General features: G+C 44.1%; 37 protein-coding genes and 2 tRNA genes (1 of these 39 cut by a window edge). 21 read left to right on the top strand and 18 right to left on the bottom strand.

The window, feature by feature from the left end; all coding sequences use genetic code 11:
• Window positions 1-1,918, bottom strand: a 1,918-nt coding sequence (gene tkt / locus L8S15_RS18075) for a transketolase (RefSeq protein ID WP_102385604.1), incomplete at its 3' end; no start/stop codon positions are given.
• Window positions 1,919-2,005: 87 nt separating this feature from the next.
• Entirely contained in the window at window positions 2,006-2,956 is a 951-nt protein-coding gene (gene tal / locus L8S15_RS18070; protein ID WP_010430444.1) for a transaldolase, read from the bottom strand.
• A 459-nt stretch (window positions 2,957-3,415) separates the two neighbouring features.
• On the opposite strand from tal, the gene L8S15_RS18065 reads away from it, so the two are divergent.
• The gene (locus tag L8S15_RS18065) at window positions 3,416-4,420 is read left to right on the top strand and encodes a sugar-binding transcriptional regulator (RefSeq protein WP_010430443.1); all 1,005 of its coding nucleotides are present in this window, start codon (window positions 3,416-3,418) and stop codon (window positions 4,418-4,420) included.
• Window positions 4,421-4,667: 247 nt separating this feature from the next.
• Here L8S15_RS18065 and L8S15_RS18060 read toward each other — a convergent pair whose 3' ends face one another.
• From L8S15_RS18060 to moeA, 7 genes are all read right to left on the bottom strand, one after another.
• A complete protein-coding gene (locus tag L8S15_RS18060; protein ID WP_280574518.1) occupies window positions 4,668-6,971 on the bottom strand; it encodes an EAL domain-containing protein in 2,304 nt (767 codons plus the stop codon).
• A gap of 366 nt (window positions 6,972-7,337) precedes the next feature.
• Window positions 7,338-8,198 carry a sulfurtransferase gene (locus tag L8S15_RS18055; protein ID WP_016768163.1) on the bottom strand — a complete coding sequence of 287 codons (861 nt, stop codon included), beginning with the start codon at window positions 8,196-8,198 and terminating at the stop codon, window positions 7,338-7,340.
• A 51-nt stretch (window positions 8,199-8,249) separates the two neighbouring features.
• The gene (locus tag L8S15_RS18050) at window positions 8,250-8,564 is read right to left on the bottom strand and encodes a hypothetical protein (protein WP_010430437.1); all 315 of its coding nucleotides are present in this window, start codon (window positions 8,562-8,564) and stop codon (window positions 8,250-8,252) included.
• A 184-nt stretch (window positions 8,565-8,748) separates the two neighbouring features.
• Window positions 8,749-9,360 carry a hypothetical protein gene (locus tag L8S15_RS18045; protein WP_010430435.1) on the bottom strand — a complete coding sequence of 204 codons (612 nt, stop codon included), beginning with the start codon at window positions 9,358-9,360 and terminating at the stop codon, window positions 8,749-8,751.
• Window positions 9,361-9,371: 11 nt separating this feature from the next.
• A complete protein-coding gene (locus L8S15_RS18040; protein ID WP_010430431.1) occupies window positions 9,372-11,507 on the bottom strand; it encodes an LruC domain-containing protein in 2,136 nt (711 codons plus the stop codon).
• 245 nt (window positions 11,508-11,752) lie between these two features.
• Window positions 11,753-12,502 (bottom strand): molybdopterin-synthase adenylyltransferase MoeB, encoded by a 750-nt coding sequence (gene moeB, locus L8S15_RS18035; protein WP_065101405.1) that lies wholly within the window; start codon window positions 12,500-12,502, stop codon window positions 11,753-11,755.
• A gap of 12 nt (window positions 12,503-12,514) precedes the next feature.
• A complete protein-coding gene (gene moeA, locus L8S15_RS18030; RefSeq protein WP_280574515.1) occupies window positions 12,515-13,750 on the bottom strand; it encodes a molybdopterin molybdotransferase MoeA in 1,236 nt (411 codons plus the stop codon).
• A 202-nt stretch (window positions 13,751-13,952) separates the two neighbouring features.
• Between moeA and folE the strand changes: the two genes are divergently transcribed.
• Window positions 13,953-14,606, top strand: a complete 654-nt coding sequence (gene folE / locus L8S15_RS18025; RefSeq protein WP_010430425.1) for a GTP cyclohydrolase I FolE — start codon at window positions 13,953-13,955, stop codon at window positions 14,604-14,606.
• Window positions 14,607-15,084: 478 nt separating this feature from the next.
• Here the strand turns inward: folE and L8S15_RS18020 are convergent, their stop codons facing one another.
• From L8S15_RS18020 to L8S15_RS18005, 4 genes are all read right to left on the bottom strand, one after another.
• The gene (locus L8S15_RS18020) at window positions 15,085-15,684 is read right to left on the bottom strand and encodes a hypothetical protein (protein ID WP_280574514.1); all 600 of its coding nucleotides are present in this window, start codon (window positions 15,682-15,684) and stop codon (window positions 15,085-15,087) included.
• Window positions 15,677-16,216 carry a YaeQ family protein gene (locus L8S15_RS18015; RefSeq protein ID WP_010430419.1) on the bottom strand — a complete coding sequence of 180 codons (540 nt, stop codon included), beginning with the start codon at window positions 16,214-16,216 and terminating at the stop codon, window positions 15,677-15,679. The genes L8S15_RS18020 and L8S15_RS18015 overlap by 8 nt, the downstream gene beginning before the upstream one ends.
• Before the next feature lie 116 nt (window positions 16,217-16,332).
• Entirely contained in the window at window positions 16,333-16,542 is a 210-nt protein-coding gene (locus L8S15_RS18010; RefSeq protein WP_010430417.1) for a cold-shock protein, read from the bottom strand.
• Window positions 16,543-16,988: 446 nt separating this feature from the next.
• On the bottom strand, window positions 16,989-18,080 hold the full coding sequence (locus L8S15_RS18005; protein WP_280574512.1) for a PQQ-dependent sugar dehydrogenase: 1,092 nt from the start codon (window positions 18,078-18,080) through the stop codon (window positions 16,989-16,991).
• Between the two features lie 299 nt (window positions 18,081-18,379).
• Between L8S15_RS18005 and L8S15_RS18000 the strand changes: the two genes are divergently transcribed.
• Window positions 18,380-19,573, top strand: a complete 1,194-nt coding sequence (locus L8S15_RS18000) for a multidrug effflux MFS transporter (RefSeq protein ID WP_010430412.1) — start codon at window positions 18,380-18,382, stop codon at window positions 19,571-19,573.
• Between the two features lie 113 nt (window positions 19,574-19,686).
• Here the strand turns inward: L8S15_RS18000 and L8S15_RS17995 are convergent, their stop codons facing one another.
• Together L8S15_RS17995 and L8S15_RS17990 are read right to left on the bottom strand one after the other, a co-directional pair.
• Window positions 19,687-20,472, bottom strand: a complete 786-nt coding sequence (locus L8S15_RS17995) for an ABC transporter ATP-binding protein (protein ID WP_171387198.1) — start codon at window positions 20,470-20,472, stop codon at window positions 19,687-19,689.
• 79 nt (window positions 20,473-20,551) lie between these two features.
• Window positions 20,552-21,310 carry a siderophore ferric iron reductase gene (locus L8S15_RS17990; RefSeq protein WP_010430396.1) on the bottom strand — a complete coding sequence of 253 codons (759 nt, stop codon included), beginning with the start codon at window positions 21,308-21,310 and terminating at the stop codon, window positions 20,552-20,554.
• Between the two features lie 218 nt (window positions 21,311-21,528).
• Between L8S15_RS17990 and L8S15_RS17985 the strand changes: the two genes are divergently transcribed.
• The 14 genes from L8S15_RS17985 to L8S15_RS17920 all read left to right on the top strand — a co-directional run bounded on the left by L8S15_RS17985 (window position 21,529) and on the right by L8S15_RS17920 (window position 40,998).
• A complete protein-coding gene (locus L8S15_RS17985; RefSeq protein WP_016785346.1) occupies window positions 21,529-22,437 on the top strand; it encodes an AraC family transcriptional regulator in 909 nt (302 codons plus the stop codon).
• A gap of 206 nt (window positions 22,438-22,643) precedes the next feature.
• On the top strand, window positions 22,644-24,767 hold the full coding sequence (locus tag L8S15_RS17980) for a TonB-dependent siderophore receptor (protein WP_016768156.1): 2,124 nt from the start codon (window positions 22,644-22,646) through the stop codon (window positions 24,765-24,767).
• An 82-nt stretch (window positions 24,768-24,849) separates the two neighbouring features.
• Window positions 24,850-25,788, top strand: coding sequence for an iron-siderophore ABC transporter substrate-binding protein (locus L8S15_RS17975; RefSeq protein ID WP_016790287.1), 939 nt, complete (start codon window positions 24,850-24,852; stop codon window positions 25,786-25,788).
• A complete protein-coding gene (gene fhuB / locus L8S15_RS17970) occupies window positions 25,788-27,782 on the top strand; it encodes a Fe(3+)-hydroxamate ABC transporter permease FhuB (protein ID WP_016768154.1) in 1,995 nt (664 codons plus the stop codon). Before L8S15_RS17975 ends, fhuB begins: the two co-directional genes overlap by 1 nt.
• A 215-nt stretch (window positions 27,783-27,997) precedes the next feature.
• A complete protein-coding gene (locus tag L8S15_RS17965) occupies window positions 27,998-28,810 on the top strand; it encodes a crotonase/enoyl-CoA hydratase family protein (protein ID WP_280574509.1) in 813 nt (270 codons plus the stop codon).
• 93 nt (window positions 28,811-28,903) lie between these two features.
• Entirely contained in the window at window positions 28,904-30,085 is a 1,182-nt protein-coding gene (locus L8S15_RS17960; RefSeq protein WP_016768151.1) for an outer membrane protein transport protein, read from the top strand.
• A complete protein-coding gene (locus tag L8S15_RS17955) occupies window positions 30,085-30,774 on the top strand; it encodes a hypothetical protein (RefSeq protein WP_280574508.1) in 690 nt (229 codons plus the stop codon). Before L8S15_RS17960 ends, L8S15_RS17955 begins: the two co-directional genes overlap by 1 nt.
• Window positions 30,775-31,061: 287 nt before the next feature.
• Complete coding sequence (locus L8S15_RS17950; protein ID WP_022571036.1) at window positions 31,062-32,174, top strand: NADH:flavin oxidoreductase; 1,113 nt, start codon at window positions 31,062-31,064, stop codon at window positions 32,172-32,174.
• Between the two features lie 408 nt (window positions 32,175-32,582).
• Window positions 32,583-33,230: a CatB-related O-acetyltransferase gene (locus L8S15_RS17945; protein WP_016785339.1), complete on the top strand. Its 648-nt coding sequence runs from the start codon at window positions 32,583-32,585 to the stop codon at window positions 33,228-33,230.
• A gap of 157 nt (window positions 33,231-33,387) precedes the next feature.
• Window positions 33,388-33,852 carry a hypothetical protein gene (locus tag L8S15_RS17940; protein WP_010430346.1) on the top strand — a complete coding sequence of 155 codons (465 nt, stop codon included), beginning with the start codon at window positions 33,388-33,390 and terminating at the stop codon, window positions 33,850-33,852.
• Window positions 33,853-33,951: 99 nt separating this feature from the next.
• Window positions 33,952-35,394 carry a TolC family protein gene (locus tag L8S15_RS17935; protein WP_016768149.1) on the top strand — a complete coding sequence of 481 codons (1,443 nt, stop codon included), beginning with the start codon at window positions 33,952-33,954 and terminating at the stop codon, window positions 35,392-35,394.
• 11 nt (window positions 35,395-35,405) lie between these two features.
• Entirely contained in the window at window positions 35,406-37,145 is a 1,740-nt protein-coding gene (locus L8S15_RS17930; RefSeq protein WP_280574505.1) for an efflux RND transporter periplasmic adaptor subunit, read from the top strand.
• A complete protein-coding gene (locus L8S15_RS17925; RefSeq protein WP_280574502.1) occupies window positions 37,142-40,285 on the top strand; it encodes an efflux RND transporter permease subunit in 3,144 nt (1,047 codons plus the stop codon). Before L8S15_RS17930 ends, L8S15_RS17925 begins: the two co-directional genes overlap by 4 nt.
• Before the next feature lie 107 nt (window positions 40,286-40,392).
• On the top strand, window positions 40,393-40,998 hold the full coding sequence (locus L8S15_RS17920; protein ID WP_016768147.1) for a hypothetical protein: 606 nt from the start codon (window positions 40,393-40,395) through the stop codon (window positions 40,996-40,998).
• Window positions 40,999-41,105: 107 nt separating this feature from the next.
• Here the strand turns inward: L8S15_RS17920 and L8S15_RS17915 are convergent, their stop codons facing one another.
• On the bottom strand, window positions 41,106-41,363 hold the full coding sequence (locus L8S15_RS17915) for a hypothetical protein (protein WP_280574501.1): 258 nt from the start codon (window positions 41,361-41,363) through the stop codon (window positions 41,106-41,108).
• 299 nt (window positions 41,364-41,662) lie between these two features.
• Between L8S15_RS17915 and L8S15_RS17910 the strand changes: the two genes are divergently transcribed.
• Window positions 41,663-43,948, top strand: coding sequence for a glycoside hydrolase family 9 protein (locus L8S15_RS17910; RefSeq protein WP_280574500.1), 2,286 nt, complete (start codon window positions 41,663-41,665; stop codon window positions 43,946-43,948).
• 178 nt (window positions 43,949-44,126) lie between these two features.
• On the opposite strand, the gene L8S15_RS17905 is transcribed toward L8S15_RS17910, so the two are convergent.
• A tRNA-Gly gene (locus tag L8S15_RS17905) sits at window positions 44,127-44,201 on the bottom strand.
• Between the two features lie 38 nt (window positions 44,202-44,239).
• Window positions 44,240-44,314: transfer RNA gene (locus L8S15_RS17900), tRNA-Gly, on the bottom strand.
• Window positions 44,315-44,857: 543 nt separating this feature from the next.
• Between L8S15_RS17900 and L8S15_RS17895 the strand changes: the two genes are divergently transcribed.
• From L8S15_RS17895 to L8S15_RS17885, 3 genes are all read left to right on the top strand, one after another.
• A complete protein-coding gene (locus L8S15_RS17895; RefSeq protein ID WP_010430301.1) occupies window positions 44,858-46,021 on the top strand; it encodes a threonine/serine exporter family protein in 1,164 nt (387 codons plus the stop codon).
• Between the two features lie 198 nt (window positions 46,022-46,219).
• The gene (locus L8S15_RS17890; RefSeq protein WP_010430297.1) at window positions 46,220-46,558 is read left to right on the top strand and encodes a zinc ribbon domain-containing protein YjdM; all 339 of its coding nucleotides are present in this window, start codon (window positions 46,220-46,222) and stop codon (window positions 46,556-46,558) included.
• A gap of 135 nt (window positions 46,559-46,693) precedes the next feature.
• On the top strand, window positions 46,694-46,728 hold the 5' portion of the coding sequence (locus L8S15_RS17885) for an N-acetyltransferase (protein WP_010430294.1). The gene runs 391 nt beyond the window's last position; only the first 35 of its 426 coding nucleotides appear in the window; it begins with the start codon at window positions 46,694-46,696; its stop codon lies beyond the right edge, outside the window.

Here is a 46,728-nt window from a genome sequence, read left to right as displayed (position 1 = left end):
CTGGTGCAGATTCGCCGAACGTTGTCATACCGATGATCTTGCCACCGAAACCAACGTACTTGTACCAGAAGTCAGCGATGCCAGCTTCTACAGCGATACGTGCAGTTACGTCAGATGGAAGTACAGACTCGCGGTATTCAGCGTCTTGCTTGTCGAATGCGTCAGTTGCAGGCATAGAGACTACGCGTACTGCTTTACCTTCAGCTGTTAGTTGTGCTGCTGCTTCAACAGCAAGCTCAACTTCAGAACCAGTCGCGATCAGGATAAGCTCTGGTTTGCCTTCGCAATCTTTCAGGATGTAACCACCCTTAGCGATGTTTGCCACTTGCTCAGCGTCACGATCTTGCTGTGCAAGGTTTTGACGAGAGAAGATAAGTGCAGAAGGGCCATCTTTACGCTCAATTGCCAGTTTCCAAGCAACAGCAGACTCAACTTGGTCACATGGACGCCATGTGCTCATGTTTGGAGTCAGACGTAGAGAAGCGATTTGCTCAACCGGTTGGTGAGTAGGACCATCTTCGCCAAGACCGATAGAGTCATGAGTGTAAACTTGGATGTTCTGAGTTTTCATCAGAGCAGCCATACGCATTGCGTTACGAGCGTATTCCATAAACATTAGGAACGTTGCGCCGTAGGGTACGAAACCACCATGCAGAGCGATACCGTTCATGATAGCCGTCATACCGAATTCACGTACACCGTAGTGGATGTAGTTACCAGAGAAGTCATTTGCTTCAAGAGACTTAGAACCAGACCACATAGTCAGGTTAGAAGGCGCAAGGTCAGCAGAGCCGCCCATGAATTCAGGTAGCATAGCACCGAACGCTTCTAGAGCATTTTGAGATGCTTTACGTGATGCGATGTTTGCTGGGTTAGCTTGAAGATCGGCGATGATTGCTGATGCTTTCTCTTCCCATTCAGCAGGAAGGTCACCGTTTACGCGGCGTTTGAATTCAGCTGCCAACTCAGGGTATGCTGCTTCATAAGCTGCAAGTTTCTCGTTCCACGCTGCTTCCTTAGCTGCGCCTGCTTCTTTCGCATCCCACTCTGAGTAAACTTCCGACGGAATTTCAAAAGGACCGTGCTCCCAACCTAGTTGCTTACGAGTTGCTGCGATTTCATCAGCGCCTAATGGTGCACCGTGACAGTCGTGCGTACCTGCTTTGTTTGGAGAACCAAAGCCAATCACTGTTTTAGTACAGATTAGAGTTGGACGAGGGTCTGCTTTAGCTGCTTCGATAGCCGCGTTGATAGCGTCAGCATCGTGGCCATCAACGGCTGGGATTACGTGCCAGCCGTAAGCTTCGAAACGCTTAGGTGTATCGTCAGAGAACCAACCTTCAACTTCGCCATCGATAGAGATACCGTTGTCATCCCAGAAAGCAACCAACTTACCAAGACCTAGCGTACCTGCTAGAGAACATGCTTCGTGAGAGATACCTTCCATCAGACAGCCATCACCCATGAATGCATAAGTGTAGTGGTCTACGATGTCGTGGCCTTCTTTGTTGAACTGTGCCGCAAGTGCTTTCTCAGCCATCGCCATACCAACAGCGTTAGTGATGCCTTGACCTAGAGGGCCAGTAGTCGTCTCGATACCTGGTGCGTAGCCGTACTCTGGGTGACCTGGAGTCTTAGAGTGCAGTTGACGGAAGTTCTTAAGATCTTCAATTGAAAGCTCGTAACCTGCTAGGTGAAGCAGAGAGTAAATCAGCATTGAGCCGTGGCCGTTAGACAGGATAAAACGGTCGCGGTCAGCCCACTCTGGGTTTGCTGGGTTGTGGTTTAGGTGAGAGCGCCAAAGTACTTCAGCGATGTCAGCCATGCCCATAGGAGCGCCTGGGTGACCAGAGTTTGCTTGTTGTACGCCGTCCATGCTTAGAGCACGAATAGCGTTAGCTAGATGTTTGCGATTCATAAGAACTTCCGAATAAAAATTAAGAAAAACAAAATTGATAAAAGTAGGGGAACTGAACGTTCCCCTATTTGAATTTGGTAAGAGTGATTACAGCTTAGCTGCAATCATGTCTTCTAGTTTGCCTTGGTCAACTGCGAAGTTGCGGATGCCTTCAGCTAGCTTCTCAACAGCCATTGGGTCTTGGTTGTGATCCCATAGGAACTCAGCGTGAGTCATCGCTGCAGGGCGCTCTTTAGTACCGTTAGAGTCGATTAGCTTCTCTACTACTTCGCCTTCTGCTGCTTCTAGGTCTGCTAGAAGTTGAGGAGCGATCGTCAGACGATCACAGCCTGCAAGTTCAAGGATCTCGCCGATGTTACGGAAGCTTGCGCCCATAACAACAGTCTTGTAACCGTGGTCTTTGTAGTAGTTGTAGATGTCTGAAACAGAGATTACACCTGGATCTTCTGAAGCTTCGAAATCACGACCTTCTTTCGCTTTATACCAGTCCATGATGCGACCAACGAAAGGAGAGATTAGGAATACGCCAGCTTCAGCACAAGCACGAGCTTGAGCGAAAGAGAATAGAAGCGTTAGGTTACAGTTGATGCCTTCTTTCTCTAGGATTTCAGCAGCACGGATACCTTCCCAAGTAGAAGCCAGTTTGATAAGGATACGGTCGTTAGTGATGCCAGCGTCGTTGTACATTTTGATAAGTTGACGAGCTTTAGCAACGCTGCCTTCCATGTCGTAAGAAAGACGAGCATCTACTTCTGTAGAAATACGGCCAGGTACAACTTTAAGGATTTCTTTACCGATGTTTACGTTAAGCATGTCGCAAGTGTCTTGAACTTGCTGTGCTTTGTCATCGCTTTGCGCTTTAGCGTATTCGATAGAAGCATCGATTAGAGGTGCATACTCAGCAATTTGAGCAGCTTTAAGAATTAGAGATGGGTTAGTTGTCGCGTCTTCTGGTGTGTACTTACTGATAGCTTCGATATCGCCAGTGTCAGCTACAACAGTTGTTAGTTTACGAAGTTGCTCTAATTTATTGCTCATTTTGATCATCCTATGTATCGCATAACACCCCTTTAACGGGAGAGGTGCGGGCATTTGCAAGCTAACTAATGAAGCGCTCAATGGTTGTACCAGTGAGCCGAACTTACATTAATTTAAATTTTTCTCCGAACGAACATTTGCACAGAACATTTGATCGCTCGATGAGTAAATGATGTAGCCATATTTATCCGTTCTAGCCCCAAAGTCAACGGTAAATAGTGCTGTATGGTGACTTTAGTCAAATATATTTCGCTCTAGTAATCATGGGGACTATAAGCAAACGTTTAACAGCTAATATGGCGTTAATTTGTCACCGTTAAAAACCTGGTTAACACCCTGAACAAATGTTCCTTGTTGTTACATATGTTCAGGGTGTAAACTTGTGTATCACATGCTTAAGCATCGAACATTAGTCCTCCAAGCAGGTAAAATAATTGTTAAATATTGGTTGAGTGGTATATGAGTAAGAATATCCAAGATGTTTCCGAAGAAAACACTGATCTCCTCACTGAAGTCGCGGTCGCTTATTATCAAGATGGCGCGACTCAAGAAGAGATTTCCAAAAAGTTCTCTATTTCTCGTGCAAAGGTTGGTCGAATGCTCAAACAAGCCAGAGATGAAGGTATTGTTGAGATAACCGTGAAATATCACCCAGTATTCAGTGCCAAGATAGAACAGCGTTTGATTGAACGTTTTGGTGTGAAGCGTGCTCTGGTTGCGTTAGACCAGCCGAATGAAGAACAACAACGTCTTCAAGTAGCAGGCTTGGTGTCTAATTATCTTACCAGCACATTGAAAAATGGCATGGTGGTGACGGTTGGCCAAGGCCGAAACGTATCGTCGGTTGCTCACCATACTGGTGTTATCACGCCACGTGACTGTAAGTTTGTATGTGGCATCGGCGGTATTCACCCGAGAGGTGGTATGTTTAACGCCGACCATATATGCAGACAGTTGGCTAAGAAGTACGGCGGTTCATCAGAAACCTTATACGCCCCCGCTTATGCAGAGAATAAAGCACAAAAAACCGCGTTTATGGAGAACAGCACCGTTAAGCAAACACTCGATCTAGCTCGTAAAGCCGATGTCGCATTAGTGGGTATTGGTGATATGAGTGAAAACAGCTATATGGTCGATTTAGGTTGGTTTACACCTGGTGAAGTCGTTCAATCGAGGTTGTTACAAGGTGTCGTCGGTGACTTTGCGGGTTACGACTTTTTCGATGTACACGGCAAAGCTGCCAATACAGTAATGAGTGACCGTGTGATTGGTTTGGCCTTGGAAGAATTTCGCCCAATTGCTGAAGTTATTGCTATTGCAGCTGAGAACAGTAAACCTCTCGCTCTATTAGGCGCACTAAGAACTGGTGTGGTAGATGTGATTGCAACTAGTGTAAGTAATGCTTTAACGGTACTTAACTTGGATGAGCAAATGAAGCATGTTGAACTGATTGATAAAAACTAAAGAGAAGACAAAGGAGATATACTTTATTGTCCTATCCCTTGTTGTTCTTACGAATGCTCTGCTCCAGTCAAAATGGATATTTTACCTAAGCGACATTTATTCAGGAGAATGGATAATATGTTTCTTCTTGCTCGTCATGGTTCAAATCAGTAGTGATTGTACTCACTTAACTCAGTGTCCAAAACTGTTGGTGTTGATCAGATTTTAGTATCAGTAATATGCGACTATTTATACCAAATAATCAAAACTAAGATAGAGACACGGTTAGATCCGTTTCCTCAGTTAGAGTGGTGGCTAAAAACTGACATAGTTGATCGTAAGGAATAGGTCGTGAGAAGTAATAGCCTTGCATTAAATCGCACCCACACGCCTTTAGAATAGAGAAGTGTTCGTTGGACTCTACGCCTTCTGCCAATACCACCATGCCAAAGTTTTTGCCTATCGCAATGATGTTTTGCACCATCGTGAGCGACTGTTGGTCTATAGCGATGTTCTCAATGAAACTCTTATCAATTTTAAGCTCATTAATAGGGAGAACTTTCAGCATACTTAATGAGGAGTAGCCGGTACCGAAGTCATCGAGAGATATTTTTATATCCTTCTCTTTCAAGGCTTGGAAAATAGGTTTCACTAAGGTTACGTCCTCAATGAATAGGCTTTCGGTAATCTCTAATGTTAGGCAATGAGCAGAAAATTGATATTTTTCTAACGTAGCGAGTAAGTGTTCAGAGAACGACTTATGAGAAAACTGGCGAACCGATATATTAATCGACAATCCAATGTTTTGTTCAGTCGTTCTATGTAGATGAGCGATTTGCATGACGCTCGATTCAATGATGAAAGCGCCCAATTTTTGCATTAAGCCAGTACTTTCAGCTATGGGTACAAAGACATCGGGCGGAACAAATCCAAGCTCGTCATCAATCCAACGCACCAGTGCTTCAACGCCATGAATGCTCTTATCGGTGCGGACCAGTGGTTGAAAAACCATAAATAGAGTTTGTTTTTCGATAGCAATGCGTAGTCTTTGTTCCACTCGCATTTTGTAGATATGGGCATCTTGCATTTCTGTCGTAAAAATACTGTATGAGTTTTGCTGTTGTTTTGCTTTGTACATTGAAATGTCGGCAGAACGGAGCAAGCTATCTAAATCTTTCCCGTGTTCAGGGAAACAAGCGATACCAATGCTACAGCCTAACAAAAACTGCGAATTTTCAACTTCATAAGGTTGAGATAGCACATCAATAATTCTTTCTGCGAGCCGTTTAATCTCGGGTTCGTTGGTTAATGGCGTTAAGAACAAAAACTCATCACTGGATTCCCGTACCACTAAGCTCAAGCGTGAGCGGAATCTCATTAAACGCAATGCAATCTGTTTGAGTACTTTGTCACCGAAATCGTGTCCGTGAGTATCGTTAACGCATTTAAAATTATCGATGTCGATAAATAGTAGAGAGAATTGCTCTGACTCATTTTTTACCCAATTATGAATGTTTCTTCGCATGTATAAGCGATTGGGTAGGGACGTTAATGGGTCGTGATTAGCTTGGTAAATGAGTTGGCTTCGGGTTCGTTGCTCGTTCTTGGCGATTGATTTAACCAAAAAGTAGAAACCTAGCTGTAGAAAGATAAAGATAATGAGAAGAATACCGAACTCATTGATAAAGATGTTATCGACATAAGAGAGCTCAGTACGACCAACGACCCAAAGTTTGTAATCTGGGATGTATTTAGCGCTTAACAAAGCGTGGTACTTCTCGTCACTGATGACAAAAGAATAGGTGTTTTTTCCTGTTGCAGCGTCTTTGATGCTTATGCCAATTTGCTCATTAAAACTCTTAGAGATGCGTTTCATTACATCCTGCCCAACGGGATCTGAGTAGGCATCGAGTGATTCGATATCGCTGGAAAAAAACTGTCGGTAGTTGTCGAGTCGAAGTAACGTTAATGTGTTGTAGCTACCGGCGTGCGCATTGTTTTCAAAAACTATTGTGCTGTCCAAACGTAAGCCAGCAGTCATAACCGCAGCAATATTTTTGCCATCGATTGAAATAGACTTCCTCATTGGGATAATGAGGCTGTTTAAAGATTCTTGAAAGTAAGTACGACCCAACACCATTTTCTCGCTCGCCATAGCGTCCAAAAATGAAGATCTTGTTTCTTTGTACTGGAGCAGATTTTTCTGGTCAGATAGTTGAAGATTTGAGCTAATTGAAAGGTAATCACCTTGAGTATTGAGTAAGCCAAATGCAGCAATAGCAGGGTGTGTATCAAGTAATTTATCTAGAATAGGTCGAATTTGAATCGAAGCCGTCCGTGTAAAGTCAGACTGCTGGGCTAACTGGTGCCCAACTACTTCCAATAAGGCTTCTTGACTGGTTAATAGTGAGCTGACAGAGCTTGAAAATAGCTCAACTTGAATATGCTGCTGCTCTGTGAAGTCATTTCTGTTTGACTGCCATTTAGTGACGCCCAGCCCAGCGAAAAGCATCAGGGTAAGCAGTACGATCAGAGCGTACAGCGACCAGATGTTTTTCTTAAATAGAGCCATAGGGTGCCTTTTGTTAGTTACTTCTTTTAACTGATTGCAAGTGACAAACTATTAGGTTGTCAGCGTTGTGCGTGTAACAAATCGATGAATAAAGTATCAAGGATTAAATAGTGTAACGACTACAAGCTGAGATTCTTGAGCGAAATATTAACTACAAAAATAACGATAACGATTAACCTAGAGCTGATCACAGTTTTTACTTATCAAACAACCACGCTTTCGAATCAACCGTTTTTAGATTGTGCTAGTTTCAAACTAAGATGAGATATCTCAGCCATAAAGAGCTTACTTTGTAAGGAGTCCTTATTATCTGTAAGCTCTTATGCATGCGTAGTATATGCTATCAATGGCATTGAGCAAAACGAATTACTTATGAGTGACGGCCATCGGCAGTTGTTCATTGGCACCCCATTCAGTCCACGAGCCGTCGTAAACTCCCATTTCACCTGAATAGCCAGCAAGTTTCGCCGCTAATAAAATGATGCAGGCTGTTACTCCAGAGCCACAGCTAAAGAACATGGGTTGAGAAGGGGTTAATTCTAACGTTGAAAAGATATCAACAAGCTCACTCTGGGGTTTTAGCTTGCCGTTATCGAGTACCTGTGCAAACGGTAGGCAAATTGAGTTTGGAATATGACCACTGCGCAAACCTTCACGTGGTTCAGGTACTTCTGAATCGAAACGCGCTTGAGAGCGCGCATCTAGAATGTTTGCGCTCTTGCTAGTTGAGTAACTCTCAATCTGCTGAGCATTTACAAAATAGTTATCTTGACTACTTCCTTCAAAATTCCCGGCTTGGATTTCGGTTCTATAGTGAGTGTCTGTAGCGTAACCGGCTTCTATCCATGCTGGCAAACCGCCGTCTAAGATGTATACGTTGTTGTGTCCCATCGCCATAAACATCCACCATGCACGAGGAGAGGCTAAGGTACCTGAATTATCGTAAACCACGATGGTGCTGTTTTGATTGATACCAATTTCTTGTGCCCGTTTATTGAAGTGTTTCTCGGTCGGGAACATATGAGGAAGTAGAGTGTGTTTGTTGCAGAAGTCTTTGTCGTAGTCAAAACGAATAGCCCCAGGAATCATCTGTCCTTTGATCTTTTCTGATTCGCTTGGAATTTGAAACTCGATACTGGCGTCGAGGATGACTAGGTCGCTTTTTAGCGAATGATTTTCTAGCAAACGTTGTTGAAGTTGTTCTGGTGAGATCAGTGGCTGATTCATTCTTGTTATGTCCATTTTTTGTTGTGATAGCTATTACTGCTATAGCCAGTACTACGGTGCAGTAAGGCAATGGGCGAACTGGTAGCTATTTTGTCCGGTTATTTGATTGCTTAATGTATCAAGCACGACCACAGAATCAATAGGGCAGTCTGTCGTTGGTGGAATTGAAACGCGAAATATTTCGTTGCCTTGACTTTGAAGAGTGAGGTAGCGCCTGTGGCCATCTAGGGATTGAGTGAGTGTGTTCGAAATTACTTTTGCTTGAATGCGTTGACCTGTTTCAGATGTCATCGGGAAATAGGTGAGGGCCAACAATAAGCCCACACCACATAGTAAGATTAATAGGCCTATTTTTAATTGAGTCATGAGAGTAAGTCTTTGAAGGTTATATTTAAAATATAAGTGAGATTGGCGGTAAAGTGAATGGAACCAGCTGAGAAAGCTGAATTACCTGTTATTCGACGAAACGAAAAAAGTGAGCACGTATGCTCACTTTCTATCGATACAGAATCCGTTTTGTATCTGTTGACGACCAAACTGTTTCGACCGATTACCAGACGATCTGAGAATCACTGCTTGATACCACTTGTTGTAATGGCGGCTGACCATCGTAAAACCAAATCTCTATCAAGAGAGCTTCATGGTTTACCGGTGCTGAAAAGTTGGAGGCGAACATGCCATTGTGTAATGGGCCTGCAATCACTTTACTGGAGTAATCCGGCTTCAAGGTTGAATCGTCTCTTGTGCTAAAACGGCTGTAAACGGTCACGAAAGAACGATCTGTCGAGATATTACTGATGTCGATATCGAGCTCAAACTGTTCGACAGAGCTGTAGTCAAACCCGTCAGGCACTATTAGATCACTCATTGTATAGCTTTGCGCTGCGACTGTACTTGTCACGGGAGTTGGAGAAGGGTTTGCTGTTAGCACAGTAGAAGGTGTTTCTGGGGTCGACGGACTGGATTGCGATGGAGTAGATGTACTGCCACCACCGCCCCCACCTCCACAACCCACTAATGCCAGTGGAGTTACCACTAAAATAGTGACTAGTGATTTCTTGATGTTCCAAGTACTTTGCCCGGACATATGTTCTTCCTCAGAAAGGTTACGACTTGAGTCAACGTAATGATTTTCTTGAAACTGTTTTGTGTAAATAGTCATAACATCTCTCCTTATGGTTGGTAGCGTTGGTTGTCTGTAGGTGATAGATACCATGTCTGGTTCGTAGCTCCGCCTGATTCTGCGTATTGTTTGAACTCTGGGTAAGCGGTAACAATATCTACGTACTCTAAAGGCCATTCCCATTCATCGTCCGAAGTTACTATCAGCGCCCAAGGGTGATTTTCTGCGGTTTTGAAATATTTGCCGGTTGATGGATTACTGTCATCGACGCCTAATCCAGCCTCAAAGAGATTCGTGGTATCAAATGCCTCGGTTGGAGCTTGGTCTGGTAGGTGAACTTCCCAGCTGCGTCCTGGATGCAGAGGTAGATTTTCGCCGTGATAGTAACCTGGTGTTGCAAAGATGAACGGGTCGTAAGGCATGTCTGTCCAATTGTCAGTACTCACACCGTCACCAGCTAAGGTAATACCGATTTGGAATGAGAATTGTTCGCTGTCTTTACACGAGTTACTGGTTCGGTAGAAATTACACGACGTATCTGTTTTTGAAGTTAAGTCCTCAGCCGCAATAAATATAGCTTCACTGCGCCCTACTTCCATATCTAGGTCCGTAAAGATGCCATTGTGCTTCATGTAAGAGCTTCCGCTGCTCACTAAGCTCGGATCTAGATTCGGAAGTCGAACGGCGAATCCATTTCTATATGAAGCACCTACGGCTGCTAGACGTCCGTCGATGGTGGATTTCACTACTTTTCCGTCTTTAAGTATCTCTGTAATGCGGTACATAATTACAGCATCATTCATGTCGTAATCAGCTTTATAAGGCCAGTTATCTTCATAGGCCAGAGTGGCGTAGCCAGAAGCACTAGGGAAGTAGCGGGCTGTGGCTCCGTCATTAAGCACATCCACTTGAATATCAACGACCTCACCGGATGTAGAACCACCAAAGTAGCTCAGATTGGTTTGTTGGCTGAATCTAAAGCGAGCCCAAGTAGTACCAGTAAGTGCGTTGATGTCGACGTTAAGGAACAAGTCGTTCTCACCTGCATCCAGTTGGTAATCGGTAAATACTTGCTCATTAGCGCCATCAAAACTGCCATCTTGGTTCCAGTCAATCCAAGCTGAAAGATAACCGGTTGTTGAAGCTTCAATCACCACTTTTGAATCGAGTCCGGCTTCAAGTGCGGTAACAAAACCGATACCACCGTTTGCCCACTCGTCATCAATGCCGACACTTTCATCAGATTGTGGTGTGACATAACCATCCAAATCAGCATCTGGAGGTGTTGTTCCTAACCATGTGTTGCCATCAAGCTCATGTCTTGGGCCGTTACTTGCGAGTAGAGTTAGGTAGCTGTCTGGCGCATCGCCGAAATCGATGCTGGAATCTTCATCTACAACTGGGGCATTTGCACAACGAGCACCATCGTTCTGTCCAGACGCTGGACCATTCGATACAAACTCAACCGCAGGAACAATCCCAGCGGCTATGTTGGCAGCGTTTTCTGGTGATAAGTTGATGCGGTAGATCTTACCGTCTTGGTTTCGTGACACATAGTAGTAGCCGTTTACATCGAAATAGCCAGCTCCGAATGTTCCTGTTTCTCCTGTGTCACCGATGTAGGTTTCGGTACCAGTTTTAGGATTGAAGCTGTATAAGCCTCCGGAGTCATTATCTATACCATATAAAGAGCCATCACTTGGGTGAAAAGCAAAATCGGTGAGTTTTACAGTTGCGGGGCTGTTTGCAATCTTATTTACAGTGACGGTCGCATTTGGATCAGCATCTAAAGGAGATAGGTCAACGGTGAATAGCCCTTTGCCCGTGCGGTATAAGTAGTAAACGTGGCCATATACGTCACCTACATAAAAGGTGTGATCGGTTGGTAAGCCACTGGTATTGATAATTTCTGCTTGGAAGTCTTTGCCAAGACGCACCAAGCGTTTGTTGGTGGTGTCATAACCATAAATATATCTGTCTTCGAAATCGAAACCGACGCCGTTGATGTTGGCATTCATACCCGTGTCGTCTTCTAACAGGGTGGTTGAACCTGTCACTAGGTTTACACCCCAAACCTCGACGGGTTTAGACTGAAAGAGGTAAGCCTGACTCGGGCAAGTGTCGAATGGTGCGGCGTTGGCGAATAGGGGTGCACTCAATAGCAAACTTAACGTTGTAGTTCTCATATCTACATCCTTGTGATGGAAGTTATAGATACTTAATCAAGTTATATGCCATTTTTAACTTGCTGATTTTATGTTACTTTATTTCTATTGTTTTTGGTTTCTCAAAATGAGAATTCAAATGAAACCTAAATCTCATGTGCTATTTCAAATTGACAGGGCAATCTAGGATTCCTATTTTGAGTTACAAAAAAGCCCTGATTTTTAGTCAAGGCTTAGGTTTTCGATAAGAGTGGATATGAGTTAGTCTACCCACACACCAAACAATTAGGCATTTTCATTAAATTCATCTCACGCCAGCTGTGTGACATGGCATCGAGAATCAAGAGTTTGCCTTGTTTTGGTTGCCCGAATTTTGCAATCACCTTGATCGCTTCTAAAGCTTGAGCTGCGCCCACCATACCGACAACAGGCGCCATAACGCCGGCTTCAACACAGCTTAGAGCAGCATTGCCGAATAGAGCGCTCAAACACTGGTAGCAGGGTGCGTTGTCATCTTGATAAGTGAATACGCTAATCTGACCTTCCATACGAATTGCAGCACCAGAAACAAGTGGTGTTTTTGATGCGTAACATAAACGGTTCAATTGATTGCGCGTTTCTACGTTGTCGCTGGCGTCAAGAACAAGCGAGTGTGCTTCAACCAACTTTCCAAGCGCTTGGTCATCAAGTCTATGATCGACGGTCTCAACTTTTAGGTGTGGGTTTAACATCTGCAATGATTCTGCGGCTGAGTCGACCTTCTTCTTACCAATGTCAGCATCGGTGTGAAGCACCTGTCGCTGCAGGTTTGAAAGCTCAATAACATCATCGTCGATCAGCGTGAGCTTACCAATACCGGCAGTCGCCAGGTATTGAGCAGAGGCACAACCCAAACCGCCGGCACCCAGCACCAAGATTGAGCTCTGTTTCAGCGCTTCTTGGCCTTCAAAATCAAACTGTTTAAGAATGATTTGACGGTTGTAGCGAAGCATCTCAGCATCGGACAGTATTTCCATCAGCAAGCCTCGTTAGTAAAGCGTCGAGTTAAACAGTTGGATCTGAACCGTTTCGCCTACTTCAACACGGCCACGTTCACGTTCTAGTACCACAAAGCAGTTTGCCAAGCTCATCGAGCGGAAAGCACCAGAGCTTTGGTTGCCAGTTGTTTCTACCACAAACTGACCGTTTTCAATCGAGTAGATGCCACGTTGGTAATCAGTACGGCCTGGACCTTTTTTGAATGCAGACTTAGTAATAGCAGGAATCGATTCTGGTGCTGTCCATGCTGTGTGACCTGCAAGTTTAGCCAACATTGGCTGAACTAAAACATACATGGTCATCACCGCTGATACAGGGTTACCCGGTAGGCCACAGAACCACGCGTTATCCAATTCGCCGAATGCGAACGGTTTGCCCGGTTTGATTGCCAGTTTCCAGAAGCCGATTTGGCCAAGCTCTTCCAAAATATCTTTGGTGTAATCCGCCTCACCAACACTCACGCCACCAGAAGTCACGACCACATCTGCTATTTGCTGTGCTTTCTCGAACGTTTCTTTAAGCGTTGCAGGGCAATCTGGGATGATACCCAAGTCGATAGCTTCACAACCAAAGGCTTCGATTAATGGTTTAATACCGTAACGGTTACTGTCGTAGATCTGACCGTCTTCAAGCGGTTGGCCTAATGGTTTTAGTTCATCGCCAGTAGAGAAGAAAGCGACTTTAGGCTTATGTAACACTGTCACGTGGCTCACACCCAATGAAGCAATCATTGGAATGTCACGAGGTGTTAAACGCTCACCGCGACTAAGAACGATATCGCCTTGTTTGATGTCGTCACCAGTAGGGCGAATGTTATTGTTCAGCTTTATGTTGTCTTGTTGAATCTCAATACCAGCCTCAGTTTCGGCCGTATTTTCTTGCATGATGACGGCGTCACAACCTTCAGGGATCTTTGCGCCAGTCATAATGCGAATACAGGTATTGCTTGGCCATTCACCTTCGAACGGTTGGCCTGCAAAAGATTTGCCTGCTAATGGTAGTACATTACCGTTCTCTAGGTTTGCTAAGCGCAGTGCATAGCCGTCCATTGCTGAGTTATCAAAAGGAGGTACGAAAATAGGGGAAAGAATATCTTCAGCAAGGACATAACCTAATGCTTCAGCAAGAGGCAGAGATAAAGTCGTTTGGATTGGTTTGATTGGTGATAGCAGCTTATCTAGTGCTTCTTCAATTGGCATTAAGCCCGGAGCGTCGCAACAGCCCATAATTGAAATCCTTGATCGTTATTATTTTGATTTAGGTGCTCGGCCTTTCTGAGCTTATTAAAACTCGCCGACGAAATTGAAGTCACTTTAGCATAGTTTAAGCCCCGTAAATAATGACCTCCCTTAAAATATGGGTGTATTTCTTCAAAATTCCGAGTATCCTTGTTTGCCATCCAAAAGGGGTAATAGAAGAGGAAGTTCAATGCCAGGTCTTAGCGAATCAGCGAAGTTGGTTAAAGATGCGCTAGCAAGCCGTGGATTAGAGACACCAATGCGTCCTAACCAGGTGAGCCGAGAAGAGAAAAAGGAACGAATCGAACATCATATGCGTGAGATTCTCACTCTCCTTGAACTTGATCTTGCGGACGACAGTCTGGAAGAAACACCACAGCGTATTGCTAAAATGTATGTGGATGAGATTTTCTCTGGTTTGGATTACGCCAATTTTCCTAAAATCACCGTAATTGAAAACAAGATGGGTGTTCGCGAAATGGTTCGTGTAAAAGACATTACCGTGACCAGTACCTGTGAGCACCATTTAGTGACTATTGATGGTAAAACGGCCGTAGCTTATATCCCTCAAGGCAAGATTATTGGTCTTTCGAAGATCAATCGTATCGTTCGTTTCTTTGCTCAACGTCCTCAAGTTCAAGAACGCATGACGCAGCAAATTCTTGTTGCATTACAAACGCTACTAGAAACGGATGATGTTGCTGTAACTATGGATGCTGTTCACTACTGTGTGAAATCACGCGGTGTGATGGACGCAACTAGCGAAACGACAACGACAGCTCTGGGCGGTATTTTCAGATCAAACCCAGCAACGCGCCACGAGTTCTTACACGGTCTGCGTTAATACGTTTCGTTATTTGATGAACGCGATTTAGCCTCTGTAAATTGATGTTCGTTAAAAATAAATATTCTAAGCCTCGCTTTCTGCGAGGCTTTTTTGTACTTGTAATTAAGTTGACTACAATAACTGCGAATTTCGTCATTCCCTAGAGTGAAAAATGAGCGGAGTAGGGAGTCTGTTTATCTGTGTGCTTTCTGACTTGATACGAGAACCCGACTCAGTCGTTCCTCCTTCTCGAGGATGGCGGCGTGTGAGGTAAAATACGAGAGTGAGGGTTCAGTGTGTATTCTACGCCAGCCTTTTAGAAGCAAACGCTGCTGATCTTGCAGAATGAGCGACTTAGTCACTTTCGTCATTCCCTAAAGTGAGGAACGAGCGTAATAGGGAATCTGCATTTTCGAGAGGTGGATTGGAACGGAAATTAGATGCGCTCTACAGAATCTATAAAGCGCAAATTGGGGTACAGCAGCTGGTGGAATACTTAAGAAAGATTAAACAAACGCTTAAAGTGGTGAATAAAACCAGATGGCTTGTTCTCGGCTTGATAGATGTTTAACCCATCATAAAAGCTACCCATGAACTCTACGCGAATCTCATCATCACTGCTTCTCAATAAGCGAGACAGTAATCTTGCGGTTACTTCAGCATGATCATTAGCTAGGCTGTAATCCATACCGAGTCGCCCTTGAATGAAGAGCCATAAATGAGTGATTAACGTTAACTGTTGCGCGTTAGAGTGTTGAAACTTGTCACTGTGCGTATTGCCAACGGTATTATCGAATACATTTTGCATCGCCTCACTGGCTTCTTTATTGCTTTCGAAGCGATAGCTGACATCGATATGTACTTTTGTTAGCAGTCCAAGCAGAGTCTGGCGTGCAGAGTTATCGGGCTTATTCTCACAAGCATGTTTAAACAGAGCATGGTTTTCGTCGATAAAAGACGTTAGCTCTTTCTCAAAATCTGTCGCAATCGCGGTTACTGAGTCTAAACCGGCTTCTTTTAAACAAACGTGAAGTTTGGTTTTGGCTTGCTGGTTTGCTTCAAGTTTCTGCTGACTGTTAGTTGGTAGCTCAGTCATTACTCTGTAGCTCTTCCCATGTTATCTCCGCAGATTGCGTGTCGCTATTCACAAACGCAGAGTTACCTGACAGCATCACTGAAAGATCCATTGTACGTTGTGTCATTGCTGCTAGCTGCTCAATACCATCGTTGTCTAAACGTACAATTTGAGCTTTCAGGTAACCGAATTTACCTTTGTTTTGCTCCCACCAAACGTTCGACTTAGTGTTGAAGCTGAATACACGCACTGACTTAGATAAGCGAGTCGCTTTTTTAACACGCTCTGGATCCGGCTCGCCAACATCAATCCAATCTAGGATTTGATCATCTAATGATTTCTGCCATAAATCAGGTTCTTCAATGCTAGACAACCCTTTAGTGAATTCAAGTTCAGGAGATGCATTGATACAAAATGCAATGATACGAGCCATCATACGCTGTTCTGTTTCAGACGGATGTTGTGCAATCGTTAGATTGAAAGAGTCGTAATAGTCGCGATTCATATCAGTTAGAGAGAGTCGAAACTTATAGATTGTCGGTTTAAGAGCCATTGAGGGGTGTCTTAGATAGAAATAGTGAGGGGGAATATTACCTTAAATCTCTGAATAGCGGGTAAAAAAATAGCCAGCAGAGGCTGGCTATTTTTAGAAAGCTTTAAAATACTAAATTAAAGTACTTTGATGCTGTCAGCTTGTGGGCCTTTTTGACCTTGAGATACTACGAACTCAACTTTTTGGCCTTCAGCAAGAGTTTTGAAACCGTCGCCAGTGATCGCAGAGAAGTGTGCGAATACGTCTGGACCGTTTTCTTGTTGAATGAAGCCGAAGCCTTTAGTTTCGTTGAACCATTTTACTGTACCAGTAACTGTGTTAGACATGATTATATCCTAAAATTTAATTTTTATAGTGAGCCAATTGTGGCACTGATAGCGTGGAAAAGTTTATTGCTATTGCGTACAACACAACGGGGTTACTAGTAATCCAACGAAATGTTTATATACAAAGAACTTTCTTTCTAGCCGAGATGAAGTCTAAATCAAATCAAGGGATAGTCAATCGAATACATAGTGAAAGGTTGCAGAAATTTGGGGGTAGTCAAACTTTGCATTCCTTAAATATCATGGAGTTACAGTTGTATGGCGATTTGTTGTCGTTTTTGTGAAAAAGGTGGATGAAATTGATGACAAACCTAGGGTAATTGCACCAATTTCATAAATTAAATTACGGCTCATAAAAAGCCGAAAATGAGGTTTTAGATCCGTTTAGCAGCTTGTATTTATAAATATTTTTGCGATTGAACAACTGTAGTTGAGCGATTGTCACTTTATTCCTTTAAGCGATACAGGTTCCCATTATCGGTGCTGAAAAATATGTCCCCGGCGGTTGAGGTTTCTATGTCTCTAATTCTTTCCCCTAAGTTTTCTAGAATGCGTTCTTCCTCGATTACTTCACCTTGCTCGTTCAAAGTAACGACATTGATGTGGGTGAGTTTAAGTGCGCCGGCTAACAGCTTACCTTTGAGTTCTGGAAACTTATCGTCCCGATAAACCATTAGACTGCCTGGTGCTATTGAAGGTACATAAACCTTTATAGGAGGCTCAATGCCAGCTTTGGTTTCAGATTCGCCAACGCTAATCGGCCCCCAATACTCTTTGCCGTGTGATGTGACTGGCCATCCATAGTTTGCGCCTGCTTTTATTAGGTTGATTTCATCACCACCTCGCGGGCCGTGTTCAATCGACCAGAGTTTTTTAGTAGGGAAATCGTAAAACAAGCCTTGTGGGTTACGATGACCAAAACTCCAAATTTCGTTCAGAACCTTATTATTATCAATGAATGGGTTATCATTTGGCACGCTTCCATCTGGATTCAATCGTAAGATCGAACCAGCGTGAGTCATTGTGTTTTGGCCATTATCTCGGTCGCCCCGATCACCTATTGAAAAGTAAAGGTGAGTCTCATCAAAGGTGATTCGGCTACCAAAGTGACGCCCAGTGTCCGTTCTGGATTTTGATACAAACACGTCTTTCCAATTTGAGATTTTACTGTTGCTGTAATTAGCAGAGGCGAGTGCCGTTACACCTTCGTCATCAACGTTTTTGCTGTATGTTATGTACAACTTATCTTGTTCAAAAGGGGATAGAGCGATATCTAATGCACCGCCTTGGCCCTTAGCCCACACATTTGGTAGTCTGAATAAAGTCTCTTGCTCACCTGTCTTTAAATCAACGTGCTTAATGACGCCTTCTTTTTCAGTGAGTAGCATTGAGTCATCGTTGATATAAGCCAGCCCCCACGGAATAACGAGGCCATCGGTGATCTTCTCAGCTTGCCATGCATAAGACTTTGGTGAAGCTATTGGACCTGATGCAACGAGTGCTAAAGCACAGGAAATAAAGCGATGATAAACGTTCATTGAAGTCCCTTGATGATCATTCTTTTTGTTAGTCTAGCGCTTGTGTCTAATAGTTGGAAAGTTAGGGTGAGTGAAAAGTGACTATTCACATATTTCTCTCAACTAATATTGTATGAACAAACAAGCTGGCGTATGTTTATTCTGCCACCTTCTATTCGATTCTTTCGGAGCATAATGAATATTACCCCTGCAACATCTTCGCTATTTTTTCTGTTTTTAAGTTGTCAGGTAGAAAGCCAAGCTATCTATTCTCAAACCACCCGATCTCAAAACAGCTGTTCTTTTGGATACTTTACATCATGAGTCGTCGATTTGATTTTAAATCGATCTTACTCGCGTGTTTGGTCATCAGCATTGGCCAACTCAGTATGGGGTTGGTGTTTCCTTCTTTACCTTGGATTGCCAAAGACTTCGATGTGTCACTAGAGCAAGCTCAGCTTTTGGTGAGTGTGTATTTGTTAGGTTTTGGCCCTTCTCAATTTATTTATGGCCCTATTTCTGATGCTCTGGGACGTAAAAAAGTACTGCTAAGCGGCTTATTAATCGCAATGCTTGGCTTGTTGATGATTATATTCTTCAGTCATTCGTTCACCAACATAGTAATGGGAAGGTTCTTACAAGGTTTAGGTACGGGTTGCTGTGCGGTACTGGCTCGTGCCTCAACACGAGATCGTTTTAGTGGTTCTGATTTGCCGCTGGCAATGTCCTATATCGCAATGGTTGCATCTATTACACCTCTGATCGCGCCCGTTATTGGTGGGTTTATCAACTTCCACTTTGGTTGGAGCATGGTGTTTATCTCGTTACTTGGATACGTATCTTTTGCTTGGGTCGTGTTGGCGTTCAAATTTAAAGAAACGGTCACTCAATTCTCGGCGATTCCTTCACCAAAGAAAATGATTGCACAATACAAGGAATTACTCACCTCTCGTTATTTTATGAGCTTTGCGAGTATAGGCTGGCTCAACTTTAGCTTGATGATCACTACTGTGTCAGTGATGCCGTTTATCATGCAAAACCAGATCGGTATGACATCCGACGAATACGCGATGTGGGCGGTGATTCCTGCATTAGGCATGCTTGGCGGAACAAGTCTTTGTAATCGTATTCGTCCGATACTAGGTAATAAGAAAACACTGTTATGCACACCTATATTGCATATCTGTGCGGCCTTGTGGCTTTTCTTCTGTCCACTTGAACCACTGTACTTAATGATTGGTCAGTTCTTGATGATACTTGGTAATGGTATCGCGTTACCTTGTGCTCAAGCTTTGGTGATGTTGCCATATAAAAAGAACGCAGGCGCGGCGGCTGCGATGTCGGGCGGTGGGCAAATGGTCGTATCTTCAATGGTGAGTATGGGGCTAGTCCAATTAGGACTCGGGGAAGCATGGCACCTATCGCTCGTGATCATTGTGTTCACGCTGGTTACTCTGATTAATATTTTGCGTGGTTTTAGTAGCCAAGAAGCGAGAGAGTCTCAGCTTAACTAGCGAGTAAAAATTCCAAGAAGGCCATTGAAGTTCTGAGATTCAGTGGCCTTTGTTTTTTTGGTGGTGGGGGGGGATGGGGCTAGTAGTTGGTTTAAAGCGCTTGAAAGCGTGAACTATTCGCAGACTACCGCCACTTTTTCACTCGCGGCTGTCTTAGCTGGAACGGGATGATCGATCAATCGGATAGGTGATTCATACAGTGCAGACAATGCTTGTTCATCGAGCAACTTATCGGCGCTGCCTTCAAATGCTATCTGTCCTTTTTTTAGAGCGACAATATGTGTAGCGTAACGCAGTGCAAGGTTCAAATCATGCAAAATGACGATCACCCCAACGTTTTCCTTTTTGTTGAGTTCAGAAAGCAAACCCATTAACTGAAACTGATGGTGAACATCCAATGCAGAAGTTGGTTCATCAAGGATGAGTACAGGCGATTGCTGAGCCAGTAACATCGAGACCCACGCTCGTTGACGTTCGCCGCCAGATAAATCATCCGCAAGTGACTGTGAGAATTCAGCAACGCCAGTTCTTTCCATTGCTCGTTGGATAATAGATTTATCTTCAGAGTTCCAACGGCCTAATGCTCCTCTCCATGGGAAGCGACCTAAACGAACCAACTCTTTCACCGTTAAACCTGCAGAAGCGGGCAATTTTTGAGGCAGATAGGCAATTTTCTTGGCTAAGTCTTTGCTTTTTAACGAGGACAGGGAAGCGCCTTCTAATTGAACTGTGCCGTAATCTGGAGCTATTTGTCCGGATAGCAAATTAACTAGCGTTGATTTCCCTGAACCGTTGTGACCCAGAACGACGGTGAGTTCATCGGTCGGAATAATAAGGTCTTCAACAGATAGGATAGTTCGGTTGTCTCGAACGATGTTGATATTTGAAAGCTGAAACATATCGGTCCTGTATCAAGACCAATGACAGTGCCTAATGAAAGCGGCTCTCTATATTGGTCTTTTAGAATAATGGGTATTGCTAAGCGGTTTTTCTGTTGTCAGGGTGCCTAGGACAGTCGTCACAATATTTCCCCGAGTCACACTTATAGACGAGGCAGCAACTGATTCTGATCAGTTTAAGCATACCTGAACCTGAATCAATCTTAAGGCTGTCTAAGTGGCTGTCAGGTAATTGGCATGCGTCTAACCAAAGCTTAGCTTGCGATGTGATGTAGTCGTTAGTCAGGCTCGGTTCATGTTGTTGTAGTTTTATCAAACTGGCTAACAACAAATCAGCCAGTAAGTGATTGGTAAACCCTGGTCGAATACGAGTCCATTCACTTATTTGGCTACGATAAAACTCAGTAAGATCAAGAATGGCTTTGCCGGCATGTGGGATCAATTCTTCCGGTGTACCGTGTTGATGATCACCGTTAAAGAAGCGATAACCTGTGACAAATTCTTTGTACCTAAACTGGCCAATATTCTTAATATCAGGCAACGAACGAAGCCCATAAATAGAAATGAAAGTCACATAAATCGGTTGCCAACAAACGAGATCCCAAGTTCGAGTTAACCAATAGGCTTTGCCTGCTTCAGGGTGACTCTGTGCAATGCCATCATAAACGCGTTTGATCTCTATATGACTCTGGACATTCGTTATTGCGATGCTTTTACTGCTCAGAGAACCATAACTACCGCTTAGGTAAGGGGTTACCTGTTTTGAATAAGCGAAGATTTTTTGGTGCAGAGAAGGGGCTCTCCTACGAGTGACAATATTGTGTAGTTGGGAAAGCATTTTAAACCATCAAATGAGAATCAGTTGCGTTATCATAGCGAACATAATCGAGGAGAACCACACAAATTGGAGCATCTACTTCGAACGTTGGTCGTTTTTGATACTTATAAACAGTACATGGACTGCTTGTTTTAAGTGATAAAGACCTTGTTAAATGATAAAAGTACGGGTGAACCCAGTTTGCCACTGCCAACTAAAGAGAAGATGAAAGCTTGAATATGAACACACCAGCATTTGATCGCATCAGTCGCGTTCTGGCATATATCCATACGAACCTTAGTTCTGCGTTATCTCTAGAAGATATTGCTAAGCAAAGTTGTTGGTCTCGTTGGCAGTTACAAAGGGTGTTTCAAGCCGAAACTGGGCTCACCGTAGCCAATTATGTAAGGGAGCTTAAGCTGAGCCAAGCTGCGGAAGAGCTACTTGATGGAAAAGAACGTGTGATAGATGTTGCACTTGGTCTTGGATTCAACTCAGAAATTAGTTTTAGTCGTTCGTTTAAGCAGATGTTTGGGGTTAGCCCGAGCCAATATAGAAAAGCAGGCAAAAGAGTTGGGCTTAGAAAGCCGATTCAGGTTTCTGAAACTAAAAGCGCTGCTGATCATGGTGCTCTCAGTTTTGTGAAAGTTCGTATTGATGAGAGAGAGTCATTTCTTGTTAAGGGTATGACATCAGAAATCAGCGGTTTATTTTCACTGACACAAGACTTCGCACAAAAAGTTCCACAACTTTGGTCTCGTTTAGAACATGAAGTTACGATTCCAAACGATAATGTGCTTCAGCTTGTTGGTGTCGTCGACCTAACTCAGTCTTGCTTTGATGGCACGAATATTCATTATTGGGCTGGCGTTGAGTTACACGATGGAATATCAATCCCTCAATTACCGAGCATTATCTCTGATAAATTAGAGGTGTTAACTATCCCTAAGCAAACCTACGCCGTGGTCAAACATTGTGGTCCTATAGAAAACCTGCGACATACCTTAAGTTGGTTTGTTCTTAATTGGCTGCCGAACTCTGGTTATCGCGGTGTGGATGGTTACGAACTCGAAGTATACCCATTTAGCTATCAAGCGCACGCCGCTGATGCCGAAATGGAATATTGGGTTCCTATTATAAAATCGTAGTCATATCTATTCAAATTTCTTTCTATAAAGCCCTCCCTCTCATCACAGCTAATTGCCGTTTTAATCATCAATTGGCTGCTTTTTAGTCAAAATAAGTCAAGTTCTTTTGGAATTTGCACCAAATTGTTAATTATCCCATTCATAGATACATACAATGCAAATGAGATTTATTATTATTTATATTAAGCATTGGTACCGAGGGAATTATGACCACTCACACTCGTTTTAAGTATTCATCATTGGCAGTTGCGTTGCTGACGGCGTTTTCAACGCAAGCGTTGGCGGAAGATACTATTACAGCAGCAGATTCGAATATAGAAACTGTCACTATTATGGGCAAAGCGTATCGTAATACCGCAACCAAATCGGCACTTGAACCAGAAGAAACGCCTCAAGGTATTACGGTTATTGATGAAGCACAGTTAGAGCAACGAGGTGTTCAATCTTTGAACCAAGCCCTTCGTTATGCACCGGGTGTTGTAACTGAAAACCGAGGTGGCTCTGTAGCCATGTTCGATTCTTACTCTATACGCGGTTTTAAAACCAATAACGTTAACTATTACGATGGTTTATCACTTCAACAATTGAATGGCTGGAACTTACAGCCGCAGATTGATCCTATCGCAATGCAACAAGTTGAGATTTTTAAAGGACCGACTTCTGTACTTTATGGAGCGATGCCACCGGGCGGCATGGTGAACATGATCGCTAAGGCTCCGCAAACTGAAAAATCAACGAAGGTTGGTGTCGCGACAGGTTCGCGAAACCTACAAGAAGCTTCGATTGATACCACTGGCCAGTTTGGTGACAGTGATTTCTCTTACCGTTTGATCGCACTTGCTCGCAAACAAGATAGCCAAGTTGATAACGCTGAAGAAGAACGTTACTTAATTGCCCCTTCTGTAGACTGGCAAGCAACAGACAGCACATTAATCAACTTCAACCTTTATTACCAAAACGATCCTTCAATGGGCATCAACTCTTCAATGCCATTAGATGTTCTGAAAGCAAGCAACCCATCTGTTTCTATGGGTGATAAGAACTGGAGTAAATTTGAACGTGAAGTGTTGATGGTTGGTTATAAGATTAACCACGACTTCAATAATAATTGGACATTCTTACAGAATGCTCGTTATACCGATGCATCTCTTTACCAAGAGAACACTTACCATGTGAGCTACGATTCAAATACGCCGAATCAACTTAGTCGATACTTGTATTCTACAGATGAAAGCTTTAAAGGCTTTGTCATTGATAACCAATTGAGTGGTCTTATCAAAGCTGGTTCAATAGAACACAATGTGTTAGTTGGTATCGATTATCAAAATATGGATGGAGACGTAAATTACTCGTCTTATAGCGCTAACGGAAGTGGTTTCAATAGCTTCGACCCGTTGAACCCTAACAATGATCTCCTCGATCGTAGCGATGTAACAAAAACGGGTGAGTATCTTGATGACACCACATCAAGCCAACTTGGCTTATACCTTCAAGACCAAGTTCGTTTAGATGCTCTTGTCCTAATTGCAGGTGCTCGTTTTGATCACTACAAGTCAGAAAGCGATTACTACGCACATGAATCTGATCACAAGCAATTTACTTATCGTGTAGGTGGTTTATACGAACTTAATAATGGTCTATCTCCATTTGCGAGTTACGCGACCAGTTTCGAGCCAGCTCCGGGTGTTGATAAGAGTGGCAACGAATTTGATCCTGAAATGGCGCAGCAAGCTGAGATTGGTGTGAAATACCTGTCTGATGATATGTCGAAAGAAGCGACGGTTTCTTTATTCCATATTGTTAAGCAAGATATGTTGATGACAGATCCGACAAACGTCTATGGACCAAGAATTCAAGTGGGTGAAGTGGTATCGCAAGGTGCTGAACTATCAGGCCGTTGGTTTGCTACTGAGAACTTTGATATTGCGGCAGCTTACACTTACGTCGATATGGAAATAACAGAAGACACGAGTAATGGCCTAGAGGGCACTACGCCAATCTATGTACCTGAACATACTGCGAACTTGTGGGCTAACTACAACGTATTTAACGGCATGCTAGCGGGCTCCCGATTCAGTGCTGGTGCTCGTTATGTTGGCGAAATGCAAATGGATGCGAGTAATACTCAAGGTAAAGTACCTGCGTACACAGTGGTTGACCTGTCTGTAGGTTATGACTTAGGTGCAGCGAGTGATACTTTATCAGGCGCTACTGCTAACTTAGCCGTAAATAATATCTTCAATGAAGAATACTATGCCTGTTACGATCAATCGAACTGCTGGTTCGGTGCTGAGCAGTCTGTAGAACTCAGCGTGAACTACGAGTTCTAATTTATTTGAATACATAAATCTAAGCAGCCTGTGTGGGCTGCTTTTGTCGTTAAATAAACAATTAAAAAGTGACAGTGATTATATGAAAGCCAACTATTTTACTTCTCGTGTCCCTAAAGTGAGTTCGTTCATTGTCTCATTGAGCTTGTTGTTATCAGCTCAAGCGATGGCCAACTTTCAAGTTGAAGACAGTGAGGGTGTTAAAACCCTTGAAGCTCAGCCTGTTAGAGTGGCTGCGCTGAACTGGGACATAGCCGAACAAGTGATTGAACTCGGTGTAACACCAGTGGCAGTGCCTGATATCGCTGGCTATACAGATTGGGTTGTTCAACCTGCGATTCCAGAAGGCGTGGCAGATATTGGCACTCGAACTGAGCCTAATTTCTCTGCTTTGAAGAAGCTAAACCCTGATGTGATTCTTATCGCTTCGCCTCAGAAAGATCTTCAGCAACGACTTTCTGAAATTGCGCCCGTGCTTTACTACCAAACATACAGTGACCAGCACAGCAATGCAGCGGCGGCTATCGAGAACTTCAAGAAGATAGGTCAATTGCTTGGTAAAGAAGAACAAGCGAACCAAAAATTGGCCGCAATGGATGAACGTATCGCTGTTCTAAAAGCTGAGTTAGACCAAGCGTATCCAGGCGACAAGCCGAAAGTTACCTCTTTCCGTTTTGCGAGCACGACTTCTGTATACATTTACGGTGATAACTCTATTCCACAATATGCACTTGAGCAGCTTGGCTTTGACAATGCGATGGATCTTCCTGCAAGTCAGTGGGGTATCAGTCAAAAGCGTATGACCGAGCTTAAGAACGTGAAGAAGGGGATTGCGCTTTACTTTGAACCTTTCCCATATCAAGACAAGCTAGACCGTTCTCCGGTTTGGAAGAGCATGCCCTTTGTTCGTAATGGTCAATTTAGTCCAGTAGCCGCAAGTTGGAGTTACGGCGGTGCAATGTCGATTTTGTATAACACAGAAGCCATGGCGCACTCGTTGTTGACGCTAGCGGAGCAGTAATGAAATCCAGTGGTTTTATGATGGGGGCTGCGCTGCTTTGTGCTGCCCTTATTCATTTGTGGTTAGGGCAGTCGGAATTTGGCCCTATTGGTGAGTTGCTTCAGCAAGCCTCACAGATCAGTGATATCGCAACATTCAACGTAATGGTCGATGATTCATTCGAGCTGATGGCGTTAACCTATGTCAATTTACCTCGCTTGGTGATGGCGATCTTGGTTGGTGGAACACTTGGCACCATAGGTAGTTTGTTCCAGCAGCTGACTCAGAATCGCATGATGTCGCCGTTAACTTTAGGTACATCATCAGGTGCATGGCTTGGTTTGGTTATTCTGAATGTGGTGGCGCCAATGTTAGTTGCTCAATATTCGGTTTGGTTTGCGCTAGTCGGGGCATTGCTTGCTATGGGGCTGATTGTTTCGATTGTCGGAATCAAAAATATGAGCGGCTTGCCAATTGTATTGGCGGGCATGGCGATCAACTTATTGCTAGGGGCATTTGCAACGGCGATTATTCTGCTTAACGACCAGTACGCTCAAAATCTGTTTGTATGGGGGGCGGGCGATCTAGGACAGAACGGTTGGGAACAAATAATTTGGCTGATGCCTAAGTTGCTGCCGATCTTCGCCATCTTCTTGTTGGCGCCAAGAATCCTGACTTTGCTTTCGATCGGGACTGAAGGGGCAGCAGCGCGCGGGCTCAATATTGGCGCAACATTCTTTGTATTGATGGCGGTTGGCGTTTGGTTGGCTTCAGTATCGATTACCTCGGTAGGCGTGATCAGCTTTATCGGCTTGATAGCTCCAAACATTGCTAGGCATTTAGGTTTTCTAAAGGCCAAATCTGAACTCGTCGCAAGCTGTGTATTAGGTGCGTTATTACTCTGTGTCACCGACAGCTTGGCGATATTCTTGGCGCAATGGTCTTTAGATATGATTCCAACAGGGACGGCAACCGCGGTGATTGGTGCTCCAGCGTTGATCATTATTGCTCGCAAGCAAATGTCTGCTCAAGATCAGCTATTTTTCTCGATGCCTAAAGGGCCGAAGTCTATTTCATCTTTGGCTTACTTCTTGTTGGGCTCGATGATCCTCGGGTTGCTGGCGTTGAGTACATTGTCTCAGCCTTCTTCAGATATGGGCTACTTCGTTATCCCCGATGTATTTGAATGGTCGATTCGTTGGCCGAGAATGTTAACGGCGATATTCGCTGGTGGCGGTTTGGCAGTGGCTGGTGTGATTTTACAAAGGTTGGTTTATAACCCACTTGCAAGCCCAGACATTCTTGGCGTATCGGCAGGTGCGGTGTTAGCGCTGATTTTCAGTAGTCTGTTTATGGGATACTCGATTCACTCACTAAGCCCGTGGGTTGCGTTTTTAGGCAGTGCGATTGCACTCTGTTTATTGCTATTTCTTGGCAAGAAGCATCAGTTTGCACCGTCTATTCTGATCCTGACAGGTATCTCGCTGACCGCAGTACTGGAAGCTTTAGTGCAATTTTCTCTAACGCGAGTAGGTGAGGGGAAATACACCTTATTGGCTTGGTTAGCAGGGTCTACCTATCGTGTTGAACCTGAGTCTGCCACTATAATGGCTGTCGTGATTACGGCTTGCATAGGTGTTGCTCTATTGTTGAGTCGTTGGGTGACCTTAATTGCGACTGGACGTCAGTTCGCGAGTGCCAGAGGGTTGAATATCAACATCGCCTACGTCGCCTTGTTGTGTATTGTTGCGATCTTATGTTCGGTCGTGACAACCACCATGGGGCCTGTCGCATTTGTCGGCTTGTTAGCTCCGCATATCGCTGTAATGGTAGGGGCTCGTTTGGTTCGAGAGCAGATTATCTTGGCGTTTTTGATTGGCGCAGCATTGATGCTATTTGCCGATTGGCTAGGTCAAGTGGTGGTGTTCCCCGCGCAGCTTGCGGCAGGAACCTTAGTTTCCATTATTGGCGGCAGTTATTTCATCTTCTTGTTACTGAAATCTCGAAGAGCGTAAATTAACGGATAGTAAGTTAAGAGCTCGGTTCATTGTTCATTGGAACAAGTATGAAAGGCCGTGAATGGAGCGATCCATCACTGCTTTTTTTATTCATGTCGTTTGTGTAAAGGGGAGGTGTTAAGCAACACAGGTCTCGCTTCTCATACGCAAACTTTGCATATGTTAACAAGATGTATAACCTAAAGGTCTGACCACTTAGTTGAGTAGCCCACATGACCGACCTTTCTCGTATCACTTGTTCCATCGATGAAAACCAAATCGCGACCGTAGTATTGAACCGTCCAGATAAGCTGAATGCTATTGATATGGCGATGTTTCAAGGCGTTAACACTATGATCAGGGAGCTAAAAAAGAATACCGAGATTCGCGTTGTTATAGTGAAGGGGAATGGCGCGGATTTTTGTTCAGGGCTTGATGTTAAGTCTTTATTGAATAGTAAAGCTGGGGCATTGAAGCTTCTATTTAAATGGTGGCCAACGTTGCCGAATGCTGCGCAATACTTCTCTATTGGCTGGCGAGATATCCCATGCCCGGTGATTTTTGCGATACATGGGCGTTGCTGGGGAGGAGGTCTACAGTTAGTCAGCGGCGGTGATTTTAGAATTGCTAGCCCAGACGCCAACTTCTCGATATTAGAAGCGAAATGGGGTTTGATTCCTGACATGGGGGGCGCCATCGCATTTCGTGAACTTATGCGTAAGGATCATACTTTGGAAATGGCGATGACCGCGAAGGTGATCGACTGTGAAACTGCGAAAGAATATGGATTGGTGACCAAGATTGCAGAAGATCCTTACGCTGAAGCTTATGCGTTAGCACTTGAGTGTGCTAATCGATCGCCAGATGTCTTTGCCGCCAATAAGAAGCTCTACAATAAAACGTGGTGGTCTAGCCCTGGTATTGCGCTGTTTTTAGAGACTTGGTATCAAATCAAAGTTGGAGCAAGGAAGAACAGAACGATTGCCATCCAGCGTGAAACTCATAACGATAAACCACGAAAATATCTTCCCAGAACCTTTAAGTAGGGCTTGTACAGGAATAATCGTTATTACCTTTGTTTATGGGACTTTGCGGTAGCCTTAGAGCAATTTAATGTCTAAGGCTAAATGAGCAATCTGATGAACAAAACTTTTACTTACTCGCTAGCTGCCACCGCAATTTTTACAAGTTTAAATGCTTTCGCAAGTGGTCTGTTTTTACAAGAAGCTGTCGTCGCCAATGCTGGTACTACCGGCGCCGGGGACGGTGTTTATACTCGCTCTGCTGCTGCAATGTGGACGAACCCTGCCACCATGTCTCATATGGGCGAAAGCAAAACGACCATCAACACCATGGCGTTTGATCTTGAGATGCAATATCAAGACAACGATGGTAATCCAGATGGTAAAGCTCATTCCGTAATGCCGTCATTTGGTGCCTTTCACGCTCACCAAGTGACTGACAAATTACACCTTGGTATCGCGCTGGGTGCAGTAGGGGGCTCTAGCCTTGATTACGGCAGTGAGTGGGCGGGAGCTGAACTCTTAGAAGATATCACCCTCACTGCGATGCAAGTAAACCCATCACTAAGCTACCAACTGAATGACCAGTGGTCGGTTGGTGCCGGTATCCAGTTAAGTTGGGCTGCGTTACAACAGTCATCCTCTGTTTTTACAGCAAAGCAAGACACTGACTGGGCTTATGGTTATAACCTAGGTGTAATGTTTACGCCGTCGGATAAACTTAAGTTGGGTGCTAGCTATCGGTCAAAGCTTGAGCACGAGTTTAATAATGAGTTAAGAGGGGTAGAAGATTTTTCTAACTCTCTAGCTATGGATCTTGCTTTACCAGAGATCGTTGATATCAGCGCTAGTTACGCACTTAACCCAAAGCTCGACTTATTGGCTAGTGTGCAATTACATCGTTGGAGTGAGTGGGATACAACAGTTCTTGATTTTGGTGTTGCTGGAAGCCCAATTAGTGGTGTTCCACTTGAACGCGATTGGGACGACGTGTGGAAGTTTGCGGTTGGTGCAGATTACCAACTTAACTCAGACTGGCGTTTGAAAGCCGGCTTCTCTTATGAGACCTCACCACAAGATGATCCATCAATGCAGTGGGTTGACCTTCCTGTAGGCGAACAGTATCGCTATTCGGTAGGTGCTTCAACGTATTGGGATGATATCTTGATTGATATGTTCTACGAGTATGCGGATTTAGGTTCAGTTGATATGAATCGAAGTGGACCAAAAGGTAATACTTTGCTAAACGGCTCATTCGACGGTCGCATCCACTTTGTTGGCGTTAGTGCGACCTTCTAATGACAAAATATAATCTATTAATTGTTGCAGCAATGACACTGTGCTCGATGGGTGCTTTTTCTGAAGAGAAGCATCCGGATGATCCAACCAAGATCGTAACTAAAGCCGGCGTTGCATATAACGAAGAGCTTAAGTTTTCGGGTTCTATCGGGCTTGATGAAGCGCGAATGATCAACGCGCGCGTTAATGCAGACGGCGAAGAATGGCGAGTGGGCGGCTCATGGCTATTGCCTTTGGGGATCGTCAATTTCAACTTTAGTCGCTCTGAATACGACAACGATGCTTACAAGAATAACTACAGTATCGGAACATTTGTTCCATTGAGTTATTTCGATATCGAACCCTTTGGTTGGCAAATCTTCCCGATGGCTGGCTACAGCTATAACGATGGTGAAGTGGCGGTATTCTATGATGAGAATGTGGGTTCTGATTATGTATTGATGCCGAGTTCGACTCATGGCGGTTATATTGGTGCATTTGGTCTGAAAACGATAACTGAAGAGTGGTCTATCATGGGCTTTGGTGGTGGCTCTATGGGTTCTGATGATTATTCAGGCTATTGGGCAGGGGTCGGTGCTAGCTACAAATTGAGTGACGCCCAGTCGTTCAATTTCTTCACTATTTTTGCTGATGATGACTTCGGTGAGAATAACAGTGTTGGTGCGTCTTACACCTATGAGTTTAAATAGCTGTTAGCAGGTAGCAATTCGCAGGTGGACACCTCTCGTAAGAACCATTGACTTAGTCCAGATTAAATTGAACAAAGTCGCTTATTAAAGTTGAGCGACTTTCTTTTATTACCATTTCTCCAATCTTTTTTATCTCTTTTTGATGCTTTCTATACCTCTCTCATATAAGAGTGGCGCTCTCTTAATCTAGATTAAGTTTTACCTGCCATATTCTCTGTACTATCCGCTTGAATCAGTGCCCATGCTTAATGGGTAACTTGCGTAATACGATTTTGAGAGGAAGACACTTGAGCACTTTGTTTACAGAAACCCACATTGGCAAGATGACACTAAAGAATCGCTTCATGAGAAGTGCAACGTGGGAAAATATGGCCACCGAGGATGGGCATATGACAGATAAACTGTACGCTATCTACGAAGAGTTGGCTCAAGGTGAAGTCGGCCTGATCGTGACGGGTTACGCGAACATCGTTGAAGAAGAAAAGCCTAATGCGGGCATGATGGGGATGTATAACGACTCATTCATTGCAGAGTATCAGAAACTGACTCAACTGGTGCACGACAACGACTCTAACATAGTAATGCAATTGGCTTATGGTGGCACCAAAACCACGCATGATCTTGGCGAACGAGTGATCTACGCACCAAGCGAGGTTCCGGAAAAAGGAACTCAAACACTAGGCAAAGCGATGACCAAAGACGAGATCGACTACATTGTTGATGCCTTTGCTCAAGCGTCTTTGAGAGCACAAAAATCAGGCTTTGATGGCGTTGAGATTCATGCTGCACACACCTACCTGATTAACCAGTTCTTAAGCCCTTATTACAACCAACGTGAAGATGAATACGGCGGTAGCTTAGAAAATCGTATGAGATTCTTGCTTGAGATCTACACATCGACTCGTAAGTTGGTAGGTGATGACTTTCCTATCTTAGTTAAGCTTACAGCTTCTGAGTTTTTCGAGGGCGGAGTGACGTTTGATGAAACTCGATCGGTGTGTAAGAAGCTTGAAGAAATTGGTGTTGATGGCATCGTGGTGTCAGGCAACATCCATGGTAAAGCCGACACCATGATTGGCGAATATCACGATGGATTCACTATTCAAGCTGAAGGTTATTTTCACGAATATGGTCATGCTATCAGCCAAGACGTTAATATTCCGGTGATCACTGTGGGTGGATTGACAGATTTCGATGCGATTGAAGCCATCGCTAATAACACGGGTATTGAATACTTCGCGCTTTCAAGACCTCTGCTATCAGAGCCTCATTTAGTTAAGCGTTGGAAGGAAGGGGATAGAAGTCCTGTTGAATGTGAGCGATGCTCTAAGTGTCGTACTAAGCGCGGCAACTTTTGCGTGGTGAATAAAGACAGAAAAGTACAGCTCGCTCGCATGTAATCGCTGATCCTAGACCCAAGCGTAAGCCTAAATTAATAAGCGAGTCTAAGTTTGAGTTTGTGTTAATTACAGGCTCAAACTTGTATTCTAAAAACGATATTTGAAACCTTATTAATCACATTCTTGTGTCAAATGAGTGTGCATTAACGGATACAATACACCTGTAAATTATCTAACCAAGTTATCGATAACCAACTGAGCAAACTTTGAAATTACTTCCTCTCTTAAAGCAACCTCGAATCCACTGACACCTTTTTAGTTTTAGCGGCATTACGATCATTTCAACTGTGACTACACTATTGATGTATCAGGGCACCCATTGCTACTACGTCAGCGAAGCTGTGCACGTTGAATCTGTATGGTCGAGTATATTGATATTTAACTAATAAAGATTAATCAGAGGTAAAAATGCAAAACAAGCATTGGTCCAAATTCGAGTTGCTGCATGAAATCGTAACCAACCCCAATATTCACGTAAAAGGTCAACACAGTTATTACAGTGATTGTTGGGATAATGGCTTCGAACAATCGGTAGTACGCTATTTACATGGTGACGAAGTCAGCCGCCAGTGGGAGCCTCGATGGGAAATCGACGAACTCTATATTGGTGACTATGTTTGCATTGGCGCAGAAGTTGTCATTCTCATGGGCGGAAATCATACTCACAGAGTGGATTGGTTTTCACTGTATCCGTTTATGGACGTGATTGAAGACGCGTATATCGGCAAGGGTGACACTCATATTGAAGATGGTGTTTGGCTAGGCATGCGAGCCATGATAATGCCAGGAGTAACGATTGGTGAAGGCGCTGTGGTTGCTGCAAATAGTGTTGTGACAAAAGACGTCGCTCCCTACTGCATTGTCGGTGGCTCTCCTGCGAAAGTGGTTAAATACCGTTTCGACGAGTCTGTTATTGAAGAACTGATTTCGATGAAAATATACGACTGGCCTGAAGATAAGTTTGAATTATTGAGGAAGCACTTAAGTGGTTCTGATCTACAGGCACTCAAAAATTCGCTAGTTGAGTATGATGCGCAAACCCCGGTAAACGATTAATTGAACTTAGTATTAGGAACACTCAGTTGCTTGTTGAGTGTTCTTTTTGTCCATCTATTCAGCAACTACCATCAATTTCATCACATCTGTGTACTTCATCATTGACCTTACCCTAAGGGTAACCTTTATAGTTACCTTGAAAACCTAAAGGTAAGCTATGACAAACACATTCCGAAAAACTTGGATTATTGTTTTCAGCATCATTGCGATGTTGATGTCTAGCTATGCCTCAAGCTCCTCAGCCTTGATGACTGAAGTAATGATGATGGAAATGGGGTCGAGCAAATCGGCTTGTTACCACAGCGGTACTTCGGTTAATGATTCAATGGCAGGGTGTCATGTGATGAGTGAAAAAGTACACGCTGAAGACTCTAACATGAGTGCCCATGCTTTGATGGCTCAATACGATATGTCTTCAATGAGCGAAGACGGCAGTTCGATGATGGGTAACCATTGTTCGAGTGCCGATTGCTGTGCCTCAATGTGTTCTGCAAGTCCCTATCCAATTCAGGCTGTTCAAGCCGTTGATCAACTTTCCTTTTCATTAGCTCGTTTTCAATCGGTCACGATTGGCCAGAAAGTCGCACGTGCTCAATCTTTGTTACGCCCGCCCACTGCATAAATCTATATCTAAAAATACAGCTCTATCAGTTAGCTAAATCTGATAAGTCATTCTTTTTTATGCGCTAATTAGCGCTAGATATGGACATTCATTGTGAATATGAAACCAACAACCTCTGTGTTTGTCATGAACACGAGCTTAGTGGTTGCTGCTGCCTTGCCTATGGCCTTGTTTTCAAGTGCTACGCTCGCGGCTACCACTGCGTCAGCTTCAAATGCTCAAGATATTTCAGCACATGACCAAGCAAGTTCGACGCAGCAACTCAATACACTGATTGAGATTGCTTTAAGCGAAGATGGAAATCGCAAACAGTACTTTGCTCAGTCTCAAGCGATGCGAGAAACGGGCATTGCCAACGCGACCTTAATGGACCCGAAATTAAAAGTTGGATTTGGCGGTTTGCCTGTCGATAGCTTTCAATTCGACGAAGACCCGATGACTAATATATCGGTAGGGTTGATGCAGCAGTTTGAGCGTGGCGATACGCTTAACCTCCAACAGAAAAAGGCAGGCCAACAGGCTGATGCTTTAGCTTTGCAGGTGCAAGCAAGAGAATTGACGGTTGCGAATAGCATGACGCAGCTTTGGCTTGAATTGGGTTACCAGAAAGTCGCAGAAGGTGTTATGCGTGAAAATCGTCGTTTGTTGCTTGAGCTTGAAAATTATGTACAAACCAATTACTCGATTGGTAAAAGTGAAGCACAAGATCTGCTTAATGCTCAGCTTCAAGTGAGCAAGCTTGATGAGAAACTTCAGGCAAACCAACAGGTTCAACGACGTTTAATCTCTCAGCTTTCTGAATGGTTGGGTTCTGATTGGCTAGGCTCTCAGGTTCTTGATTCTCAGGGCACATTGAATGCAACTAACCAAATCGATTGGTCATTGTTAGAAAGCAAATTAGCGACCAATACCGATTCAACCAAGCACTACCAGCTACTGACTGACCATCCTTTGGTTAAGATCTCCGATGTCAGTATTTCCTCCAATCAAACTCAGGTTGAGTTAGCCGAGCAAGCTTATACCCCGCAGTTTGGGGTAGAAGTGATGTATGCGTACCGCCAAGCCAATAACATGGCGGGTGAACCTGCTTCTGATTTGGTGAGTGCTTATCTGACAGTCGACATTCCGCTGTTTACGGGGAATCGACAAGATAAAAACTTATCGGCTGCTCAGTATCAAGTTGGTGCGGCTAAATCTCAAAAAGACACCTTACTTTCCCAAATGAACGCGCAAGTGAACGCATTGCTGGTGGACAGATCAAATCTTATCCAGCGATTAGATCGCTATCAAACGTCCTTGCTTCCTCAAACCGCAGCCCGAATCAGCGCGGTTGAAAGGGGTTATCAAAACAATACCGCTCAGTTTAACGATGTCATTTTAACAACGACCGATGAGCTGGCGCTTAAGTTAGAGCAACAACGTTTGATCACCGATCTCAATATCGTTAACAGCAAACTGGCGGCGTTAATCAGTGGTTTTGAATACCAAGTAAACCAACCACAACTCAACTCAAGCGCAACTAAACACACAGCCAATCAATAAGGGAATAGACAATGAATACAGTAAAAGTAGCAACAATCGCTTTATTGGTCGGTGGTGCATTGGGGTTTGGTGTGAATCACTTTGTCGTTGGGTCAGCACATAACATGTCAGCAATGGCAACAAGTACAGACGCCGAAGTAAGTAAACAAACCAAGGATGAGCCTCTGTACTGGGTGGCTCCGATGGACCCAAATTATCAGCGAGACAAACCGGGGCAGTCACCAATGGGGATGGATTTAATTCCTGTTTATGCGGATGACTCAAGTGCGGGACCAGACAAGGCGGGAACTGTGTTTATCGACCCGTCGGTAGAAAATAATCTTGGTGTCAAAACAGCAACAGTTAACTTTGAAGCGTTGTCTCCTCGGATTGAAACCGTGGGTTATGTGGCGTTTGATGAAAGTACATTGTGGCAAACCAACGTAAGAGCAGCTGGCTGGGTTGAGAAGCTCTATATCAACGCAGTGGGTGAGAAGGTAAACAAAGGTGATGTGCTTTTCACACTCTATTCTCCAGAGCTTGTTAAAGCACAAGAAGAGTTGATCAGTGCTTATAAAACGGGTCGTAAAGGTTTGATCAAGGGCTCGACTGAACGCTTGATTACCTTGGGTGTTGATAAGACGCAAATCCGCGCTATTACGCGACAAGGCAAAGCTTCGCAAACCATTAAAATTAAAGCGCCAGCCGATGGTGTCATTGCAAGTCTGAATATTCGAGAAGGTGGTTACCTTTCACCAGAACAAGCGGTGATCAGTGCAGGCCCACTAGGGGAAGTATGGGTTGATGCCGAAGTGTTTGAGCGCCAAGCGCACTGGATCTCATCAGTCAGCAATGCGGTGATGACTCTAGATGCGATTCCCGGCAAAGAGTGGTTAGGTAATGTCGATTACGTTTACCCAATCCTTGACCCAAAAACTCGAACTTTGCGCGTTCGTTTGAAGTTCTCCAATCCCCACGGCGAGCTAAAGCCAAATATGTTTGCCAATATTGCGCTGAAACCCATTAGTGATGAAGCCGTTCTTACTATCCCAAGATCTTCGGTGATTCACTCCGGTGGTATGACTCGAGTGGTAATGTCAGAAGGTTCTGGAAAGTATCGTTCTGCTCGTATTGAGGTTGGTCGTGAAGCTGGCGAAAAAATAGAGGTGCTTCAAGGGCTGGAGCAAGGCAAAAACATTGTCACTTCTGCGCACTTCATGTTGGATTCTGAATCTAGCCAATCAGCTGATCTGTCGCGCATCAATGGTGTTGAGGAAGATGCTGAAACTGTATGGGCAAACGGTGAAATTTCCGATGTTATGCAAGGCAGTCGCATGGTGACGATTAACCATCAGCCTGTTCCAGAATGGGATTGGCCGGGCATGGTGATGAACTTCACCTTTGCGGAAGGCTTGGACATGAGTGACGTGCAGCGTGGTAAGGCAATTGATTTTGAGATGAGAAAGACAGAGTCAGGGCAGTACGAGGTTGTTGATTACAAGGTCAACAAACACAAGATCGCTGGCGAAGTTTGGGTAACAGGTGACATCACTATGTTGATGGCAGATTTTGGCATGATCACCGTAAATCACAAGCCAGTGCCTGACTGGAATTGGAAGGCGGGTGAAATGAACTTCCAAGTAAGTGATGACCTTGATTTATCCGAGTTTACCGAGGGTCAAAGCATTCGGTTTCTAGTGGCGAAGCAAGGTTCTGATTATGTGCTCAAATCTCTTGAACCGACGAATAGCACGGGTGAGGGCGAACTATGATCAATGCAATCATTCGTTGGTCCATCAGTAACCGATTCTTGGTTCTGGTTGCCACGGTCGCCATCGTATTTGGCGGCTTATACAGCGTTAAAAATACGCCCGTCGATGCTATCCCAGATCTTTCTGATGTCCAGGTGATCATCAAAACCAGCTATCCGGGGCAAGCGCCTCAAGTAGTCGAAGATCAGGTGACCTATCCGCTCACAACGGCGATGTTAGCCGTTCCGGGTGCAGAAACGGTTCGTGGCTACTCGTTCTTTGGTGATTCCTATGTCTATATCATCTTCAATGACGATACCGATATGTACTGGGCGCGTTCACGAGTGTTGGAGTACTTAAGCCAAGTTGCACCTAACTTGCCATCGAGTGCGAAGCCAACACTAGGACCAGATGCAACTGGTGTAGGCTGGGTTTACAGCTATGTACTGCAAGACAAAACCGGTAAGCACGACTTAGCAGAGCTTCGTAGTCTGCAAGATTGGTTCTTGAAATACGAGCTGCAAACCGTAGAAGGCGTGTCTGAAGTGGCGACCGTTGGCGGCATGGTGAAGCAGTACCAAGTACAGATTGATCCTGCCAAGTTACGTGCTTACGACCTAACGCTTCAGCAAGTCAACAAGGCAATCCAAGATGGTAATCAAGAAACCGGTGCGTCAGTGGTTGAGATTGCGGAAGCCGAGCACATGGTTCGTACAACCGGCTACCTCACAAGCATCGAAGACATTCAATCTCTGCCGTTGAAAGTGACCGACAAAGGTACTTCGCTGCTATTAGGTGACATTGCTGACATCAACCTTGGACCACAAATGCGTCGTGGTATCTCTGAGCTGAATGGTGAAGGTGAAGCCGTTGGCGGCGTAATCGTGATGCGCTTTGGTGAAAATGCCAGTGAAGTGATCGACTCGGTTAAATCCAAACTCGCTGAACTGCAAGCGGGCTTACCTGATGGTGTCGAGATTGTCGCGACTTATGACCGTTCGACTTTGATTGATTCAGCCGTTGAAAACCTTTGGAAGAAGCTGGCTGAAGAGTTCATCGTGGTTGCCGTCGTGTGTGCGCTGTTCTTGTTCCATATCCGCTCATCACTGGTTATCGCGCTAAGTTTGCCTGTCGGTATCTTAGGCGCATTCATCGTTATGCATTGGCAGGGTATTAACGCCAACATTATGTCTCTTGGCGGGATCGCGATTGCGATTGGCGCCATGGTGGATGGTGCCATAGTGATGATTGAGAACGTTCATAAACACATTGAACGGACTCCGCTCACTGACAAAAACCGTTGGCAAGTGATTGGTAAGGCAGCAGAAGAAGTTGGCGCGCCGCTGTTCTTCTCTCTGATTATCATTACCTTGAGCTTTGTGCCTGTGTTCGCGCTAGAAGGGCAAGAAGGCAAGATGTTCTCGCCACTTGCGTTTACCAAGACGTATGCGATGGCTGCAGCAGCCGGTTTGGCAATCACGCTGGTGCCTGTGTTAATGGGCTACTTTATTCGTGGCAACGTGTTACCTGAAAACAAGAATCCAGTTAACCGCAGTTTAGTGGCGATGTACAAGCCGCTTCTAAACCTCAGCTTAAAATATCCAAAGGTGATGATTGTTATCGCACTTGGCTTAATGGCGTCTGCCTATTACCCAACCAGCAAGCTTGGTAGTGAGTTCATTCCTCCTTTGGACGAAGGGGATTTGATGTACATGCCAACCACGTATCCGGGTATCTCAATAGGTAAGGCTCGTGAGTTGTTGCAACAAACCAACAAGCTCATCAAAAACATTCCAGAAGTCGAAACCACATGGGGCAAAATTGGTCGAGCAGAGACGGCAACCGATCCTGCACCGTTAACCATGATTGAAACCGTGATTCAGCTTAAACCGCGAGATGAGTGGCGTGACGGCGTCACTACGGAGTCGCTGCGTAAAGAGTTTGATGATCTGATTCAGTTCCCCGGTTTAACCAATGCTTGGGTTATGCCAATCAAAACCCGTATCGACATGTTAGCGACTGGTATTAAAACCCCCATTGGTATCAAAATCGCAGGCCCGGATCTGAGCGTGATTGAAGATATTGGTTCGCAACTTGAACCTATCTTGAATGGTGTCAGTGGTACGGCTTCTGTGTATGCCGAACGTGTGGCTGGTGGTCGTTATGTGACGATAGACATCAAACGTCGCTCGGCTGCGCGATATGGCTTGAGCATTAAAGAAGTGCAACAGGTTATTTCGACTGCGGTTGGTGGCATGAATGTGGGCGAAACCGTTGAGGGGCTAGAACGTTACCCAATCAATGTCCGCTATCCACAAAGCTATCGTGACTCTGTCGTTAAGTTGCAGAACCTGCCGTTAGTGACACCAAACGGTGCGCGAATTGCTCTCTCTGATGTTGCTGATATTCGTTATGAAGATGGCCCACCGATGATCAAAACGGAGAACGCACGCCCTAACGGTTGGGTGTTCGTGGACATTGATGGTCGTGATTTAGGTTCTTACGTGGCTGAAGCGCAAAAAGTCGTTGCCGAACAAGTTGTATTACCGGCGGGTTACTCGCTCGCTTGGTCTGGTCAATACGAATACATGGAGCGTGCGAAGGAGCGTTTGAGTGTCGTTGTGCCGATCACCATCGCCATCATCATGTTGTTGCTCTACCTAAGCTTCCGCCGCGTCGGTGAAGTGATGATGATCATGGCAACACTTCCTTTGGCTATGGTGGGCGGACTGTGGTTGATGCATTTCCTAAATTACAACTTCTCGATTGCGGTGGGTGTTGGCTTTATTGCACTTGCAGGCGTTGCGGTCGAGATAGGCGTGATCATGTTGGTTTATCTCAACCAAGCGTGGCACTACAAAAAGCTCGATGCAGAACAAAACCAACAAACGCTTCAACAAGCTGATCTAACCGATGCCATTAGAGAAGGCGCAGGACTGCGTGTGCGCCCTGTGATGATGACGGTTCTTACGGTGATCATCGGTCTCATTCCAATTATGTATGGCGAGGGTACTGGTTCGGAAGTGATGCAACGAATTGCCGCGCCGATGATAGGCGGAATGGCTTCTGCGCTGTTGCTTACCCTACTGGTGTTGCCTGCAATCTTTAAGCTCTGGAAACAGCGTGAGATTACGCACAGCCAAAGCGAGACAAACAAATAAAGTCTTGATTATTAGCACTTACTTGCCAAAACAAGCGTAGGTAAGGGTGCACCACATGAACATGTGAAACTAACAAATAAATAACTGAATTAATCTAAGGAACGATCATGAAAAAGACACTAATTGCTATAGCTCTAACACTGACTACAGCAACCGCGTTTGCTGCAATGGACCATTCAGCTGGTGACCAATCAAATATGGATCAATCAGGTATGGATCATTCGATGATGAAGAGCGGAGAAATGGATCATTCAAAAATGGATCACAGTATGATGACGAGTGGAAAGATGGACCATTCAAAGATGATGAATATGGATGGAATGATGGACATGGAAGGTATGTCAGAAGTTGGGATGCCAGCTCAAGGCGAGAAACCGGATAAAGTAGTTCATGTCCTACTGAGCGATGACATGAAAATCACCTTTAAGAACAAGGTCGATATTGAGCCGAACGACGTGGTGCAGTTCGTTGTGATGAACACAGGCAAGATTGATCATGAATTCTCGATTGGTTCTGCTTCAGAGCAATTAGAGCATCGTGAAATGATGAAAAATATGGGTAATCACGCTCATGATTTGGGAAGTACAGTCACAGTTAAGTCGGGCAAAGCGAAGCAGATGCTGTGGCATTTCCACGGTGATAATCAAGTCGAATTTGCCTGCAATATTCCAGGACATGCGGAAGCGGGCATGGCGAAGTCGATAACGCTTTAGGCATTATCTAATAGAGCTAGAAATAGCTGCTAGAAAAGTACTAAAACAGAAAGCTAAAAGATAAGTCTTAGCTCATCACGCTAGTTGAGACTTATCTTTCTTGGCCACTACTGTAATAGGATCGATGTTTCCAGTAAGTGGTGTGCTTCACCACTGAGGTGTGGTAGCTCTGACATGATCTTCTTAAGCTTGTCGTCGATCGATTCCACTTCATTCAAAGAACGAAACGCAAGCACGGCCTGTTCTGGTTCGCTGCTCACATAACCTTTCAACGTATTAAGCTGAATTTTGTTCGCATTTTCGACTTTTGACAGTGCGATATTGATTGCTTCTATGTTTATTGTTAACTCATTGCTTTTAAACATTTTTAATTATTTTTGGTTGTTGCTAATGCGCGCACATTAACACAACTGCTTTTTTGGATATTGACCAAGATTATTAAACCCGCACTTTTATGAAATCTGAGTTTAATTGAGAAGCACTAGCACAATATTGTTTTGGCTATCCATGCAATTGATTCATGAGCTTGTTCCTTAGTGTTAAACATCACAAGAAATCATAATATTTATTTTTACGAGTCCATTTTTTGCGAATGTTAACGCTCTATTATTGAATCTATTTCGCTAGTTTCTTTGGATATATGAAACATCTCTAAGGAATAATGATGCAAAAAGGAACGTTATCTCTCGCGATTATCATGATTTTATCTTCTGGAGCTATTCACGCAGAAGAGCAGATTAGAAATAGTCACTTTAAAGGCAATATGGATGGTTGGTGGAATGCTGGCGCCAACATAGCTACAGAAAGTAATGAAGCGTGTATTGATATTAAAAACCCAGGAAAAAATTCTTGGGATATCATTTTAGGCCATAGCGGTATTGGCTTAGAGCAAGGTCAGAAATATCAGGTATCGTTCGATGCATATGCGAATATTGATACTGAGATGAAAGCCTTGATCCAACATGAAGGGCCTCCTTATACGCATTATTTTCTAAGTGACGTGGGTATATCAACAGACAAGCAAAGCTATACGTTTGATTTTGTACACGAACTTGATAGTGACGCCGATACAGAATTCCAGTTTCAATTAGGCGCACAGAAGGAAGGTATCATCTGTGTAGACAATGTTTCTGTCGTAGGTAAGCCATTTGTAAAAGTGGCGACTAAGATGCCTATTCGAGCCAATCAAGTTGGCTTCTTACCTCAATCCGATAAATTTATCTTCGTTGAAAATACGTCGACGACACCTTTGAAATGGACATTAATATCTCATTCCGGGATCAGCCTTGATCTTGGTAAAACTGAAGTATTCGGCCTGAATAAAGCGTCGGGTGAGCACATTCACCGAGTTAATCTTTCAAACTATACAGACACAATGAAAGGCTTAACGATCGAAGTCGGCGATGATGTCAGTTATCCGTTCGATATTCGAAACGATGTTTATAGTAAGTTGAAGCTCGATGCTTTGTCTTACTTCTATCAAAATCGCAGCGGCATTGAAATAAAGCCAGAGTTTGTTCAACGTGAGGATCTTGCGAGGCCCGGGGGTCACATGTCCGATACTGCAACATGTTTTGATAACGTCGATAGTTGGGGAAATAAATGGCCTGGCTGCGATCTGACGATTGATGCGACCGGTGGCTGGTACGATGCAGGCGATCATGGTAAATATACGGTGAACAGTGGCATCTCAACATGGACACTCTTGAACCTATTTGAGCGAGGGAAGTTCTTAGAGAACAAATCACTTCCTTTTTCAGAGAGCAAAGTAAAAATCCCTGAAGCAACCAATGGCGTTAACCCGTTGTTGTCTGAAGCTCGCTGGAACATAGAGTTCATGTTAGCGATGCAAGTTGATTCTGACACGCCTATCGCCGTTCCTGTTGGTAATCAGTCTGCGAGTAAAAACCTCAAACTTACCGAAATTAACGCGAGAGGGTTGGCTTTTCACAAGATCGCGGATGAGTCTTGGACAGGCATGCCATTACCGCCACACAAAGATACTCAGAAACGCTATGTTGGTTATCCGACGACAGCGGCCTCATTGAATTTGGCCGCCATTGGTGCTCAGTGTGCACGTATTTGGAAAGATATCGACAGTGATTTCTCGCAGTTATGTTTGGATTCAGCGACCAAAGCGTGGAACGCCGCAAATCAACATCAAGATATCTATGCTTACGACAACTTCACGGGGTCAGGGCCGTATGATGATATCGAATTGAGTGATGAGCGATACTGGGCTGCGGCCGAGCTCTTTATCACAACCAATGATGAGGCTTATAAAGAGGTATTGGTTGATTCGCGACACTATCTTGAAGTGCCTAAAGGTAATATCAATGCCGATGGTGACATGTATTGGCAGTATATAGCGCCTGCGGGCACCGTGAGTTTAGCCGTGGTACCTAACTCATTGGACAACCAAGTTATTGAACAAGCACGTAAGAACATCATTAAAACGGCAGAATCTTATACTAAGCAAGTTGCCAATGAAGGCTACAACATCCCTTATACAGTCGAAGAGTATTCCTGGGGCTCAAACTCCAACCTTGTAAACCGAAGTATTTTTTTGATTTACGCTCACGATTTTTCTAATGATGTTCGATACATCAAAGCGGCGGCTAGTGCGATGGATTATATCCTCGGAGGTAACCCGATGAATATCTCTTATGTTACTGGTTATGGAACGAAACCTGCTGAGAATCCTCATCATCGATTCTGGGCTTACGCTGCTGATGAAAGTTCACCAAAACCAGCGCCGGGTGCGTTAATTGGAGGCCCAAATTCGGTAAGTTTTAGTGATCCTATTGCCGCTGTGATGAAAGGTAAGTGTGTTGGACAAACGTGTTACAGCGATAATATTGGAGCTTGGACGTTGAACGAGATAACCATCAACTGGAATGCGCCGCTAGTATGGGTTACTTCTGCTTTAGATGAAGGGCAGCTTGATTGAGGTAATCAATTAAATTAAGAATATTCAAAGAGTAATACCATTTGGTTTTGCTCTTTTTCAATACAAAGAATCACACAATGAAGTGCGTAGTTTTAATTGTTTTAGGTTTTGAAGCTAAGAGGAGATGCTGAATCTAAAGGGATAGTGTAACTAAAGAGATTTGTAACTAAACAGAAGTTGGAGCGTGCAGCGGGAATCGAACCCGCATCATCAGCTTGGAAGGCTGAGGTAATAGCCATTATACGATGCACGCACACTGTCTTAAGAGTAAGACTTAGGCATCAAGAAGACTGGAGCGTACAGCGGGAATCGAACCCGCATCATCAGCTTGGAAGGCTGAGGTAATAGCCATTATACGATGTACGCACATCGTCTTAACGAGTTTGATAATGACACATCTAACTGAAAACGAAACCTTTTTCTTTCATTTTTATTCTAAGTGCTCGCATAACCACCACTCCGCTAGTTTTTCAATCATATCTGGCGTCCTGAGAGTGAATAAAATGTGACTAAAATCTCGTTAAGCAGGAGGCTCTCAAATAACCGTTATCTAGATAACCATTATTTGTAATAGGGAAGCGTTTCATTCGATTCGATAAAGTTACATTGGTGGCCATTTATATCCCAAATAGGTCCAAAGTAAGAGCAAAGTTCGAGGTTACGTGTGTTAACACAAATTGATTCTAAACCGAATTTTCGAGTATTTTAATAACAGTGTGGATGCATAGTTTTAACTTTCGAACGATGCGTTATATTCATTAAACTAATTACAAATAAGTAGAGTTATCGATGCTTCTAAGTCTTTGACGAAAAAAGTAACGAATTTAGTTGATAATTCACGCAAAAGTCTCGTCATTCCGTCTATCGTTTGCTACATTTGCCGCACATTTTGTCTCGCCTAAAATTCCCATGCCTTCTCAGTACCGAATTAACAAAATTGTTGAAATTGGTGACACTCTTCACCGCAGTGGTTGTGCTCCGTATAAGCTTGAAAAATATACACAATTCTATGCAAAAAAGCACGGCGTTGATGTAATGATTCAAGCGACGCCAACCGCGATCAATTATCAATTCCCAGACGATAACAACGCCGTAATTCTTAAGCGTCTAAAGCCAGCTTCAATTAATCTGAGTTTGTTGGCCAATACCATCATTCGTATTAATCAGCCTAGTAGCGAACCAGTCCCAGAGCCTGTCGGTTACTCTAAATTTGTGACTGCACTTGCCAATATGGGGATTCCACCTGCGTATTTAATGCTAGTTGGCAGTACGCTGGAAGCGGTCGGTTTCTCTGCGTTGTTGGGTTTAATGGTTTGGGTCTGTCAGCAAGTTCTTCATTCACGTCGTGCTATCGCGGTTGAGTTCATCTCAGCTTTGTTAACGGGTATCTTCGTGGCTTTTTTAGCGAGTACAGGGCTACCAATACCTGTTTGGGCGTTGTGTATTGCCTCTATCGTCTTGTTTGTCCCCGGTTTATCTATAGCCAACGCTTTAGAGTGTTTGGCCTTTAATGATTTAGTTTCAGGTACTAGTTTGCTCGGCCAGAGTGCCTTAACCCTAATCAAATTGTTTGTTGGGATTATCATGGGTCTCAATATTGGTGAAGCGATATGGGGACAAGCGGTCTCTATTGACTATATCAATGCAGTGCCCACGTGGATGCATATATCGGGTTTAGTGCTGATCTCTGTGTCTATCGGGGTAATGTTCAATGCGCGCCCTAAAGACATTTTGCTTGGCTTGCCAGTTGCGGTTCTTGGCATGTGGGGGCCGTTCTACCTTGGTTTTGATAGTGGTTGGGTTGTGGGTACTTGGGTAACCACGGTTCTTATTACTTTGTACGGAACTTGGATTGCTAAAAAGATGGAGCTCACCGGCTCTATTTACATCGTGCAGGGTATCATCATCTTGGTTCCGGGTAGCCGAGTATTGGTGAGTGCGAGTCAATCTGTGTTTGAGCAATCAATCTTGCCGATCCCGAGTATCGGTTTATCGGCGCTGTTTATGTTCTCCGCGATTGTGGCAGGACAAATCACGGCGTATTCGATCTACTCACCAAAAGTAGAGCGTTAATCTGACTAGCTTACAACTGTCGCTCAGGCACACTCGATTCATAAACAAACACAGCTTAGCGGCTGTGTTTGTCCGTTTCAGAGCCGCTCTTTTCCGACGTTAGGTTTATCTTGAGATAATTTGTTAGGTTTGTGCTCGCTAAGCCTAGCAAGAGTCATTAAAATGGACGTAAATTCTATTTAAATTAAGTATTAACGTATGTCTTTACCTCCTTGTCCGCAATGCCAATCTGAATATGTCTATCCAGACCAAAACAACCTAATCTGCCCTGAGTGTGCCTATGAATGGAACCCAGAAGAGGAGCGTTTAGAAAGAGAAGCCGCGCGTGTAAAGGACGTGAATGGTGTTGTATTAGACACTGGCGATAAAGTTACCTTCATTAAAGATCTAAAAATTAAAGGCAGTTCTTCTGTACTGAAAATAGGCACTAAAGCGGTAATCAGACGAATTAGTGAAGGCAAAGATCATCAGTTAGATTGCAAGCTGGATGGTGGCGGTGAAATGCTCGTTACGGCGAAATACGTTAAGAAACAATAGCGGCCAATGGTATTGGTCTATCATTACCGTTCAATAATTCTGACTGGGACATTGTCGTAAATCTTCAATGAATTTACGTCGCTTCTTGGCATATTGGTTCGCAGTTTAAACAATATTAATTGCCTGAGAATTAAGATGATTAGAGAGTACAACCCAGCCGATATTGAAGC

Source organism: Vibrio sp. S/42/10 (genome assembly GCF_029890535.1).
Classification (GTDB): Bacteria; Pseudomonadota; Gammaproteobacteria; order Enterobacterales; family Vibrionaceae; genus Vibrio; species Vibrio cyclitrophicus.
The sequence above is the reverse complement of the archived record's forward strand: the minus strand, read 5'-3'. Positions and strand labels throughout refer to the sequence as shown.

What these genes read in the sequence shown, in the direction of transcription:
- L8S15_RS17935 (WP_016768149.1), top strand. Translation starts at nt 33,952, where the DNA reads ATGAAACCAACAACCTCTGTGTTTGTCATGAACACGAGCTTAGTGGTT.
- L8S15_RS17930 (WP_280574505.1), top strand. Translation starts at nt 35,406, where the DNA reads ATGAATACAGTAAAAGTAGCAACAATCGCTTTATTGGTCGGTGGTGCA.
- L8S15_RS17975 (WP_016790287.1), top strand. Translation starts at nt 24,850, where the DNA reads ATGAAAGCCAACTATTTTACTTCTCGTGTCCCTAAAGTGAGTTCGTTC.
- L8S15_RS17995 (WP_171387198.1), bottom strand. Translation starts at nt 20,472, where the DNA reads ATGTTTCAGCTTTCAAATATCAACATCGTTCGAGACAACCGAACTATC.
- L8S15_RS18010 (WP_010430417.1), bottom strand. Translation starts at nt 16,542, where the DNA reads ATGTCTAACACAGTTACTGGTACAGTAAAATGGTTCAACGAAACTAAA.
- L8S15_RS17960 (WP_016768151.1), top strand. Translation starts at nt 28,904, where the DNA reads ATGAACAAAACTTTTACTTACTCGCTAGCTGCCACCGCAATTTTTACA.
- L8S15_RS18065 (WP_010430443.1), top strand. Translation starts at nt 3,416, where the DNA reads ATGAGTAAGAATATCCAAGATGTTTCCGAAGAAAACACTGATCTCCTC.
- L8S15_RS18015 (WP_010430419.1), bottom strand. Translation starts at nt 16,216, where the DNA reads ATGGCTCTTAAACCGACAATCTATAAGTTTCGACTCTCTCTAACTGAT.
- tal (WP_010430444.1), bottom strand. Translation starts at nt 2,956, where the DNA reads ATGAGCAATAAATTAGAGCAACTTCGTAAACTAACAACTGTTGTAGCT.
- L8S15_RS17910 (WP_280574500.1), top strand. Translation starts at nt 41,663, where the DNA reads ATGCAAAAAGGAACGTTATCTCTCGCGATTATCATGATTTTATCTTCT.
- L8S15_RS18000 (WP_010430412.1), top strand. Translation starts at nt 18,380, where the DNA reads ATGAGTCGTCGATTTGATTTTAAATCGATCTTACTCGCGTGTTTGGTC.
- L8S15_RS17990 (WP_010430396.1), bottom strand. Translation starts at nt 21,310, where the DNA reads ATGCTTTCCCAACTACACAATATTGTCACTCGTAGGAGAGCCCCTTCT.
- moeA (WP_280574515.1), bottom strand. Translation starts at nt 13,750, where the DNA reads ATGGGCTGTTGCGACGCTCCGGGCTTAATGCCAATTGAAGAAGCACTA.
- L8S15_RS18020 (WP_280574514.1), bottom strand. Translation starts at nt 15,684, where the DNA reads ATGACTGAGCTACCAACTAACAGTCAGCAGAAACTTGAAGCAAACCAG.
- L8S15_RS17895 (WP_010430301.1), top strand. Translation starts at nt 44,858, where the DNA reads ATGCCTTCTCAGTACCGAATTAACAAAATTGTTGAAATTGGTGACACT.
- L8S15_RS17985 (WP_016785346.1), top strand. Translation starts at nt 21,529, where the DNA reads ATGAACACACCAGCATTTGATCGCATCAGTCGCGTTCTGGCATATATC.
- L8S15_RS17915 (WP_280574501.1), bottom strand. Translation starts at nt 41,363, where the DNA reads ATGTTTAAAAGCAATGAGTTAACAATAAACATAGAAGCAATCAATATC.
- L8S15_RS17890 (WP_010430297.1), top strand. Translation starts at nt 46,220, where the DNA reads ATGTCTTTACCTCCTTGTCCGCAATGCCAATCTGAATATGTCTATCCA.
- L8S15_RS18050 (WP_010430437.1), bottom strand. Translation starts at nt 8,564, where the DNA reads ATGACTCAATTAAAAATAGGCCTATTAATCTTACTATGTGGTGTGGGC.
- moeB (WP_065101405.1), bottom strand. Translation starts at nt 12,502, where the DNA reads ATGGAAATACTGTCCGATGCTGAGATGCTTCGCTACAACCGTCAAATC.
- L8S15_RS18040 (WP_010430431.1), bottom strand. Translation starts at nt 11,507, where the DNA reads ATGAGAACTACAACGTTAAGTTTGCTATTGAGTGCACCCCTATTCGCC.
- L8S15_RS18005 (WP_280574512.1), bottom strand. Translation starts at nt 18,080, where the DNA reads ATGAACGTTTATCATCGCTTTATTTCCTGTGCTTTAGCACTCGTTGCA.
- L8S15_RS18060 (WP_280574518.1), bottom strand. Translation starts at nt 6,971, where the DNA reads ATGGCTCTATTTAAGAAAAACATCTGGTCGCTGTACGCTCTGATCGTA.
- L8S15_RS17925 (WP_280574502.1), top strand. Translation starts at nt 37,142, where the DNA reads ATGATCAATGCAATCATTCGTTGGTCCATCAGTAACCGATTCTTGGTT.
- fhuB (WP_016768154.1), top strand. Translation starts at nt 25,788, where the DNA reads ATGAAATCCAGTGGTTTTATGATGGGGGCTGCGCTGCTTTGTGCTGCC.
- L8S15_RS17965 (WP_280574509.1), top strand. Translation starts at nt 27,998, where the DNA reads ATGACCGACCTTTCTCGTATCACTTGTTCCATCGATGAAAACCAAATC.
- L8S15_RS18055 (WP_016768163.1), bottom strand. Translation starts at nt 8,198, where the DNA reads ATGAATCAGCCACTGATCTCACCAGAACAACTTCAACAACGTTTGCTA.
- L8S15_RS18045 (WP_010430435.1), bottom strand. Translation starts at nt 9,360, where the DNA reads ATGACTATTTACACAAAACAGTTTCAAGAAAATCATTACGTTGACTCA.
- L8S15_RS17980 (WP_016768156.1), top strand. Translation starts at nt 22,644, where the DNA reads ATGACCACTCACACTCGTTTTAAGTATTCATCATTGGCAGTTGCGTTG.
- L8S15_RS17955 (WP_280574508.1), top strand. Translation starts at nt 30,085, where the DNA reads ATGACAAAATATAATCTATTAATTGTTGCAGCAATGACACTGTGCTCG.
- folE (WP_010430425.1), top strand. Translation starts at nt 13,953, where the DNA reads ATGCCAGGTCTTAGCGAATCAGCGAAGTTGGTTAAAGATGCGCTAGCA.
- L8S15_RS17940 (WP_010430346.1), top strand. Translation starts at nt 33,388, where the DNA reads ATGACAAACACATTCCGAAAAACTTGGATTATTGTTTTCAGCATCATT.
- L8S15_RS17920 (WP_016768147.1), top strand. Translation starts at nt 40,393, where the DNA reads ATGAAAAAGACACTAATTGCTATAGCTCTAACACTGACTACAGCAACC.
- L8S15_RS17945 (WP_016785339.1), top strand. Translation starts at nt 32,583, where the DNA reads ATGCAAAACAAGCATTGGTCCAAATTCGAGTTGCTGCATGAAATCGTA.